At 67.6% G+C, this 52,343-nt stretch carries 37 protein-coding genes; 15 read left to right on the top strand and 22 right to left on the bottom strand.

The features are described 5' to 3' along the window. Nucleotides 1-158 precede the first annotated feature (158 nt). From AC5JLE_RS12095 to AC5JLE_RS12080, 4 genes are all read right to left on the bottom strand, one after another. Complete coding sequence (locus tag AC5JLE_RS12095; RefSeq protein WP_496065330.1) at nt 159-2,462, bottom strand: TonB-dependent receptor; 2,304 nt, start codon at nt 2,460-2,462, stop codon at nt 159-161. 228 nt (nt 2,463-2,690) lie between these two features. Beyond that, complete coding sequence (gene phbB, locus AC5JLE_RS12090) at nt 2,691-3,431, bottom strand: acetoacetyl-CoA reductase (RefSeq protein ID WP_005419193.1); 741 nt, start codon at nt 3,429-3,431, stop codon at nt 2,691-2,693. Nucleotides 3,432-3,455: 24 nt separating this feature from the next. Then, on the bottom strand, nt 3,456-4,784 hold the full coding sequence (locus AC5JLE_RS12085; RefSeq protein ID WP_005419191.1) for a CitMHS family transporter: 1,329 nt from the start codon (nt 4,782-4,784) through the stop codon (nt 3,456-3,458). A gap of 75 nt (nt 4,785-4,859) precedes the next feature. Further along, on the bottom strand, nt 4,860-5,999 hold the full coding sequence (locus AC5JLE_RS12080) for an OprO/OprP family phosphate-selective porin (protein WP_053496099.1): 1,140 nt from the start codon (nt 5,997-5,999) through the stop codon (nt 4,860-4,862). A gap of 242 nt (nt 6,000-6,241) precedes the next feature. Here AC5JLE_RS12080 and AC5JLE_RS12075 point away from each other — a divergent pair, with 242 nt between their 5' ends. The 4 genes from AC5JLE_RS12075 to AC5JLE_RS12060 are packed head-to-tail and all read left to right on the top strand — an operon-like array spanning nt 6,242 to nt 10,046. Further along, nucleotides 6,242-6,931 (top strand): response regulator transcription factor, encoded by a 690-nt coding sequence (locus AC5JLE_RS12075; protein WP_005419188.1) that lies wholly within the window; start codon nt 6,242-6,244, stop codon nt 6,929-6,931. After that, nucleotides 6,924-8,315 (top strand): sensor histidine kinase, encoded by a 1,392-nt coding sequence (locus tag AC5JLE_RS12070; RefSeq protein WP_014648362.1) that lies wholly within the window; start codon nt 6,924-6,926, stop codon nt 8,313-8,315. Before AC5JLE_RS12075 ends, AC5JLE_RS12070 begins: the two co-directional genes overlap by 8 nt. Then, nucleotides 8,312-9,367: an ABC transporter substrate-binding protein gene (locus AC5JLE_RS12065; protein WP_032956561.1), complete on the top strand. Its 1,056-nt coding sequence runs from the start codon at nt 8,312-8,314 to the stop codon at nt 9,365-9,367. The genes AC5JLE_RS12070 and AC5JLE_RS12065 overlap by 4 nt, the downstream gene beginning before the upstream one ends. A 28-nt stretch (nt 9,368-9,395) precedes the next feature. Next, nucleotides 9,396-10,046, top strand: coding sequence for a response regulator (locus AC5JLE_RS12060; RefSeq protein ID WP_014648360.1), 651 nt, complete (start codon nt 9,396-9,398; stop codon nt 10,044-10,046). 637 nt (nt 10,047-10,683) lie between these two features. Here the strand turns inward: AC5JLE_RS12060 and AC5JLE_RS12055 are convergent. Both AC5JLE_RS12055 and AC5JLE_RS12050 read right to left on the bottom strand, forming a co-directional pair. Then, nucleotides 10,684-13,326, bottom strand: coding sequence for a hybrid sensor histidine kinase/response regulator (locus AC5JLE_RS12055; RefSeq protein WP_241884211.1), 2,643 nt, complete (start codon nt 13,324-13,326; stop codon nt 10,684-10,686). A gap of 66 nt (nt 13,327-13,392) precedes the next feature. Then, nucleotides 13,393-14,562 (bottom strand): OprO/OprP family phosphate-selective porin, encoded by a 1,170-nt coding sequence (locus AC5JLE_RS12050; RefSeq protein WP_032959491.1) that lies wholly within the window; start codon nt 14,560-14,562, stop codon nt 13,393-13,395. A 332-nt stretch (nt 14,563-14,894) separates the two neighbouring features. On the opposite strand from AC5JLE_RS12050, the gene AC5JLE_RS12045 reads away from it, so the two are divergent. Next, a complete protein-coding gene (locus tag AC5JLE_RS12045) occupies nt 14,895-16,238 on the top strand; it encodes a dicarboxylate/amino acid:cation symporter (RefSeq protein WP_014648357.1) in 1,344 nt (447 codons plus the stop codon). 230 nt (nt 16,239-16,468) lie between these two features. Then, complete coding sequence (locus tag AC5JLE_RS12040) at nt 16,469-18,760, top strand: NADP-dependent malic enzyme (RefSeq protein WP_014648356.1); 2,292 nt, start codon at nt 16,469-16,471, stop codon at nt 18,758-18,760. Nucleotides 18,761-19,307: 547 nt separating this feature from the next. On the opposite strand, the gene AC5JLE_RS12035 is transcribed toward AC5JLE_RS12040, so the two are convergent. Then, nucleotides 19,308-20,051, bottom strand: coding sequence for a basic secretory protein-like protein (locus AC5JLE_RS12035; protein ID WP_496065329.1), 744 nt, complete (start codon nt 20,049-20,051; stop codon nt 19,308-19,310). Continuing rightward, complete coding sequence (locus AC5JLE_RS12030; protein ID WP_496065328.1) at nt 20,048-23,392, bottom strand: GH92 family glycosyl hydrolase; 3,345 nt, start codon at nt 23,390-23,392, stop codon at nt 20,048-20,050. Before AC5JLE_RS12030 ends, AC5JLE_RS12035 begins: the two co-directional genes overlap by 4 nt. Before the next feature lie 420 nt (nt 23,393-23,812). On the opposite strand from AC5JLE_RS12030, the gene AC5JLE_RS12025 reads away from it, so the two are divergent. Genes AC5JLE_RS12025 through AC5JLE_RS12015 form a run of 3 tightly spaced genes read left to right on the top strand, consistent with a single transcriptional unit; the run spans nt 23,813 to nt 26,453 of the window. After that, nucleotides 23,813-24,010: a zinc-finger domain-containing protein gene (locus AC5JLE_RS12025; protein ID WP_005410967.1), complete on the top strand. Its 198-nt coding sequence runs from the start codon at nt 23,813-23,815 to the stop codon at nt 24,008-24,010. 15 nt (nt 24,011-24,025) lie between these two features. Further along, nucleotides 24,026-25,141: a glycosyltransferase gene (locus tag AC5JLE_RS12020; RefSeq protein WP_241884213.1), complete on the top strand. Its 1,116-nt coding sequence runs from the start codon at nt 24,026-24,028 to the stop codon at nt 25,139-25,141. Beyond that, nucleotides 25,122-26,453, top strand: coding sequence for an O-antigen ligase family protein (locus tag AC5JLE_RS12015; RefSeq protein WP_241884214.1), 1,332 nt, complete (start codon nt 25,122-25,124; stop codon nt 26,451-26,453). The genes AC5JLE_RS12020 and AC5JLE_RS12015 overlap by 20 nt, the downstream gene beginning before the upstream one ends. A gap of 101 nt (nt 26,454-26,554) precedes the next feature. On the opposite strand, the gene AC5JLE_RS12010 is transcribed toward AC5JLE_RS12015, so the two are convergent. After that, nucleotides 26,555-27,472, bottom strand: coding sequence for an LpxL/LpxP family Kdo(2)-lipid IV(A) lauroyl/palmitoleoyl acyltransferase (locus tag AC5JLE_RS12010; protein WP_014648350.1), 918 nt, complete (start codon nt 27,470-27,472; stop codon nt 26,555-26,557). 60 nt (nt 27,473-27,532) lie between these two features. On the opposite strand from AC5JLE_RS12010, the gene waaA reads away from it, so the two are divergent. Both waaA and AC5JLE_RS12000 read left to right on the top strand, forming a co-directional pair. Beyond that, nucleotides 27,533-28,831, top strand: coding sequence for a lipid IV(A) 3-deoxy-D-manno-octulosonic acid transferase (gene waaA / locus AC5JLE_RS12005; protein WP_164166470.1), 1,299 nt, complete (start codon nt 27,533-27,535; stop codon nt 28,829-28,831). A 223-nt stretch (nt 28,832-29,054) separates the two neighbouring features. Continuing rightward, the gene (locus AC5JLE_RS12000; RefSeq protein WP_262216809.1) at nt 29,055-30,299 is read left to right on the top strand and encodes an amino acid transporter; all 1,245 of its coding nucleotides are present in this window, start codon (nt 29,055-29,057) and stop codon (nt 30,297-30,299) included. A 100-nt stretch (nt 30,300-30,399) separates the two neighbouring features. Here AC5JLE_RS12000 and AC5JLE_RS11995 read toward each other — a convergent pair whose 3' ends face one another. The 3 genes from AC5JLE_RS11995 to AC5JLE_RS11985 form a co-directional block, all read right to left on the bottom strand. Next, a complete protein-coding gene (locus AC5JLE_RS11995) occupies nt 30,400-31,758 on the bottom strand; it encodes a TolC family outer membrane protein (protein WP_014648347.1) in 1,359 nt (452 codons plus the stop codon). A gap of 16 nt (nt 31,759-31,774) precedes the next feature. Continuing rightward, entirely contained in the window at nt 31,775-32,422 is a 648-nt protein-coding gene (locus AC5JLE_RS11990) for a protein-L-isoaspartate O-methyltransferase family protein (protein WP_014648346.1), read from the bottom strand. A 136-nt stretch (nt 32,423-32,558) separates the two neighbouring features. Next, nucleotides 32,559-33,239 carry a TetR/AcrR family transcriptional regulator gene (locus AC5JLE_RS11985; protein WP_069117902.1) on the bottom strand — a complete coding sequence of 227 codons (681 nt, stop codon included), beginning with the start codon at nt 33,237-33,239 and terminating at the stop codon, nt 32,559-32,561. A gap of 119 nt (nt 33,240-33,358) precedes the next feature. On the opposite strand from AC5JLE_RS11985, the gene AC5JLE_RS11980 reads away from it, so the two are divergent. Both AC5JLE_RS11980 and AC5JLE_RS11975 read left to right on the top strand, forming a co-directional pair. Then, complete coding sequence (locus tag AC5JLE_RS11980; protein ID WP_032958176.1) at nt 33,359-34,489, top strand: efflux RND transporter periplasmic adaptor subunit; 1,131 nt, start codon at nt 33,359-33,361, stop codon at nt 34,487-34,489. Nucleotides 34,490-34,493: 4 nt separating this feature from the next. Next, complete coding sequence (locus AC5JLE_RS11975; protein WP_053496227.1) at nt 34,494-37,655, top strand: efflux RND transporter permease subunit; 3,162 nt, start codon at nt 34,494-34,496, stop codon at nt 37,653-37,655. Between the two features lie 377 nt (nt 37,656-38,032). Here AC5JLE_RS11975 and AC5JLE_RS11970 read toward each other — a convergent pair whose 3' ends face one another. After that, the gene (locus tag AC5JLE_RS11970; RefSeq protein ID WP_032958179.1) at nt 38,033-38,938 is read right to left on the bottom strand and encodes a LysR family transcriptional regulator; all 906 of its coding nucleotides are present in this window, start codon (nt 38,936-38,938) and stop codon (nt 38,033-38,035) included. Nucleotides 38,939-39,055: 117 nt separating this feature from the next. Between AC5JLE_RS11970 and AC5JLE_RS11965 the strand changes: the two genes are divergently transcribed. Next, nucleotides 39,056-39,829, top strand: coding sequence for an SDR family oxidoreductase (locus AC5JLE_RS11965; protein WP_100450580.1), 774 nt, complete (start codon nt 39,056-39,058; stop codon nt 39,827-39,829). Nucleotides 39,830-39,970: 141 nt separating this feature from the next. Here AC5JLE_RS11965 and leuB read toward each other — a convergent pair whose 3' ends face one another. The 9 genes from leuB to ilvC form a co-directional block, all read right to left on the bottom strand. Then, a complete protein-coding gene (gene leuB, locus AC5JLE_RS11960) occupies nt 39,971-41,032 on the bottom strand; it encodes a 3-isopropylmalate dehydrogenase (protein ID WP_496065327.1) in 1,062 nt (353 codons plus the stop codon). After that, entirely contained in the window at nt 41,022-41,600 is a 579-nt protein-coding gene (gene leuD / locus AC5JLE_RS11955) for a 3-isopropylmalate dehydratase small subunit (protein ID WP_496065326.1), read from the bottom strand. Before leuD ends, leuB begins: the two co-directional genes overlap by 11 nt. Further along, nucleotides 41,600-43,018 carry a 3-isopropylmalate dehydratase large subunit gene (gene leuC, locus AC5JLE_RS11950; protein WP_032958185.1) on the bottom strand — a complete coding sequence of 473 codons (1,419 nt, stop codon included), beginning with the start codon at nt 43,016-43,018 and terminating at the stop codon, nt 41,600-41,602. The genes leuD and leuC overlap by 1 nt, the downstream gene beginning before the upstream one ends. Nucleotides 43,019-43,078: 60 nt before the next feature. After that, nucleotides 43,079-43,858, bottom strand: coding sequence for a class I SAM-dependent methyltransferase (locus AC5JLE_RS11945; protein ID WP_032958187.1), 780 nt, complete (start codon nt 43,856-43,858; stop codon nt 43,079-43,081). Nucleotides 43,859-43,868: 10 nt separating this feature from the next. Continuing rightward, nucleotides 43,869-45,455 carry a 2-isopropylmalate synthase gene (locus tag AC5JLE_RS11940; RefSeq protein ID WP_046432422.1) on the bottom strand — a complete coding sequence of 529 codons (1,587 nt, stop codon included), beginning with the start codon at nt 45,453-45,455 and terminating at the stop codon, nt 43,869-43,871. Beyond that, the gene (locus AC5JLE_RS11935) at nt 45,452-46,543 is read right to left on the bottom strand and encodes a threonine dehydratase (protein WP_049420878.1); all 1,092 of its coding nucleotides are present in this window, start codon (nt 46,541-46,543) and stop codon (nt 45,452-45,454) included. Before AC5JLE_RS11935 ends, AC5JLE_RS11940 begins: the two co-directional genes overlap by 4 nt. Before the next feature lie 96 nt (nt 46,544-46,639). Next, complete coding sequence (locus tag AC5JLE_RS11930; RefSeq protein WP_014038403.1) at nt 46,640-46,891, bottom strand: ACT domain-containing protein; 252 nt, start codon at nt 46,889-46,891, stop codon at nt 46,640-46,642. After that, nucleotides 46,875-48,611 carry an acetolactate synthase 2 catalytic subunit gene (gene ilvG / locus AC5JLE_RS11925; RefSeq protein WP_014648334.1) on the bottom strand — a complete coding sequence of 579 codons (1,737 nt, stop codon included), beginning with the start codon at nt 48,609-48,611 and terminating at the stop codon, nt 46,875-46,877. Before ilvG ends, AC5JLE_RS11930 begins: the two co-directional genes overlap by 17 nt. A 39-nt stretch (nt 48,612-48,650) precedes the next feature. Continuing rightward, nucleotides 48,651-49,625, bottom strand: a complete 975-nt coding sequence (ilvC, locus tag AC5JLE_RS11920) for a ketol-acid reductoisomerase (protein ID WP_014648333.1) — start codon at nt 49,623-49,625, stop codon at nt 48,651-48,653. A gap of 688 nt (nt 49,626-50,313) precedes the next feature. On the opposite strand from ilvC, the gene ggt reads away from it, so the two are divergent. Beyond that, the gene (gene ggt / locus AC5JLE_RS11915) at nt 50,314-52,032 is read left to right on the top strand and encodes a gamma-glutamyltransferase (RefSeq protein WP_100450920.1); all 1,719 of its coding nucleotides are present in this window, start codon (nt 50,314-50,316) and stop codon (nt 52,030-52,032) included. The last annotated feature ends 311 nt before the right edge of the window (nt 52,033-52,343 follow it).

Below are 52,343 nucleotides of genomic sequence, written 5' to 3'. Positions count from 1 at the left end.
GCAGGACGCCCAACCCCGGTCTTGCCGTGTGCGCAGGACAGCGCACACGAGCAAGGCGCCATCGAGCCCCCAAGGACGGGTTTACGGCGTGTCCTGCATGGGCCTGCCTACCTGCGCCATGCAGGAACACTCAATGCGCCGCAGCGCCCGCTTCTGACTTAGAACTCCGCCGCCACCGTCATGAACAACTGCCGCGGCGCGCTCGCATGGATCGCATAGCGCGTGCCCTTCGGATCGGTCGGCGCGAACGAGCTCAGCTGGCCGGCGTAGCGCTTGTTGGTCAGGTTGGTCGCGTTCAACGACACCCGCACGTTGCGCAGGCCCAGGCCCAGGCCCGGGCCGAAGTCGTAGCCCGCACCGGCGTCGAAGGTGGTCACGCCCGGCACCGACTGGTCGTTGGTGTAGGTGTAGTAGCGCTTGCCGGTGTACTTGGCACGCAGGCTGGCGAAGAAGCCATCGCGGTTCCAGCTGATTTCACTGGAGGCCATGCGCTGCGGCGTATCCACCGTGATCTTGCCGGCCACCGGTACGATGGCGCCGCCCGAGGTGTAGTCATCCTCGTAGGTGGTCTTGTTCCAGGACAGCGCGTTGTACCACTGCAGACCGTCGATCGGCTTGAGGATGAAGGTCAGCTCCGCACCGTGGCTCTTCACCGAGCCGACGTTGATGAAGCGCGTCACGCACTCCGGGCGCGTGCCGACCTCGATGCTCGAGCACGGGTTCAGCGACAGCAGGCGGTTGTCGAACTTGACGTTGTAGGCCGCGATCGACGCCTGGTATTTCTCGCCGAAGGTACGGAAGCCGGCTTCAAGGCTCTTGGATTTCTCCGGCTCCAGGCCGGCGCTGGCCGCGAACGATTCCGGCGATACCTGCAACGGGCCGCCGCTGCCACCGCCGACGAAGGCGGCGATGTTCTCGGCGTAGGAGGCGAACAGCTCGTTGTTGGCGTTGAGCTTGAAGCCCAGGCCCAGCTGCGGCAGCACCGATTCCTTGGCGGTCAGCGTGCCCGAGGCGATGCTGGTTTCCACGCCCGGCTGGGCGGTGGCGCGCATGCGGGTGTTCGGGCTCTTGATGCCCACATCCACGGTCAGGCGCTGGTCCAGGAAGCGCATGCGGTCCTGCACGTAGAACTGGCGCGTGCGGATGTCGAAGTCCTGGTTGAACAGCAGGCGGTCCGGGTTCTTCAGGTACAGGTCGTCCAGGAACGGGCCGCTGATGTAGTAGAAGTTGCGCGACACGTTATGGTCGTTCTGCTCGTACCACAGGCCGGCTTCCAGCTCGTGGATACCGACCGTCCACGACAATGCGGCGGTCAGGCCATCGCGGTTGATCGTGTAGTTGGTACTGCGGATCGAGATCGGCAGCATCTTGTCGGTACCCGGGTAGGACGGCTGGCCCGGTGCCCACCAGTGGCCCTGGCCACGGTTGTCGTGGTGGTAGGCCAGCAGCTTCAGGCGGCCCTGCTCGCCCAGGCGCAGGTCGGCATCGACCGAGTACAGGTTGTCGTCGCGCAGCGCACGGCTCTGATAGTACGCATCGTCGATGCTGTTGACGCCGCCGCTGAACATGCAGCGCGCCTTGTTGTAGGTGCCAGGCGCGCAGTACGCGGCGGCGACGGCGCGATCCCAGTCCGGCGCGTAGATGTTCCAGTCATATCCCAGTCCGCGTGCCAGCATGTCCTTGGACAGGTAGGCATAGTTGGCCTGGCTGGCGCGCGAGGTCGCCGCGAACGCACCGAAACGGTGGTCGCCAACGTTCCACACTGCCTTGGCATTGAACTGGCGAGTGGTCTGGTTCTGGTACGGCGCGGCCCACATGTCCTGGTCCTGGTGCACGCCGGACACATAGGCCGAGAAGCCGTTGAGGTCGCCGCTGTCCACGCGCAGGTAGCCGCGGCGCTGGTGGTTGTCGCCGACGGTGACGCTGGCGCGGCCACCGAATTCGGTGGACGGATCCATCGAGAAATACTGGATGGTGCCGCCCAGGTTGCTGGTCGAGGCCACGCCCAGCGAACCAATGCCCTGCGACAGTTCGGCGCCGGCCAGGTTCTCGGCGATGATCGCGCGGGCGATGCTCAGGCCGTTGTAATTGCCGTAGCTGTTGTCGCCCAGCGGGATGCCGTCCAGCGTGTAGCCCAGGCGGCTCTTGTCGAAGCCGCGCAGGCTGATGGTCTGCGATTCCTCGTTGGCACCAAAGGCATCGTTGGACTGCACCGACACGCCCGGAAGGCGATCGAGGATCTTCTGGCCACTGGTGCCCGGCGGCAGCACCTGCTTGTCCACGGCAGTGATGCGCTGCACCTGGCGGGTCTCGCCCTGGCCGATCACAGAGACGGTATCCAGCGTCTGCGCGCTCAGCGCGGCATCGGTGCTGGCGCCGGTATCGGCGGTGGTGGCGGCATGGGCGCTGGCAGCGGCGGAGAGCACGATCGCTACGGCGATCGTCAGGTGTCGGGTCTGCATGGTGGTCCGTTGCATGGGAGGTGATCACCGGCACGCGTGCGCGGTGCAGGGCCACTATGCGAACGGAACATGAAACCTTCTTTACGGAAAACCAACGAATGGTGCAGGGCACCCGCGCAGGTCCCGCAGCCGGATGAAAAAAGGGGCCGGATTCCCTTCGCAAGCAAAGGTTCACCGGCCCCGCGCACTCCGTGGGGGAGGCGGTCCACGCGCAGCGTGGAGACTGGCTTACCCCATGTACAGGCCACCGTTGACCGGATAGTCGGCGCCGGTCACGTACGAGGCTTCATCCGAGGCCAGCCAGGCGCACAGGCCGGCCACTTCCTCGGGGCGACCCAGGCGGCGCACCGGCACCGAGGCCGCCAGCCGGTCCAGTACATCCGGCGGGAAGCTGCTGATCGCCTGGCTGGCGATGTAGCCCGGCGACAGCGTGTTGACGGTGACGCCGCGCGAAGCCACCTCGGCGGCCAGCGCACGGCTGAAGCCATGCATCGCGGCCTTGGCGGTGGCGTAGTTCACCTGGCCGATCTGGCCCTTGTGGGCGCTGACCGAGCCGATGTTGATGATGCGGCCCCAGCCCCGCGTGGCCATGCCGTCGACCACCTGCTTGGTCAGGTTGAACAGCGCGTTGAGGTTGGAGGCGATCACCGCGTTCCAGTCCTCCACCGTCATCTGCCGGAACAGCAGGTCGCGGCTGCCGCCGGAGTTGTTGACCAGTACATCGACCTCACCCACTTCGGCGCGGACCTTGGCGAACGCGGCGCTGGTCGAGGCCCAGTCGGTCGCGTTGCCTTCGGAGGCGATGAAGTCGAAGCCCTGTTCGCGCTGCTCGCGCAGCCAGTTGGCCTTGCGCGGCGAGTTCGGCGCGCAGCCGGCAACCACGGTGTGGCCGCTGCGGGCCAGGCTCTGGCAGATGGCAGTGCCGACACTGCCCATTCCACTGGTGACGTAAGCGATTCGAAGCGTCATTGCAGAAGGCTCCTTGGCAAAGGGTCAGGCGGCGAGGGGATACAGGCCGAACAGCAGGCTGCCGATCATCAGCAGCATCGAGATGGCGATGGCCCACTTCAGGGTGAACTTCTGGTGGTCGGCGAATTCGACCTTGGCCAAGCCCACCAGCAGGTAGGTGGACGGCACCAGCGGGCTGAGCAGGTGCACCGGCTGGCCAGCCAGCGAGGCGCGCGCCATTTCCACCGGAGTGATGCCGTAGTTGCCGGCGGCCTCGGACAGGATCGGCAGCACGCCGAAGTAGAACGCGTCGTTGGACATGAAGAAGGTGAACGGCATCGATGCCACCGCGGTGATCACCGCCAGGTACGGGCCCCACGATTCCGGAATCACCGCCAGGAAGCTGTGCGACATCGCTTCGACCATGCCGGTGTTGTTGAGGATGCCGGTGAAGATGCCTGCGGCGAAGATCAGCGACACCACCGACAGCACGTTGCCGGCATGGTTGACCACACGGCGGCGCTGCTCGGCCAGGTTCGGATAGTTGATCACCAGGGCGATGGCGAAGCCGACCATGAACAGCACTGGCATCGGCAGCACGCCGATGATCAGCGCGGTCATCAGTGCCACGGTCAGCGCCAGGTTCACCCACAGCAGCTTCGGGCGCTTGATGTCTTCGGCGTCTTCCACGGTCGGCAGCGGGTTGCTGTCATCGGACACGCTGTTGTCCATCCAGCTGCCGCCCTTGGGCAGGGTCACCACGCCGAGGCGACGGCGTTCCTTCAGGCCCAGGTACCAGGCCAGCAGCAGCACGCCGGCACAGGCGATCACCATCGACGGGATCAGCGGCACGAACACGTCGGCCGGGTCCACGTGCAGCGCGGTGGCCGCGCGTGCGGTCGGGCCGCCCCACGGGGTCAGGTTCATCACGCCGCCGGCAAGGATGGTCACGCAGGTCATGTTCAGCGCGTTCATGCCCAGCCGCTGGTACAGCGGCAGCATCGCCGAGACGGTGATCATGTAGGTGGTCGAACCGTCGCCATCGAGCGAGATCAGCATCGCCAGCACCGCGGTGCCAAGCACGATCTTCATCGGATCGCCCTTGACGAAGCGCAGGATCACCCGCACCAGCGGATCGAACAGGCCGGCGTCGATCATCACCCCGAAGTAGAGGATGGCGAACATCAGCATCACGCCGGTCGGCGCGATCTTCTTGATGCCCTCCAGCATCATCTCGTCGATGCCGGCACCGAAGCCACCGATCAGCGCGAACAGGATGGGAATGGTGATCAGGGCGACGAGCGGCGACAGGCGCTTGCTCATGATCAAGTACATGAACGTAATGACCATGCCAAAGCCGAGGATGCTCAGCATCATCTGCGGACTCCTTGCGAAAACAGGACGTGGGGAGTGGAAGGGGCCGGGCGCCGCGCGCCCGGAATGTCAGGCCTAGAAGTCGTACTGCAGGCGGCCGGTGACCGCGCGGGTGCGGTCCACCGTGACCCCGGCCAGGCGGTCGCGGTTGCGGCTTTCGATCACGTTGAGCATGAAGCGCAGGTTGTCGCGCAGGTACCAGTTGCCGCCCAGCGTCCAGGCTTCGGTGCTGCCGCGGCGCAGGTCCGGCGCGCCATCAAGGTGCTGCGCGCCCCACATCTGGTCGTAGCGCAGCGCCACTTCGAATGCACCGGCCTTGTGGCGGATGTCCTTCACCCGCGCGAAGCGTCCGGTCTTGCGGTCATAGGCGCGGCTTTCGCCGGTGACGAACCAGCTGAGCATGCCGTAGGCCGCCATCACGTCGCCGCGCTGGGCGCCGTCATCGAAGGTGGCGCCACTGAACTCGCCCTGCCACGACAGCGGGCCGCGCACCTGCGCGTATTCCAGCGACCACTTGTTGACGTCGGTATCGCGGCCGGCGGAGAAGTCGACCAGGGTCAGGCGGCTCTCGTCGGACAGGTGGCCGGCCGGGCGCGGACGGATGCGCAGGCCGGGCACGCCATTGGCGCCGGGGTTGTCGTACGCCTCGCGGGCCAGCGACAGGCCCAGGTGCAGCACGTCGCCGTCGCTGGGCGAGGGCGCCCAGGTGATGCGACCACCCGCCGCGCGACCCTTCACCTGCCAGGCGTCGATGCTCTCCAGGCTGTAGAGGCTGGCCGCCCAGGTGAAGTCGCCCGGGTTGGCCTGCCAGGACGCACCCAGGCGGTACAGCGGCGCCAGCGTGGTGCCGGCGTTGCCGCGCTCCAGGAAGCTGCCGTAGTTGGAGCTGGTACGGTCATCCAGCGAGAAATACTGCTTGAACTGGCCCACGGTCAGCTTGCCCGCCTTGCCGAAGCTGCGGGCCAGGTAGACATCCTTGGCCTCGACGCGGTCGCCGGAGAAGTCGGCTTCCAGCTTGTAGTCGACCACGAAGAACTTGCCGGACACATCGACCCATGCACGGCGGATCTCGGTGTCATCCTTGTTCGGCGTTCCGCGGTTGTCGTTGTCGAAGGTGGCGAAGTCCAGGTGCAGGCGGCCCCCCAGGGTGGCGGTGACCGGACGGTCGTCTTCGGCGGCGAAGGCCGGCACCGACAGGACAGCCAGCGCCATCATGGCGGCAGGACGCCGCCAGGCAAACGTGAATTCCACAAACCCTCCCAGGTGCGCGCCAGGCGCGCGGCAATCGTGGGCACCGGACGGTGCGCGGCCGCAGTGTGGGTCGGGCAAGCTGTCATCGTCCTGTCAACGGATTGTGCGGTGCAGCGAAAAGCAGGCCGCTGGGCTCGCCGTGCCGCGCCCGGCGAGCCCAGCGGCGGCATGCGGTAGCATTCGGTTCCCCTCCCACCCGTGTGCCCATGCGCCTGCTGCTGGTCGAAGACAATCCGGATCTGGCCGATGCGATCATCCGCCGGATGCGCCGCAGCGGGCACGCCGTGGACTGGCAGGCCGATGGCCTGGCCGCTGCCAGCGTGCTGCGCTACCAGAGCTTCGACCTGGTGGTGCTGGACATCGGCCTGCCCAAGCTCGATGGCCTGCGCGTGCTGGCCGGCATGCGCGAGCGCGGTGACAGCACGCCGGTGCTGATGCTGACCGCGCGTGACGGCATCGAAGATCGCGTGCAGGCGCTGGATGTGGGGGCCGACGACTACCTGGGCAAGCCGTTTGATTTCCGCGAGTTCGAAGCGCGCTGCCGCGTGCTGCTGCGGCGTGCGCGCGGCCAGGCCAGCGAAGTGGTGCAGATTGGCGGATTCCAGTTCGACAACGCCGCGCACCGGGTCAGCCTCGACGGGGAGCCGATCGAACTGCCCAATCGCGAGTACCGCCTGCTGGAGATCCTGGTCGGCCGTCTTGGCCAGGTGGTCGGCAAGGACGAGATCGGCAACGGCCTGTTTGGTTTCGATGACGAAGCGGGCCCGAATGCCATCGAGTTGTACGTTGGTCGCCTGAGAAAGAAGCTGGCGGGCGCGCCGCTGCGCATCACCACGGTGCGTGGCGTCGGTTACCTGCTGGAAGCCAGCGATACCCATGCCGACGCCGATGGCTGACACGCGTGCTGCGACTGCGGCGCCGGGTTCGCTGCGGCGCACGCTGCTGCTCTACCTCGGCGTGCTGCTGGCGGTGTTCGCGGTGGCCCTGCTGTTCGCCGCACGCGATTACGGCCAGCGCGCCGCCAACCGATCCTACGATCACCTGCTGGTGTCCTCGGCGCTGTCCATCGCCGATTCGGTGGCCCTGGTCGACGGCCAGTGGCAGGTCGATCTGCCCTATGCGGCGCTGGACCTGCTGGCGATGGCGCCGGAGGACCGCGTGTTCTACCGGGTGGCCGACAGCCGCGGCACGCTGATCACCGGCTACGGCGATCTGCCGACACCGCCGCGCAGGCCCGGTACCCAGCCGCAGCTGTTCGACGCCCCCTACAGCGGCGAAACCGTGCGCTTCGTGGTGGTCGGCCGCAGTTTCGCCGCGGCCTCGGCACAGGGCGAGGTGCAGGTGCAGGTGGGCCAGACCCGGCGCGCGCGCGAAGCCGTTGCGCAGGACATGGTCAATCGTGCATTGCTGGCGATCGGTGTATTGTCCGGGCTGCTGCTGGCGCTGGTGGCGTTCGGCGTGCATCGTGCGTTCCGGCCGCTGGTGCGGGTGGAGCGCGAGCTGTCGCGCCGCGAGCCGTCCGACCTGAAGCCGCTCGATGCCCGCGTGCCACGCGAGATGGACCAGATGGTGGCCGCGTTGAACCGCTTCATGGAGCGCCTGTCCAGCAGCAACGAGACACTGCGCGCGTTCATGGCCGAGGCCGCACACCAGATGCGCACGCCACTGGCGGCATTGCGAGCTCAGGCGCAGTTGGCGCTGGATGATGACGATCCGGAGGACATGCGACGCAGCCTGCAGGCGATCGAGCGCAACGCCACGCATATGAGCCGGCTGCTCAACCAGCTGCTCAGCGATGCCAGCGTGATCCATCGTTCGCACCTGCAGCGCTTTGCGGCGGTGGATCTGGCCGAGACCGTGCACCAGGCGTTGCATGAAGCACTGCCGCAGGCAAGCCCGGCACCGCGCGTGCAACTGGCGATGACTGCCGAGCCGGTGCAGGTGCATGGCGACGCGCTGCTGCTGCGCGAGGCAATCAAGAACCTGGTCGACAACGCGTTGAAGTACGGCGGCGACGGCCCGTTGCAGATCGCGCTGACCGTGGAAAGCGGGCAGGCCGTGCTGACCATCGCCGACCATGGCGCAGGCATCGCGGCTGCCGATGCCGAACGCGTATTCGAGCGCTTCGCGCGTGGCGAAGGCGCGCCATCCGGCGGTGCCGGGCTGGGCCTGGCCATCGTCAAGCGGGTGGTCGACAGCCACGGCGGCCGCATCGACCTCAGCAACCGCCCGCAGGGCGGGCTGATCGCCACCATCCGCCTGCCACGGAGCAGTCCATGATCCGCCTGTTTGCCACGGCCGTTGCCCTGCTGCTGGCCCTGCCGGTGCTGGCCGCGCCCGGCGATGTGCGTCGTTTTCCCGCACAGGGGGCGGCCACCGCGCAGCTGCGCATTCACGGCACTACCGACATCGAAGTGTTCGCGGTAGTGATTGCCGATTACCAGCGGCTGCACCCGGGCACCGAGGTGGTGTACGAGGACATCATCACCCAGGACCTGTACGCGCGTTACCTGCACGACCGCGGTGGACCGGCATCGCCCGACCTGCTGATCTCCAGCGGCATGGACCTGCAGACCAAGCTGGTCAACGATGGCCACGCGCTGCCACATCGCTCGGCGCTGACCGCTGCGCTGCCAGCCTGGGCGCAGTGGCGCAACGAGGCCTTCGGCATCAGCTACGAGCCGGTGGTGATGGTCTACAACACCCGCGCAATGCCTTCGGCAAAGGTGCCGCACACGCGCCGCCAGCTGCTGGACCGGCTGCGTGCCGAAGGTGCACCGCTGCGCGGCAGGGTCGGCACCTATGACATCGAGCGCAGCAGTGTCGGCTACCTGCTGGCAACCCAGGATGCGCAGCGCGGCAGCATCGCCGGCGCGCTGCTGGGGGCGCTCGGCGACAACGACGTAGTGCGCGAAGAGCGCACCGGCGTGCTGCTGGACAAGGTGGCCAGCGGCGAGCTGTCGCTGGTCTACAACGTGCTTGGTTCCTATGCGCAGGCACGTGTCGATGCCGGCGCGCCACTGGCCATCGTCGAGCCTGAGGACTACACGCTGGTGGTGCTGCGCACCGCGGTGATTCCGCGTACCGGCCCACACCCGGAAGAAGCGCGGCGCTTCCTCGACTACCTGCTGTCGCCCCGTGGCCAGCAGGTGCTGTCGCGCGAGGCGCGGCTGATGCCGATCGTGACCGGCAACGCACGTGGCGGCGATGCGCCCGGCCGCAGCCGGCGTCCGATCCAGCTCGGCCCGGGCCTGCTGGTGTACCTGGATGCGCTCAAGCGCCGCCAGTTCCTCGATGCCTGGCGCAGCAGCGTCGAGCCGGCGGGGCGCTGAGGCTCCGGCCTGCCCGTACAATGGCGGCATGAGCGAATACACCATCCTGATCGCCGACGACCACCCGCTGCTGCGTTCGGCGGTGGTGCAGTCCTTGCGGCAGAGCCTGCCGCTGGCGCAGGTGCGCGAGGTGGCCAGTGCCGATGCGCTGGCCGAGGCGCTCGACGCACAGCCGGACGTGGACCTGGTGCTGCTCGACCTGACCATGCCCGGCGCGCACGGTTTTTCCGCGCTGCTGCACGTGCGCGGCTCGCATCCGGACATCCCGGTGGTGATCCTCTCCTCCAACGACCATCCGCGGGTGATCCGCCGTGCCCAGCAGTTCGGCGCCGCCGGTTTCATCCCGAAGTCCGCGCCGGCCGAGACCATCGGGGAGGCCGTGCAGGCAGTACTCGATGGCGGCCTGTGGTTCCCGGCGATGGCCGCCGAGCGTTCCGAGGCCGATGCACTACTGGCCAGCCGCCTGGCCCAGCTGACCCCGCAGCAGTTCCGCGTGCTGCTCTGCCTGGCCGATGGCCTGCTCAACAAGCAGATCGCCTACACCCTGGGGCTGGCCGAGAACACGGTGAAGGTGCACGTCACCGCCATCCTGAAGAAGCTCGAGTGCCACAGCCGCACACAGGCGGCGGTGCTGGTGAAGGCGCTGGAGCCCGAGGGCGACGCTGGCATCGGGCTGTAGTTTCCAGCCAACGGCGCAGCCCCTCGTGGGTGGACACGTAGAGCAGTTCATGGGTGAGGCCGGGCAGGTGGACTGCACAGGGGCCGCTGCAAGTACATCCATGTAAGCTCGGTCGCCGCATCCATGCGGCTCACGCCCCTGCGCAGCCCACCTGCCCGGCCACGGACAGGTTCCGTGCGCATCCACCCACGGAAGAGAAAAGAAGATCAAAAGCAAAGGCAGCCTGACAGGCCGCTTTTTGTAGAGCCGAGCCCACGCTCGGCTGCTTTCTGGCCGGTCCGTGAAGCCGAGCTTGGGCTCGGCTCTACACGAGCAAGCGCAGCGCGCGACCCGCTTTTGATCTTATTTTCTTCTCCGTGGGTGCAGGCCACCGAAATCTGTCGGAGGCCGGTCGGGTTGGGTGCGCGGGGGTGTCAGCCGCATGGGCCCGAGGCATGCCTCGGGCGGGTTGGGCAGGACGCCCAACCCCGGTCTTGCCGTGTGCGCAGGACAGCGCACACGAGCAAGCGGCTGCCAAGCCTCCAGGGACGGATTCACGGCGTCCCCCGCGCACCCAACCCGACCGGCCCACCCACGGCTTCTGCTTTCCACGACCAACCAAACACCACCCACGAGGGGCTGCGCCGTTGGCTGGAAACTACCCGCGATGGCGGATCAGCAACTGACTCATCAGTGCCCGCAGCGCCGGCGGCTTCACCGGCTTGGCCATCATCCCCCAGCCGCGTTCGGCGGCCATCTCACGCAATCCCGCATCGCGCTCGGCAGTAACCAGCACTACCGGCGGGCGGGCCTGCCACAATTCGGCCAATGTCTCGTACAGCACCGGCCCATGGTGATCGCCCATGCGCACATCCAGCAGCACCAGCTCCGGTACTGCGCCTGTTGCTGCCAGCTGCAGCGCCGCCTGTGGGCCATCGGCCAGCGCCACCTCGCAGCCCCAGCGCTCCAGCAGCGCGCGGCTGGCCGCGCACACGTGCGGATCGTCGTCGATCACCCACACCCGGCGACCGCGAAGCGGGTTGTCCGCCGCCGGTTCCTGCACCAGCACCGGCACAGGAGCAGTAGCGGGAATCGCGCTGGCTTCGCCGAACGGCACGCCCACCGCGAACACGCTGCCCTGGCCCAGCTGCGAGCGCAGCCGGATCGGATGCCCAAGCAGGCGGCCGATGCGATCGACGATGGCCAGGCCAAGGCCGGCGCCGCGCTGCTGGCCGTCGTGCAGGCGGCGGAACTCCTCGAAGATCTCGCCCTGCAACGCGTCGGGAATGCCGGGGCCCTGGTCGTGCACCTCGATCCACAGCATGCCTTCACGGCGACGGCAGCCGAGCAGCACGCGGCCGCGTTCGCTGTAGCGCAGCGCGTTGGACAGGAAGTTCTGCAGGATTCGGCGCAGCAGGGCTTCATCGCTGACCACTACCGCATCGGTATCGACCCAGTCGACCACCAGGCCACGCGACTGTGCGGCGATGCCGAATTCGCGCGCCAGCGTCTGCAGCAAAGGCCCGAGCCGGAACGCCTGCACTCGGGTCGGCAGGCTGCCGGATTCCAGGCGCGCGATATCCAGTAGACTATTGAGGATCGCATCCTGCGCGGCCAGTGCAGCATCGATGTGGTCCGCAGTCTGCTGCTGCGCCGGGTCGCCCAGCTTGCCGCGCAGCACCGAGACGAACATGCGCGCCGCGTTGAGCGGCTGCAGCAGGTCGTGCACGGCCGAGGCGACGAATCGCGTCTTGTAGCGGTTGGCCTGCTCGGCTTCGCGGCGTGCTTCCTCCAGGTCATGTGTGCGCTCGGCGATGCGGTGTTCCAGCGCATCGGCCAGCGAGCGCAGTTCGCGCGCGGCGTTCTTGTAGCTGGTGATGTCGGCATAGCTGGTGACGAAGCCGCCGTCGGGCAGCGGGTTGCCACGGATTTCCAGCACGGTGCCATCGTCTTTTTCGCTCTCGCGCATGTGCGGGCGGCCGCTGCGCAGGTGGTTCAGGCGGCGCTCGATGGCTTCATCGACCGGGCCCGGACCAAGCAGGCCACGGCGTGCGTTGAAGCGGAACAGTTCCTCGATCGGCCGGCCGACGCGAACCAGGTCCTGCGGGAAGCGGAACAGTTCCAGATAGCGCGAATTCCACGCGACCAGGCGCAGTTCGCGGTCGATCACCACCACGCCCTGCGGCAGGTGTTCGAGGCTGCGGCTGAGGCCGCTGTCGGCATCGGTGGCGGCCTGCAGCAGGCCATCCTGCGCGGTACGCAGTTCCTGTGCATGCTGCTTGAGCAGGGTTTCCAGCTCGCGGCGGCTTCGCAGGCGATGCTTGGACAGTCGCCGGCGCTGCTGCACGAACAGCACCAGGAAGCCCAGCGCCAGCCATGCAGCGCCACCGGTGAGTGCTGCGGCGCGGCCGGCGCCGGTGGCGGCACCGGCATCGTGCAGCAGGTGCAAGTTCCAGCCTTCGGCGGGCAGCGGCAGGCTCTGCCACAGCATCGGCTGCGGCAGCGCCGGATCCAGCAGGCGCACCATGCGGCCGCCATCGGCCAGCACGTCTTCGGTGCGTGCGCGCAGGGGCTGCAATGCGCGGTCGGCGTACTGGCGGGCGTCCAGCATCTCGCGGCGCTCATCGGCCCCCAGCGGGCGCAGCAGCCGGTAGCGCCAGCTGTCCCGGTTGGCCAGGAACACCACGTCGTGGTCGTCGCTGGCCAGCACCACGTCGGGGCTGCTCAGCCATTCCTGTTCCAGCGCGGACAACTCGACCTTGATCACCACCACGCCCAGCCGCTTGCCGTCTTCTTCGATGGCCTGCGAAAGGTAATAGCCGGGCACGCCGGTGGTCATGCCGATGCCGTAGAAGCGGCCACGGCCCTGCGCCAGCGCCTGGCGGTAGTAGGGGCGGTAGCTGTAGTTCTCGCCGACGTTGGTGGTCGGCTGGTCCCAGTTGCTGGCCGCCACCGCCACACCGTCGTGGCCGACCAGGGTCAGGGTCGAGGCACGGGTGACTTCGTTGGCGCGTTGCAGCTTGAGGTTCAGCCGCTGCCGTTCGCTGGGCGAGGGCGGCACGCGCAGTGCATGCAGCAGATCCGGGTCAAGTGCCAGCACCTGCGGCAAGGTGCCGAAGCGGTCGATGCGCTGTTGCAGGCCCTGGCCATACAGCTGCAGCTGGCGTTGCACCTGGCTGCTTTCCTCGCCGAGCGCGCGCCGCCAGGCGTAATGACCGGCGGCGACCGCGCACAGCACGGTACCGCCGACCATCACCAGCAGGGTCAGCAACAGCATCCGGTGGCGGCTGAGCCAGTACATGGCGGCAGTCTACGCAGGGCCGGCGGGCGTGGCGTGCACGCCCGCCGGGGTCTGACGTGGAAGGGGTCAGAAGTGCATCTGCGCGCGCAGTTCGAAGATCTCCGGCGTGCTGTGCACGCCACGACGGCTGGCGTCGACCTTCACGTAGTTGGCCTGGAACTTGAAGTGGCTGGTCAGGTACCAGTTCGCGCCCAGCGTCAGGTCGTGCTGGCGGCCGCCGAGGATGCTGCCATCGTCCAGGTCGAGACGGCTGTATCGGGCCAGCAGTTCGACCGCGCCGTAGTTGTGCGCCGGCTTGATGTTGGCCACCGCGCCGGCGTTGTACGGGCGCGATTCGCCGGTCAGCACCCAGCTGGCCATCGCGTACTGGCCACTGCCGGTGTAGTCGGGCTTGCCGTCATGACGGGTGACCGTAGCGCGCAGCGCTTCGGCCTGCAGCGAGAACGGGCCCCGGATCCAGATGCCTTCCAGGCCGGTGCGGCGGATCTGGTCGGCAGTGACCAGCGCACCGGAATCGACGTAGCGGATGTCGGTCAGGCCGGCTTCCGGGCGCGCGCGCAGGCGGGCGCTGGCCTCGTGATGCACGTCGCGGCCATCGCTGTAGCCACGCGGGTTTTCCTGCGAGTAGGCCAGGCCCAGGTGGATCACATCGCCTGGTGCCTTCACCGGCGTCCACACCGCACGCACCGCCTGGGTGGTGCCGGGGTTGTCGCCCTGCAGGTCCTTGCCGCCATAGGCCCCGGCCTGCAGCAGGTACTGCGGGCGCTCCAGCACCCACTCCACGCCGGTGCGGCGGCCTTCGTAGAAGGCCTGCACCGGCAGCGAGGTTTCCAGGAAGCTGCCGGCACGCGAAGAGGTGTTCGCATCCAGGCCGACCGGGGTCTTCATGTAGCCGAAGCGGAAGCGGCCGACGTCACGGCCGAAGAAGGCCTTGCTCTCGAAGCGCACGAACACGTCCAGCCAGGTATCGGCCTGGAAGTCGTAGTAGACCATCGCATCGTAGACGCCCTTCTTTTTCAGCGTCGCGCCGAATTCCTTGCGGCGCACGGCATCGTCGTCCTCGAGGCCACTGGCCGAGGAGAAGTCGTTGTAGTCGTAGGCGATGTTGGCGGTGGCCGCCAGCTCGGTGCCATCACCGAAGGTGTACTTGGTCGGCCAGTTGTCGAAATCGGCGGCCGAGGCGAAGGCGGGAAGGGCGGCCAGCGACAGGGCCAGCAAGGTGGGATTCGGGCGCATGTTGGGTGCGGCTCTCTCAGATTGCGTGTGGACAGGACATCAACGGCCGCAAGGGCCGGAACTTTCGCAAAGACTCACCCAGCCGTTCAGCCCGGGCCACCAGCCTCCCCAGGATCGGGCGGTGCGGCGCCAGTGTAGGCACCTGTGCCACCTGAACCGGGAGGCTAGTACCAATAGGTTATCTGCGCTGGCGTGCCTGGCGCGTACAAAGGCGTCCATTGGTCGCACCTCCTGTGCGTGCTGCACAGGGCCTGCGAACAGTTTCCACGGTAACGGTTCCCGTGCAGCTCCGGGGCCGTACGTGCCTGAAAACGCCCCTTCCGGAGTCCGCCATGCACATCCCGACCGCAGCACCGGTGCCTGCAAAGCCGTTGCCGATCTATCGCCAGCTGTACTTCCAGGTGATCGTGGCGATCGTCCTGGGCGCCATCCTCGGCCATTACGAGCCGTTGATCGGCGAGAAGATGAAGCCGCTCGGTGATGCCTTCATCAACCTGGTGAAGATGATCATCGCGCCGGTGATCTTCCTCACCATCGTCACCGGCATCGCCAGCATGACCCACCTGCGTACGGTGGGCCGGGTCTTTGCCAAGGCGATGGCGTACTTCCTGTTCTTCTCCACGCTGGCGCTGATCGTCGGCATGATCGTGGCGCACGTGGTGCAGCCCGGCGCCGGCATGAACATCAACCCCGCCGAGCTGGACCAGACCGCGGTGCACAGCTACGTCGAGAAGTCGCACGACCTGACCCTGGTCGGCTTCCTGATGGACATCATCCCGAAGACGCTGCTCAGCGCGTTCGTCGACGGCAACATCCTGCAGGTGCTGTTCGTGGCCGTGCTGTTCGGCATCGCGCTGGCGATGGTGGGCGAGAAGGGCAAGCCGGTGCTGAACTTCCTGGAGGCGCTGGTCGCTCCGGTGTTCAAGCTGGTGCACATCCTGATGAAGGCCGCCCCGATCGGCGCCTTCGGTGCGATCGCCTTCACCATCGGCAAGTACGGCGTCGGCTCGCTGATCAACCTGGCCTGGCTGGTGGGCTCGTTCTACCTCACCGCCTTCCTGTTCGTGGCGGTGATCCTCGGCGTGGTCTGCCGCCTGTGCGGCTTCTCGGTATTCAAGCTGGCGCGCTACCTGAAGGCCGAACTGCTGCTGGTGCTCGGCACCTCGTCGTCGGAGTCGGCGCTGCCGTCGCTGATGGAGAAGATGGAACGCGCCGGGTGCAGCAAGTCGGTGGTGGGCCTGGTGGTCCCGACCGGCTACTCGTTCAACCTGGACGGCACCAACATCTACATGACCCTGGCGGCGCTGTTCATCGCCCAGGCCACCAACACCGAACTGACCCTGGGCCACCAGATCGCCCTGCTGCTGGTCGCCATGCTCAGCTCCAAGGGCGCGGCCGGCGTCACCGGCGCGGGCTTCATCACCCTGGCCGCCACCCTGGCCGTCGTGCCGGAAGTGCCGGTTGCCGGCATGGCGCTGATCCTGGGCGTGGACCGCTTCATGAGCGAATGCCGCTCGCTGACCAACTTCATCGGCAATGCCGTGGCCACCGTGGTGGTCTCGCGCTGGGAAGGCGCGCTGGACCGCAACCGCTTGAAGCTGGCGCTGGATGGCCGCGAAAGCGAACTGCCGCCGCCGGTCGATGCGCTGCCCGAGGCACTGCCGGCCAAGGGCTGATCCAGGTGTGTGGTACCGCGGGGCCGGTCACGACAGTGGTACGGCCCCGCGGCGTTTCAGGGCGTCCCATGGCTGTCATGGGCAACGCCGAAGCTGACATCGCGGTACCGTCGCATACGGCACGGAATTGTGCGGTCGCAGCATGCTTGCGACAGGATAGCGACAGGTCCAGACGCTCCAACGGGGGTATCATCCCCTGTCCCTTCTGCCCATTCATGTAACCCACATCGATGTCCAACGAAGATTTCAAACAGGCCGCCCTCGATTACCACCGGATGTCCCCGCCGGGAAAGATCAAGGTTTCCGCTACCAAGCCCATGCTGACCCAGCGCGACCTGTCGCTGGCGTATTCGCCGGGCGTGGCGTACGCCTGTGAAGCGATCAAGGCCGACCCGCAGCAGGCCAGCGAGCTGACTGCCCGCGGCAACCTGGTGGCGGTGATCTCCAACGGCACCGCGGTGCTGGGCCTGGGCAACATCGGCGCGCTGGCCGGCAAGCCGGTGATGGAAGGCAAGGGCGTGCTGTTCCAGAAGTTCGCCGGCATCGATGTGTTCGACATCGAAGTCGACGAGACCGACCCGGACAAGCTGGTCGACATCATCGCCTCGCTGGAACCGACCTTCGGCGGCATCAACCTGGAAGACATCAAGGCGCCGGAATGCTTCGTGGTCGAGCGCAAGCTGCGCGAGCGCATGAAGATCCCGGTGTTCCATGACGACCAGCACGGCACGGCGATCATCGTCGGCGCGGCGGTGCTCAACGCCATGGCGATCACCGGCAAGAAGATCGAGGACGTGAAGCTGGCCACCACGGGCATGGGCGCAGCCGGCATTTCCTGCGTGAACATGCTGGTGCAGCTGGGCCTGAAGCCGGAAAACATCCTGGCCTTCGACCGCGAGGGCGTGATCCACACCGGCCGTACCGACCTGGACCCGGAAAAGCAGCGCTATGCGCGCGACACCGACAAGCGCACCCTGGCCGAGATCGTCGACGGCGCGGACATCTTCCTGGGCCTGTCGGCGCCGGGCATCCTGACCGCCGACATGGTCAAGACCATGGCGCCGGATCCGGTGATCTTCGCACTGGCCAACCCGACCCCGGAAATCATGCCGGAACTGGCGCGCGCCGCCCGTCCGGACGCGATCATCGGCACCGGCCGTTCGGACTACCCGAACCAGGTCAACAATGTGCTGTGCTTCCCGTACCTGTTCCGTGGTGCGCTGGACGTGGGCGCCACCGCGATCAACGAGGAAATGAAGATCGCCTGCGTGCGTGCCATCGCTGCACTGGCCCGCCGCGCCGCCACCGACATGGGCTCGGCCTATGGCGGTGACACCCCTAGCTTCGGCCGTGAATACCTGATCCCGCGTCCGTTCGACCGTCGCCTGCTGGTGGAGCTGTCGGCCGCCGTGGCCCAGGCCGCGATGGACTCGGGCGTGGCCTCGCGCCCGATCGACGACATGGGCGCCTACCGCGACAAGCTGGCCCAGTTCGTCTACCGCACCAGCCTGATGATGAAGCCGGTCTACGACCGCGCGCGCAGCGACAAGCAGCGCGTGGTGTACGCCGAAGGCGAAGAGGAAGTGGTGCTGCAGGCGGTGCAGAACGTGGTCGATGACGGCCTGGCGCACCCGATCCTGATCGGCCGCCCGGAAGTGATCGAATCGCGCATCGAGCGCCTCGGCCTGCGCCTGAAGATCGGCGAGAACGTTGAAGTCACCAACATCAACGATGACCCGCGCTTCAACGAATACTGGCAGTACTACCACGGCCTGACCGGCCGTCGTGGCGTGACCGTGGCCGCGGCGAAGAACCTGATGCGTTCGCGCCCGACCCTGATCGCAGCAGTGATGGTGGCGCGTGGCGAAGCCGATGCAATGCTGACCGGCATCGTCGGCCGCTTCCACAAGAAGCTGGGCTACGTGCGCAGCGTGCTGCCGCTGGAGCCGAAGGTCACCTCGACCTCGGCGATGACCGGCGTGATCAACCAGCAGGGCGTGTTCTTCTTCGTCGATACCCACGTGCAGGAAGACCCGACCGCCGAGCAGCTGTGCGAAGCGACCCTGCAGGCGGCCTACCGCATGAAGTTGTTCGGCATCGAGCCGAAGGTCGCGCTGCTGTCGCACTCCAACTTCGGCAGCCATGACTCGAAGGACGCGCTGAAGATGCGCCAGGTGCGCGAGCTGCTGCTCAAGCGCAACCCGCGCCTGAACGTGGACGGCGAAATGCAGGGCGACACCGCATGGGATGAAGCGCTGCGCCAGAAGCTGCTGCCGGGCTCGACCCTGCAGGGCCGCGCCAACCTGTTCGTGCTGCCGAACCTGGAAGCGGCCAACATCGCCTACAACCTGGTGCGCGTGTTCACCGATGGCGTGGCGATCGGCCCGATCCTGATGGGCGTGAACAAGCCGGTGCACATCCTGACCACCAGCGCCACTTCGCGCCGGATCCTGAACATGACCGCGATCGCGGCGGTCGATGCGCAGATCCGCAAGCAGCTGGAAGCGGAAAAGAAGGCATAAGCCTTCTTTCCCATTTCCGCTGCCCACGCATTCTTCCTCTACCCCCGCCTTCGGCGCGCCCCTTCAACAAGAAGGGGCTCCTGGTCGGGAGAATGATGGCGCTGGCGCGGCTGGACGTCGGCGCAAGTGAAAACACCGGGCATTGCCCGGTGTTTTCATTTGCCGCAACGGCCGCCGAACCTGCCACATGCGCTACGCCGCCCGGTCATTTCCCTGCAACGCCGTTGCGGCCCAATACGCCCACGCGGCCCGGCCGTGGGAAAGGACCGGACCGGCCTTCCCACCCTGGGCCCGACCAACTTTCATGGGCGAGGGTGTCATGCGTAATCGAGTCACGCGGCGATATTTCCAGCAGCTGTTCGCGCTGTACGCCGGTTTCGTGCAGTCGCGCTGAGGCGTAGAAAGCAGCGAGGTAGAGTCGACCGTTGGTCGACTATCGCGCGAACCGCGGGGTTTTCGGGGGCTGTACGAAAGTCAGTCGACTAACAGTCGACTCTACCCAGTCGCCCCATTACCCAGTGGCCCCAATTCCCAGTTGACCAGCCCGTCAGCGCCGCTTGCCGCGGCGTGCAGGGGCCGGCGGCGGTGTATCCGAACGCGGCTTGGCGTACTGGGCCCACAGTGCGGGCAGTGCCTTGCCGGTGTGCTTCTGCCACAGCGCCGGTGCATAGCGGCCATCGCGCAGGGCCGTGTCCAGTGCCAGCACCAGGCCCGGGTGTTCGGCGTCGGCCCATTTCAGGAACGCACCGGTGACCCGGTAGCCGCTGTCGAAGTTCTGGCCCTTCTCGACCTTGCCCGGCAGCGACCAGCCCGCGGCGGCATTGTCCATGCCGTAGCGGTCGCGTGCGTAGTCGGCGATGCCCTCCACCAGCCAACCCGGCACCCGTGCGTCGCCATGGCCCGGATAGCCCTGCACGATGTGCATGGCCTCATGGGTGACCAGGTCGATGTCGTTGGGGTGCTGCGCCAGCCAACCCGGATTGATGGTGATCGTTGCCGCCTGGTCCTTGTCACCGACGAAGGCGATCCCGGTGTAGGCCGGATCGATCACGATGCGCACCATCGATGGCGCGGCCGGGTGGAAGTCCGCACGTTCGCGCAGGTAGGCGAAGTAGAACGTATCGATCACCCGCTTGCGCTGCGGCGCGGCCAGGGCGCCACGGGCGTCCTGGTAGTTCAGCGTCACGCCGTCGCGGGTCAGCTGCGCATCAAAGGCCTGGGTCTGGCCGAAGCTGGAGAAGGAAAGGGCAACAAGGGCCAGAGGCAACAGACGGTAGCGCATAGGGCTCATTGTACGGCGCTGGGCGCCAACAGTTCGATCTCCGCCAGCGGCAGCCGGCCTGGCGCGGCCAGGCGCAGCCGGTACTCGCTGTAACGACCGGGTCTGGCGATGCGGAACGGACGGGTCTGGCGGGCAGACTCGAAGGCTTCGCCGCTGCGCTGGTCGAGCACGGTCCAGTGGCCGTTGCCATTGCGCGCTTCCAGCGTCCATTCGCCGCCCTGGATGCGGCCGTCACCGCTGGTCAGCGTATACATCGTCGGCGTGCCATTGCTCAGGCCGGTCAGTGCGATGGTCGCGCCGCCATCCAGGCCGACGGTGGTGGCCGCATCGTCATCGACCAGCGCCGGCAGGGCGCGGCCATCGGCCAGCGTCGCCTTCGCGCCGCTGCCGAGCAGGTCGTGCAGCAGTTGCGGGCGCTGGCCACGGGCGGTCAGCGAGCGCGGCACGTCATCCACGCCGCTGCCCCAGCGCGACGGCTGCGGGCCCATCACGAAGTCCAGCGTCGCGCCCCTGGCGATCAGCTCGTGCGGGACCCAGGTCTTCGTCCAGGGCGTGCCGTTGATCTTCAGCGACTGCACGTAGACGTTCTCTCGCGAATTGTTGGCCGCGTTCACGGTCAGCACCGCGCCGCCCTGCAGTTCCACCCGCGCGTGGCGGAAGGCCGGCGAACCGATCACATACTCCGGGGCGCCCATGCGCAGCGGGTACAGGCCCAGCGAGGCCAGCACGTACCACGCCGAGGTCTCGCCGTTGTCCTCGTCGCCCGGATAGCCCTGGCCGATCTCGCTGCCGACGTACAGCCGCGACAGGATCTCGCGCACGTGCTGCTGGGTCTTCCACGGCTGCCCGGCGTACAGGTACATCCACGGGATGTGGTGCGCCGGCTGGTTGCTGTGCGCGTACATGCCCATGCGCACGTCGCGCGCCTCGGTCATCTCGTGGATGGTGCCGCCGTAGGAACCGGCCAGTGCCGGGTCTGCGGTTTCCGGCGTGGCGAAGAAGGCATCCAGTTTCGCCGCCAGCTTGTCGCGGCCACCGTACAGCGCGGCCAGGCCCTCGCCATCGTGGGCGGCGGTGAAGGCGAAGGTCCAGCCATTGGACTCGGTGTAGTCGTGGCCCCACACACGCGGGTCGTAGTCCTTCGCGTCCACGCGCCACTGGCCATCGGCAGTGCGGCCCTGGAAGAAGCCGGCGGCCGGATCGAACATCGTCGTGTAGCTGGCGGCGCGATAGCGGAAGTAGTCGGCCTCGGTGCTGTAGCGCTCGCGTGCGGCCGGCGTGGTCGCACGCTTGGCCAGCGCGTCGGCCATGTTGGCGATGCCGAAATCATTGAGTGCGCCTTCCATCGTCCACGACATGCCTTCATGCACGTCCGCGCTGGCGTAGCCACGGAAGGTCGAACGGTCCATGCCCTTGCGGCCGACATGGCGGTCGGGCGGGACCACGGTCGCGTTCTTCAGCGCGGCGGCGTAGGCCTCGGCCGGATCGAAACCGCCGATGCCCTTCAGCCACGCATCGGCGAAGGCCACGTCCGAGCTGGTACCGACCATCAGGTCCGCATAGCCCGGCGACGACCAGCGTGCGATCCAGCCGCCGGCGCGGTACTGCTCGATGAAGCCCTGCACTAGCTGGCCGGCATCGTCGGGCGTGAACAGTGCATAGGCCGGCCAGGTGGTGCGGAAGGTGTCCCAGAAGCCGTTGTTGACGAATACCTTGCCATCGCGCACGCCGGCGTAACTGCGGGTCGCGCTGCCTTCGGTGTTGTCATCGCTGGCGCTGGCCTGGTTGGCGTAGCGCCACTCCGGTGCGGCGGCGCTGCCCACGTTCTCGTGGCCGGAATTCGGGTACAGGTACAGCCGGTACAGGCTGGAGTACAGCGTGGTCTTCTGGTCGTCGCTGGCATCGCCGATGTCGAAGCGGGCCAGGCGCGCGTCCCACGCGTCCTGTGCGCGGCCGGCCACGCTCTCCAGCGTATCGGCGGCGGTGATTTCCAGTGCCAGGTTGTGCCGCGCCTGCTCCACCGAGATCAGCGAGGTGGCGATGCGCATCGTCACCCGCCGCTCGCTGCCGGCATCGAACTTGATGTAACCGGTCGGGCGCCCGGTGTCGAGGCGGCCGCTGCTGCGCCAGGGCTTGTCGAAGCTGGCCACGACATACATGCGGCTGGCGCCGTTGGACAGGCCGCTGCGCGTATCGGTGTAGCCGGACAGCGTCTGTGTGGCGGCATCCAGGGTCAGGCCACCACGCGCATCGACGTTGTCGAACAGCAGGTTGGCGTCACCGCCTTCGGGGAAGTCGAAGCGGAACAACGCGGCATGATCGGTTGGCGCGATGGCGGCAGCGATGCCGTTGTCGAAGCGCACGTCGTAGCGGTAGGGGCGCGCGCTTTCATGGCGGCGATCGAACGACAGCGCGCGCTTGCGGCGGTCGGCCTCCGGCACGCCACGGCTGGCCGAGGGCATCACCTGGAAGGTCTGGCGGTCACCCATCCACGGGCTGGGCTGGTGGCTCAGCGCAAGCGCCTGCAGCTGCGGGCGGTTCTGTGCGTCGTTCTGCTCGTTCCAGCGGTACAGCCAGTTCAGTGCGCCGGCATCGGTCACCGGGGTCCAGAAGTTGAAGCCGTGCGGCACCGCCGTGGCCGGGAAGTTGTTGCCGCGCGAGAAGGTGCCGTTGGCCTGGGTGCCGCGGGTGGTCAGCACCCAGTCGGAGACGCGCTGTGGCTGCTGCCGCGGCTGTGCGTCCAGGCGCACGTCATCAATCCAGCCAGAGACCGGCGCGCCCTCGGCACTGGCCACCTCCAGCTCGATCGCCACCACGCGGCGGCCCTTCAGCGTGGGTACGTCGCCCAGTCGCACTGCCTTGCGCGCCCACTGTTGCGGGTACAGCGTCTTCGATTCGCCCTGCGCGCGTGCGCCGATCGCCACCCCATGCTGGTCGCGCGCCGCACCGGCCGACACGCGGCTGCCATCGTCCAGCAGCAGGTCCAGCGAGACATAGGTCGAAGCGACGGTGTCCTTGCCGACGATCTCCGGCAGCACCAGCCACGACAGCGTGGTATCGGCCTCGATGGGCAGGTCGGCCTTGAACAGTTCGCGCCGCGCGCTGCCGCCTTCGCTGCTGTAGCGCAGTGCATGCAGGCCGCTGTAGCCGGCGTTGCGCTTGGCCGCGTAAGGCGCCGCAGGGCCGTTGCCGATCGTGACCTGAAGTGCACCCGCGGCCTGCGTCGGGGCAGGTTCGCCGGGCTCGAACGAGGTCTGCAGCCCCTGTGCCAGCACCGGCATCGCAGTGGTCGCACAGGCCAGGGCCAGGGCGAGTGGAAGCAGGGCGCGGCGCGGATCGGACAGGGTCATGCAAGGGTCTCCCGGAAGGGCTGGCGGCGGGCAGAACCCGCATCGGCGGACACCACGGACAGCATCGCTCCGCCCGCCAGGCTGGCAGTGGAAGAGGCGATGCCGGTCCGGTGGGGGCGGGCCATGCGATCGGGTTGGATTGGGTGGGTCGGGGTGCGACCTGGCCCGATCCTGCAACAGCCGTCGCGCGCTGGCAAGTGCCATTTAGTTCGATCCAAATGCGGGAAATATCGCTGGAGTCGATTCTGGCGAGCGAACCTGCCGGAACGACCGCGAAATCCCCGGCGCCGCCGCCGCCCGGCGTGCGGCGGGGAGATGCGAGGCATCGGCGGGAGCGCGCAAACGCCCGTTGTGGCGCAATGTCGGTGCGGCCCAGATGCTAGAATCACAGGCCTCGCAACCCGTTCACCGACATCCGCCATGAGCCATACCGCCACCGCGCCCGCCAACGCCGAGAAGCGCTACACCGTGCACCGCAGCGATCTGCCGTTGAGCTGCCCGACCCCGGAAATGGCGCTGTGGAACTCGCATCCGCGCGTGTACCTGCCGATCGAAGACGAGCCCAACGGCGAAGCGCAGTGCCCGTACTGCGGTTCCGTGTTCGTGCTGGCCGACTAAACGGCGGCCCCTTCGATGCGCCGATTGACCGTGGTGCAGTTGCTGCCGGCGCTGCACTCCGGCGGTGTCGAGCGCTCGACCCTGGAAATCGCTGCTGCCCTGGTCGCGGCCGGCCATCGTGCGCTGGTGGTGTCCGCCGGTGGCCGCCTGGTGCAGCCGCTGCTGGACAGCGGTGCCGAGCACCTCACCCTGGACATCGGCCGCAAGTCGCTGCTGACCCTGCGCCATCTGCCGACCCTGCGCCGCCTGTTTGCCGAGGTCGGTGCGGACATCGTGCACGCCCGTTCGCGGCTGCCGGCCTGGCTGGGCCTGTACGCGATCCGCGCCATGCCCGCCGCACAGCGCCCGCACTGGGTGACCACCGTGCACGGGTTGAATTCGCCCAGCCGCTACAGTGCGGTGATGACCAGTGGCGAACGCGTGATCTGCGTGTCCAATACCGTGCGCGCCTTCGTGCAACGCCACTACCCGACGGTGCCGGAAGAAAAACTGCAGGTCATTCCCCGCGGTGTCGATGTCGGCCAGTTCCCACGCGTAGCGCGTGCCGACCGTCGCCCGCGGCTGGCCCTGGCCGCCGATTATCCCTGGCTGGCGCAGGTTGATGGCCCGCTGCTGCTGTTGCCCGGGCGCGGTACCCGGCTGAAGGGCCACGCCCACGCGCTGCAGCTGCTGGCCGACGTGCGTGCCGCCGGCGTGCCTGCGCAGCTGTGGATGCTGGGTACCGAGGAACCCGGGCGCGAGGCCTACGTGGCCGATCTGCGCCGCCAGGCTGCGGCACTGGGCGTGGCCGAGGCCGTACAGATCAGTACGCCTACCGCACGCATCGCCCTGGCCTACGCCGCCAGCGATCTGGTGCTGCAGCTGTCGGACAAGCCGGAAGCCTTTGGCCGCACCGTGGTCGAGGCGCTGTCGGTCGGCCGCCCGGTGCTGGGCTGGGACCACGGTGGCGTCGGCGAACTGCTGCAGCAGCTGCAGCCCAGCGGCGCGGTGCCGCTCGGCGACGCGCGCGCGCTGGGTGAACGTGCGCTGGCCCTGCTGGTGCAGCCGCCATCCTTGCCGACCCGCATCCCGTTTACCCTGCAGGCCATGCAGCGCGATACCCTCCGCCTCTATGCCGATCTCGCCGGCTGACCCCGCTGCCATCGTGCGCGACGATCGCGCTGGGCGCTGGGCGCCCTGGTGGGTGCTGGCGTACGTGGCGATGTGGCCGTTGCCAGGCATCGCCGAAACCGTGCTCGGCCTTGGCGCGCTCTATGCTGCCGCGCGCATGGTCATGCGCCGGCTGCAGCGCCGCCCGCACCTGTTGAGCACGGCGGCGTGGGCCCTGACCTCGATCCTGTTCCTCGGCTACTGGCTGCCACAGGCGTTCTCGGCCATCGATGCGATCGATCCGGCGGCCTCGTGGACCAAGGCTGCCGCCGGACTTCGCTACCTGCCCTTCATGTGGCTGGTGGCGATCGCGGTAGCCACGCCGGAACGGCGGCGGCTGACCTTCGGTGGCCTGGCGCTGATCACCGGCGCGTGGACGCTGGACGCGTTGGTACAGGCGCTGGCCGGCACCAGCCCATGGTTCTGGTCGCTGGATCACCTGAAGCTGGCCGTAAGTGGCCACGCGCTGTGCCCGGCCGACGAAGCCGCACTGGCCGACCGCCTCAGTGGCGCGCTCGGGCCCTGCAACCTGAAATTCGGCCAGGTGCTGGCCAGCCTGTCACCCTTCCTGCTGCTGCCGATGGCGCGGCGTTTCGGCAGTGCGGGGTGGTTGCTGGCCGCCGCCGCACTGGGAGGCGTGCTGCTGCTGGCCGGTTCGCGCGCCTCGTGGATCACCTTTGTGCTGGTGCTGGGCTACAGCGGCCTGCGCCAGTTCGGCTGGAAGCGGCTGCTGCTGCTGGCCCTTGTGGCAGCGCTGGGTACGGCCGCACTGACAGCGGGCGTGCCGCAGCTGCGCGAGCGTGTTGCGCGCACGGCACAGGCATGGAACGAAGACGGGCAGGGCGTTGACGAGGCGCTTTCGGGGCGCGCGCGCATCTGGACGGCGGCGGTGTGCATGATCGAGGAACATCCGGTCAACGGTGTCGGTGCGCGCGGCTTCCGTGATGCGTATCCGGCCTGCGTGTCAGACGAGGGCCCCGCCGTGTGGGGCAATCAACCGGCATTGCACGCCCACCAGATCGTGCTGGAAATCCTGGCCGAGACCGGCGTGCTGGGCCTGCTGCTGTGGCTGGCGGCGGTGGCGCAGGCCTGGCGGGCCTGGCGCTATGCACCGCCGGCGGCGCGTGACCGCGCCCGCCCGGCGATGCTGGCGCTGGCGGTTACCGTGTTCCCGCTCAATACGCACCTGGCGTTCTATTCTGCGTTCTGGGGCGGCCTGACCGTGCTGCTGGCGGCCCTGTTCGCCGGCAGTCTGCTGGCCCGCGAATCGGACGAATCTCCGCCGATGCAGTAGTTGCCAACCTTGGTGGGCTCCCCGGGACCGGCCTCGGTTCATCCGGCGCCAACCAAGGTTGGCGACTACCGCGAGGACGCCGGCCCTTCCACCGCATCCGGCTATTTGTAGAAATCACTCCGGCCGCCGGGCTGGCGCTTGAAGCGGCGGTGGATCCACAGGTACTGGTCGGGGGCTTCGCGCACCATCTCTTCGATGGCCTGGTTGACCCGCGTGGTATCGGCTTCCACGTCCTCGCTGGGGAAATTCTCCAGCGGTGCGCCGATCTTCAGCACGTACTTGCCGCCTTCGCGGCGGTGGAAGTACGGGATCACTGCACAACCGGTCATCCTTGCCAGCTGGTGGGTGGCGGTGATGGTCGAAGCGGTGTGGCCGAAGAACGGCACGAACACGGTGTCCTTGCCACGCATGTCCTGGTCCGGCGCGTACCAGAGGAAGCCGCCCTTCTTCAGGTGGCGCACGGTCGCGCGGATGTCCTCGTTGGCGAACATCGCCTTGGCATAGCGCAGGCGGCCGAACTTCACCGCCCACTCGTACACCGGGTTCTTGTGCTTGCGGTACATGCCGGACAGGTCGACGTAGTCGCACAGCAGGCGTCCGCACATTTCCAGGGTCATGAAGTGGCCGGAGACCAGCAGCACGCCGCGGCCTTCAGCCTCCATCTGCCGCAGGTGTTCCAGGCCTTCGATCCGTACCTGCGGGCGGATGCGGTCGATGCTGCCCCACCAGGCGCGGATGCACTCGAACACGCCCACGCCCAGCGCATCGAAACTGTCGCGCACCAGGCGCTGGCGCCAGGCTTCGTCCTTCTCGGGGAAGCAGAGCTGCAGGTTGACTTCGGCGGCGCGGCGGCGGCTGCCGAGCAGGCGCCAGGTGATCCAGCCGACGCCCCGGCCCAGCGCGCGCTGCAGCATCCACGGCAGGCGAGCGATGGCGAAGGCGCCGAACATGGCGGCGAACATCGGCCAGTTGCGCGGATCGCGCAGCGATGGGCGGACGGCGGTGGAGGCATCTGACATGGGGCCATTCTACCAAGGCGGCCGCGTGTCTTTCCCCGGGGGCTCCCGTATCCTTGCCGCATGCGCAAAGACCCTGTCGAATGGATCCTGCGCGGCCTGTATTCGGTCGTGCTCTACATCCTGCTGCCGATCACCGTGTACCACCTGGTCTGGCGCGGTTTCCGGGTTCGTGAATACTTCCGGCGCTGGGATGAACGCTATGCCTCCTATCCGCAGCCGACCGGGCAGCCGCGGGTCTGGCTGCACGCGGTCTCGGTGGGCGAGGTCAATGCCGCCGCGCCGCTGGTCAATGCCCTGCGCCAGCAGCGCCCGGACATCCGCTGGGTGATCACCACCATCACCCCGACCGGCTCCGAGCGCGTACGCGCGCTGTGGGGCGACGCCCTGGACCATGTCTACCTGCCGTACGACGTGCCGGGCAGCGTCAACCGTTTCCTCGGCCATTTCCAGCCCAGCCTGGCGCTGATCCTGGAAACCGAGCTGTGGCCGAACATGCTGTTCGGCTGCCGTGACCGCGGCATTCCGGTGTACATCCTCAACGCCCGGTTGTCGGCGCGTTCGCTGCGCGGCTACCGGTTGCTGGCGGCACTGATCCGCCGCGCGCTGCGCACCGTCACCTGCGTGGCCGCGCAGTCGCAGGACGATGCCGAGCGCTTCGTGCAGCTGGGGGCGGATCCCGGCCAGGTGCAGGCGCTGGGCAACCTGAAATTCGACATCGCCACGCCGGATGTGCAGGGTTTCGTCGAACAGTTCCACGCGCGGGTACCGGCCGCTCGTCCGGTATGGATCTCCGCCAGTACCCATGATGGCGAGGAGCAGGCGGTGATCGACCTGCACCGGCGCCTGCGCCAGCGGCATCCGGAGCTGCTGCTGCTGTGGGCACCGCGACATCCCGAGCGTTTCCCGAAGGTGGAAGCGCTGGCGCGCGAACAGGGCTGGAGCGTGGCGACCCGCCGCGTGGACCAGTGGCCACACGCGGCCACAGACGTGTTCGTCATCGACACCCTTGGCGAGCTGATGCCGTTCTATGCCTGCGCCCAGGTCGCCTTCGTCGGCGGCAGCCTGCAGGCCATCGGTGGTCACAACCTGCTGGAGCCGGCCGCGATGGGAACGGCGGCGGTGACCGGCCCGCACCTGCACAACTTCGCGGAAATTTCCCGGCGCATGCGCGAGGCCGGGGCGCTGCTGATCGGCGAGGACGCGCAGGCGGTGGGCGATCTGCTGCAGCACCTGCTCGACGATGCCCAGGCCCGCGAAGACATGGCGCGGGCGGGATGCACGCTGGTCAGCAATGGCCGCGGCGCGCTGCAGCGCACGCTTGCCCTGGTGGCGCCGCACCTGCCACCACCGCGCGAGTGATCGCGGCAGCGCGGAGTCAGCGGCGCTGACGAGCATTGTCGTGATCAACTTCATCAATTCTGCTTAGCGACGATTTTTCTGTCGTTGCTGGACCGACCCTGCCGCTGGCAGCGTGCCTGCCATCACATCGTTGCGCACATTCCACCGATTCTGATTCCGCAGGACGACGCAGGCTGCCAGCCTGCTGTCGACCGCGCTTGGGCGGATATCAAGGGAACTTGCGATGGACGGCGACAGGGGCGGGGACGGCACGGGTGGGGCCGGACTGGGGACGGACCATCTGGCGGTGGTGGCGTTGACACTGTTGGTGGGCGGCAGCGTGATCGCACTGGTGGGCCAGCACACGGCGGCACAGGCAGGCCCCGCCATCGTGCTCAGCCTGTTGCTGGCTGCACTGGGGGCCAGCCTGGTGCTGTGCTGCCTGCAGGATCTGGTGCTGCGGTTGCCGGCGGGCGAGGGCCTGCACGGGCTGCTGGCTGCCAGCTGGGGGCCGCGGGTGGCGGGCGTGTTGGGCATGGCCCTGCTGCTGGAGCTGGTGGCGACCACGGCGGGCGTGGCGCAGTCCATGGCCCTCCATCTGCACGCGGTGCTGGCCGCCGAAGGCCTCCAGCCCTGCGACTGGCTGCCGGAACAGGTCACGGCGGCGGTGGGCCTGCTGATGCTGGGCGCACTGGCATTGCTGCCGCCACGGCGTGTGGTGCTGGTGGCCTGCGCCCTGTTGACGGTGAAGATCGGTGCGGGGGTGTTGCTGCTGGCGCTGGCGGCACGTCATGTGCATTACGCGCACTGGATCCCCTGGCTGCCACCGGCGACCGCGCCGTATCGCTTCGGGCTGGGCGGGGTGCTGGCGGCTGCGGTGCCGCTGCTGGGGGTATTTGCCAGCGTCGGCTTGGCACTGGGCTTTCCTGCGTTGCGCCGCCAGGGCGCGATGTGGCAACCGGCAGTGCTGGCGCTGGTCTCGTTGCTGGCGATGCTGCTGCTGATCGTGCTGGCAGCACTGCAGGCAGGGCTGGTCGAGTTTTCCGCGCTTGCCAGTACCCGGCCACTGTCGGTGGCGCTGCAGATGCATCCGCAATTGGAGTGGATGCTGCCGTTGTTGCCGCTGGCGGGGGCTACGGGCCTGGCCGCCCTGCAGCTGGTGCTGCTGATGCTGGCCTTGCGGCTGGCAACATCGCTGTGGCCAGGGGCGGGTGATGCAGTGGGACGCTCCCGCGGTGTGATCGTGGCGGCGGTCGGACTGCCGGCGGTGATGCTGGTGCTGTGGCTGCCGTTGGGCACCCTGCCGGCGCTGCCGGGTCCGGCAACCCTGCTGGTGATGGCGGCGCTGTGCCTGGCGGTGCTGCGGCGGCGGAATGACATGAGGCAGGGCGCAACCGGTCGCGAACTGGTGCTGCCGATGCTGGCGCCCTTGGCGGCCGCGCTGTGCGTCCTTGCGGCGTTGGAACGCCTGCGGGCATGGCCGGGCTGAGGGTTCGCGGGGCCACGCAACGGGTAGCTGCGGGCGGATGCACCGCCTGCAAAAAAGCCACCCTTGCGGGTGGCTTCTTTGTTGCCGGCAGGGCGACGGATCAGTGCGTGGTCGTTGCCGGATTGCCCGCGTCCTGGGTCAGCAGGCGGTTGACGTCCTGCAGCTCGGCCACGTCCAGCGCACCCAGCGACTGGCTCAGCAGCAGGCGGTTCTGCAGGAAGGTGTAGCGGGCCTGGGCGTAGTCCAGCTGCGCCGAGAACAGGATGCGCTGGTTCTGGATCACGTCCAGCACGGTACGGGTACCGACTTCCAGGCCGACCTGCGAGGCGTCGTACGCGCTCTGTGCCGAGACCACGGCCAGGCGACGGGCCTCCACTTCGCTGATGCCCTGTACCAGGGTCTGGTAGGCATTGCGGGTGTTGCGGTCCAGGGCGCGCTTCTGCTGCTCGTAGCCGTCCTGGGCGATGTCACGCTGGGCCAGCGCCTGGCGCACGCCGGACTGGGTGGCACCACCGGAGAAGATCGGCACGCTCAGGGTCAGGCCGATGCTGTTGGTGCGGGCGTCCGGCGACAGCGAACCGGAACCAGTGCTGTCACCCCAGGTCGCGCTCTTGCCCCAGCTGCCGCCCAGCGACAGGGTCGGGTAATGGCCGCCACGGGCGGCCTGCACGCCAGCCTCGGCGGCGCTGACCTTCAGTTCCTGCGCCTTCAGCGCCGGATTCTGGGTGGTGGCCTGCTGCACCAGCTCATCGATGTTGCCACGGTTGGCCGGCACTTCCGGGCGGAAGTCGGCCGGCAGCCCACGCAGGTTGGTCACCGGCTGGCCGGTCAGTTCGGTCAGGGCCTGGTAGTTATCGGCCAGGGTGTTCTGCGCAACGATGGTGTTGGCACGCGCCTGGTCGTACTGGGCGCGTGCTTCGTGCACGTCGGTGATCGGCGCCAGGCCCACTTCCAGGCGCTTGTCGGCGAAGTCGAACTGCTTCTTCGCGGCCGCTTCATTGGTCTGTGCGGCATTCAGCGATTCGATCGCCACCAGCACGTTGAAGTAGGCCGCCGAGGTGCGCACGATCAGGCTGTCGTTGGCCGAATCGAGGGTGAAGTCCGCCGCCTTGCTCAGCTCGCGCTGCGAACGCAGGTTGTTGATCTGGGTCCAGTTGAACAGCGTCTGGCTGCCGTCGATCGTGTAGGTGCGGCGCTTGTTGGTGAACGAGCCGGAGTTGGCGTCGGCGTTCGGCTCACTGCGCGTGCGGTTCAGCTGGGCCTGGCCGTTGATCTGCGGCAGCAGGGCGGCGCGCGCCTGCACGGCGCCTTCCTTGTCATACAGCCGGGTCGATTCGGCGGCGGACAGCTGCGGATCGCCATTGCGCGCCATTTCGTAGACCTGCAGCAGGTCGGCGGCATGGGCGGACAACGGCAGCAGGGCAGTGGCCAGCGCAACAGCGAGGGATCGGCGGATCATTGCGGCTTCCTTGGACTCAGAGGTGGAACTGGGGGGCCGGGGCGGCACCACGCAGGTAATCGATATCGGTCTCGAACAGGGACTCGCTGCTGCCGTCGGCCTTGACCAGCAGGGCCTCCATCGCCGGCGAGCGGCCGTGGATCACGAACAGGCGACCACCCGGACGCAGCCACGAAGCGAACTGTGACGGCACCACGTCGACCGCACCAGTGACACAGATCACGTCAAAGCGGCGTTCGGTCTGCCAGGAAAGGGCGTCGGCCACTTCCACGCGGACGTTGGTGCCCAGGCCGGACGCGTCCAGACGGGCGCGCGCGGCGGCGGCCAGCTCCGGGTCGATTTCCAGGCTCAGCACGTCGCGCGCCAGCGCGCCGATGCAGGCCGAGAGGAAGCCGCTGCCGGTGCCGATTTCCAGCACTTCGTCACCCGGCTGCAGGTCCAGCGCCTGCAGGGTACGACCCTCGATGACCGGCTTCATCATCTTCTGGCCATGGCCGATCGGCAGTTCGACATCGGCGTAGGCCAGTGCCCGGTGTGCATCGGCGACAAAAGCCTCGCGCGGCAGGCGGGCCAGGACGTCGAGCACCTTGATGTCCAGCACGTCCCAGGGACGGATCTGCTGTTCCACCATCAGTTCGCGGGCGTGGGCGTAATCAATCGTCATGAGGTTCAAATCCAGCGCAGTGGGCCGGCCATTTTACCGGTGCCGGAGGCCGGCGGCGCGCCCAGAGCATCAGCTGCCGGGTGGCCGGGGTCGCAGTGCCGGAAGTCATCGCGACCTCCGGTTCGTTCAGTTTTGGTTATTCAGCCGTCCCGACCCCTCGCGGCGCATAGGCGCGCAGGAAGAAGTCGATGCTGGCAGTCACGTGGGCAAGAGGGTCGCATTCCACCGGTGACAGTGGCATGCCGCACATCATATGCATGTGCACTTCGCCCTTGACCAGGGTCAGGAACTGCTCGCCAGCCAGCGAATAGTCGGTGATTTCCAGCTCGCCGCGCTCGGCGCGTGCCCGCAGGAAGTCAGCCAGGGCCTCGCAGGTACGTTCCGGTCCTGCCTTCCAGAACAGCTCGCGCAGGCGTTCGTCGGTCTCCGGCGCCATCATCATGCGCTGGATCGAGATCGCCGCATCGGACGTGATCAGTTCGAAGAAGGCCAGACCGATCCCGATCAGCTGGTCGCGCAGCGGGCCGTCCGCGTCGGCCACGAACAGGGCATCGGGCAGCATTTCAATGCACTTCGACTGCACGGCCTCGGAGAACAGGGTCTCCTTGTCGCCGAAGTGGCTGTACACAGTCAGTTTCGAGACGCCGGCCTGAGCGGCGATGGTGTCCATGCTCACGCCGGTATAGCCCTGTTCGATGAACAGTGTCTTGGCTGCTTCAAGGATCGCCGCGCGCTTGCCGAGGTCCTTGGGGCGCCCGGGTCCGGCGGCCTTGGCAGCGGGCTTGGCCGACGGCTTGCGGGAAGTGTGAGAACTCATCACGACAATACTAGACCAAGCGGTTCGATATTTATACTATACCGGCCGGTTTATTAAATTGGGCCGGCAGTCGCGGCTCCCCCCTTAGTTGCAACCCTGCGTTTTCAGGACGTTGACCGATGAAGATCGTGCGCTGGATGGGCGGTATGGTGTGGATGGCTGCGCTGGCAGCCTGTTCGGGACAGGAACAGGCGCCCCAGGCGGCCGTTCCGGTGCTGGTGGTTCACCCTGGCGAGCAGGCCGGGCAGGCGCCGGCGGCGTTCCCGGGCACGGTGCGTGCGCGGCAGGAAAGTCCACTGTCGTTCCGCGTTGGCGGCAATCTGGTCAAGCGCCACGTCGATGCCGGGCAACGGGTGAAGAAGGGCGACGTGCTGGCCGAGCTGGACGTGGCCGACTTCGCGCTGCAGGCCCGCGCCTCGCAGGCGCAGCTTGCTGCGGCCGAAGCCGATCTGGTGCGTGCCCGTGATGACCTCAAGCGCTACCAGGTGCTGGCCGACCAGCAACTGGTCAGCCGCTCGCAGCTGGACCAGCAGTCCGCCGCCTTCAAGGCCGCGCAGGGCCAGGCCAACGCCGCCCGCGCCAACCTCGATGTGCTGCGCAACCAGGCCGACTACGCACAGCTGCGCGCGCCGTCCGATGGCGTGATCGCCAGCCGCGAGGCCGAAGCCGGGCAGGTGGTGTCGGCCGGCCAGACCATCTTCAACCTGGCCGCCGATGGCGGGCGCGAAGTGCTGATCGACCTGCCCGAGGCCACCATCCGCGACTATGCGGTGGGCCAGCCGGTCGAGGTGGAGCTGTGGAACCGTCCTGGCCAGCGCCTGCCAGGCACGATCCGCGAGATCGCCGCTGCCGCCGATCCACAGGCACGCACCTATGCAACCCGGGTCAGCCTGCCCGCCGATGCGCTGGCCGATGTCGAACTGGGCCAGAGCGCGCGCGTCTACAGCAGCGCCGGCCGCCACGGCACCCTGCAGCTGCCGCTCGGTGCGCTGCAGCGCGGTGCCAACGGTGCCGCCAGCGTGTGGGTGGTCGATCCGGCCAACAGCACGCTGAAGGCCGCGTCGGTCACCACCGGTGCCTATGGCAGCGAATCGGTGCCGGTGCTGTCCGGCGTGAATGCGGGTGACTGGGTGGTCGCTGCCGGCGGACACCTGTTGCGTGCCGGCCAGCCGGTGATCGCCGTGGACCGCCAGAACCGCCCGGTGCTGAAGCCGGCCACGCCGGCCGCTGCCGCCAAGGCCAAGGAGTAAGCCGGTGCGCCGCTTCAATCTTTCCGAGTGGGCGTTGTCCAACCGCCCGCTGGTGCTGTTCGCGATGCTTGCCTTCGCGCTGATCGGCGCATGGTCGTACAAGCATCTGGGCCAGTCCGAGGATCCACCATTCACCTTCAAGGCGATGGTGGTGCGCACGCTTTGGCCGGGCGCCACCGCCGAACAGGTCTCGCGGCAGGTGACCGAGCCGATCGAGAAGGCGCTGATGAACACCGGCGAGTACGAGTTCATCCGCTCCTATTCGCGCCCCGGCGAATCGCAGGTCATCTTCATGGCGCGCGACAGCCTGCGTTCCAGGCAGATCCCGGACCTGTGGTACCAGGTTCGCAAGCGCGTGGGCGACATCCGTGCGACGCTGCCGCGCGAGATTGTCGGCCCGTTCTTCAACGATGAGTTCGGCGACACCTACGGGAACATCTATGCGTTGACCGGCAAGGGCTTCGACTACGCGGTGATGCGCGACTACGCCGACCGCATCCAGCTGGAACTGCAGCGCGTACCCGATGTCGGCAAGATCGACCTGGTCGGCCTGCAGGACGAGAAGGTGTGGATCGAACTGTCCAACACCCGGCTGGCAACGCTGGGTGTGTCGATGCAGCAGGTGCAGCAGGCGCTGGCCGACCAGAATGCGATCACCGGCACCAGCTTCTTCGAGACCGCCACCGATCGCGTGCAGCTGCGCGTGACGGGCCAGTTCAACGACATCGACGCCATCCGCCAGTTCCCGATCCGTGCTGGCGACCGCACCGTGCACCTGGGCGACATCGCCGAGGTCAAGCGTGGCTTCGCCGATCCGGCGTCGCCGAAGATGCGCTTCATGGGCGAAGAGGCGATCGGCCTGGCGGTGGCGATGAAGGATGGCGGTGACATCCTCAAGCTGGGCGCCAACCTCGACGCCGAGTTCGAGCGGCTTCAGAAGACCCTGCCGGCCGGCATGCAGCTGCGCAAGGTGTCCGACCAGCCGCAGTCGGTGGAGGAGTCGGTTGGCGAGTTCGTGCAGGTGCTGACCGAAGCGGTGGTGATCGTGCTGCTGGTCAGTTTCTTCTCGCTGGGCCTGCGCACCGGCCTGGTGGTGGGCGTGACCATTCCGCTGGTGCTGGCGATGACCTTCTTCGTCATGCATTACTTCGACATCGGCCTGCACAAGATTTCGTTGGGCGCACTGGTGCTGGCGCTGGGTCTGCTGGTGGACGATGCGATCATCGCGGTGGAGATGATGGCCACCAAGATGGAGCAGGGCTTCGATCGCCTGCGCGCGGCCAGCTTCGCCTGGGAATCGACCGCGTTCCCGATGCTGACCGGCACATTGATCACGGCAGCCGGCTTCCTGCCGATCGCCACGGCGGCATCGAGCACCGGTGAATACACCCGTTCGCTGTTCCAGGTGGTGACCATCGCACTGGTGGTGTCATGGATCGCAGCGGTGCTGTTCATCCCGTACCTGGGCGACAAGATGCTGCCGGACCTGTTCAATCCGCAGCCGCCGAAGCCCGGCAGCCTGTCCGCGCGTTGGCTGGCCAAGCGCCAGCAGTGGGCCGACCGCTATCCGGCGCTGGCCAACCTGATCGCACCGCCGCAGCATGGGCACGACCACGATCCCTACCAGCGCCCGTTCTACCGCAGCTTCCGGCGCTTCCTCGACGCCTGCCTGCGCCGCCGCTGGTGGGTGATCGCCGCGACCGTCGCCCTGTTCGTGTTCTCACTGATGATGTTCCGCTTCGTGCCGCAGCAGTTCTTCCCGGACTCGACCCGGCCGGAACTGATGGTGGACATCGAGCTGGCCGAGGGGGCGTCGCTGCGCTCGACCCAGGCCCAGGCCGAGAAGCTGGAGAAGCTGCTGTCCAGCCGCGAGGGCATCGCCAACTATGTGTCCTATGTGGGTACCGGTTCGCCGCGCTTCTACCTGCCGCTGGACCAGCAGCTGCCGGCGACCAACTTCGCCCAGTTCGTGGTGCTGGCCAAGGACATCAAATCGCGCGAAAGCACCCGTGACTGGCTGCTGCACGAGGTGATTCCGAAGTTCCCGGACGTGCAGATGCGCGTGACCCGCCTGGAGAACGGCCCGCCGGTCGGTTATCCGGTGCAGATGCGCATCTCCGGCGAGCACATCGAGAAGGTGCAGGCGATCGCGCGCCAGGTCGAGGCCAAGGTGCGTGAGAACCCGCACGTGATGAACGTCAACCTGGACTGGAGCGAGCCGAGCAAGGTGGTGAGGCTGGTGATCGACCAGGAGCGTGCCCGCGCGCTGGGCGTGAGCAGCGCCCAGGTCAGCCAGTTCCTGGCCAGTTCGCTGGCCGGCCAGTCGGTGAGCGTGTATCGCGAAGGCAACCGCCAGATCGAGATGCTGCTGCGCGGGCCGGCCGATGAGCGCAACCAGCTGGAGCTGCTGTCCAGCCTGTCGATGCCGACCGCCAACGGCGGCAGCATCACGCTGTCGCAGGTGGCGACGATGGAGTACGGCTTCGAGGACGGCATCATCTGGCACCGCAACCGGTTGCCGACCGTGACCGTGCGCGCCGACATCAGCGATGGCATGCAGGCGCTGGACGTGGTGCACCAGATCGTGCCCACGCTGGATGGCATCCGTGCCGAGCTGCCCAGCGGCTACCTGCTGGAAACCGGCGGCACCGTGGAGGACTCGGCGCGCGGGCAGAACTCGATCAAGGCCGGCATGCCGCTGTTCCTGGTGGTGGTGGCGACGCTGCTGATGCTGCAGCTGCGCAGCTTCTCGCGTGCGGCGATGGTGCTGGTGACCGCGCCGCTGGGCATCATCGGTGCGACCCTGTTCCTGCTGCTGTTCCGTGCGCCGTTCGGCTTCGTCGCGCTGCTGGGCACGATCGCGCTGGCGGGCATGATCATGCGCAACTCGGTGATCCTGATCGACCAGATCCAGCAGGACATCGATGCCGGGCATGATCGCTGGCATTCGATCATCGATGCCACGGTGCGCCGCTTCCGCCCGATCGTGCTGACCGCGCTGGCGGCCGTGCTGGCGATGATTCCGCTGTCGCGCAGCGCGTTCTATGGCTCGATGGCGATCTCGATCATGGGTGGTCTGATCGTGGGTACGGTGCTGACGCTGGTGTTCCTGCCGGCGTTGTACGCGGCGTGGTTCCGGGTGAAGCCGGACGAATCCGGGGCGTAATGCCCCGGGTTCTGCGGCCACGGCCCCTGGCAGGTGCCAACCTCGGTTGGCACTGACGCATGCATCCACGCATGACGTGGACTGATCTGCTCGCGGGATCTGCTTTCTGTAGAGCCGAGCCATGCTCGGCTGCTCTTCGCTCTTCGCTCTTCGCTCTTCGCGCGATGATGGGATGAGTCGAGCATGGCTCGACTCTACAGAAACATCCCCGTAGGGCGTGGATCTACCGCAGCGGGTCGTTGCCCTGGTAGGTGCCAACCTTGGTTGGCACTGACGCATGCATCCACGCATGGCGTGGATCTACTGCAGCGGGTCTTTGCCCTGGTAGGTGCCAACCTTGGTTGGCACTGGAGCATGCACCCGCGCATGACGTGGATCTACTGCAGCTGCAGGCCGATCCGCAGCACTGGAAGCAGCCACTCGACGAACACCTGTACGCGCAGTGCACGGTGTTGCCGATGCGGTTGCAGCAGGGTCACCGGCAGCGGCTGCGCCGCGTACTGCGGCATCACCTCCACCAATGCGCCTGACTGCAGCTCGGCCTGCACGTCGTAGCGCGGAATCTGCAACAGCCCCAATCCCGCCACGCAGCACGCGATCGAGGCCTCGGCGCTGTTCACGCGTACCCAGCCGGGCATCGGCAGCGTGCGCAGCTGGCCGCCATCCTGCCATTCCCACGGTTCCACCCGTGCCGTGGTCGGCGACGCATAGTTCACCGCGCGGTGCTGCGGCAGGTCGGCAGGATGCTGCGGAACACCGTGCTCGCGCAGGTAGGCCGGCGCGGCCACGTTGACGAAGTCGAGCTGGCCCAGCGTGCGCGCCACCAGGCTGGAATCGCCCAGCTGGCCGACCCGCAGCACGGCATCGCAGCCGTCTTCGATCAGGTTCACCGCGCGATCGGTCATGCCGAGGTCCACTTCCACCTGCGGATAGCGCGCGAAGAAATCCGGCAACGCCGGGGCGATGACGCGACGGCCGATGCGGCTGGGTACGTCGATCTTCAGCAAACCGGCCGGTTGCGCGTCGTCCTGCCGGAACAGCGACTCGGCGTCTTCAACCTCCGCGATCAGGCGCAGGCAGCGGGCATGGAACACGTCGCCGTCATGGGTGGTGGATACCCGTCGGGTCGAGCGCTGCAGCAGGCGGGTGCCAAGCCGCTGTTCCAGCTCGGCAATCGCCGCCGAGACGGTCGAGCGGGGCAGGCCGAGCTGGTCGGCGGCGCGGGTGAAGCTCGCGCACTCCACGACCCGGGTGAAGATGCGGAAGCGATCGATCCGGTCCATTGTTCGCTGGCTCTGGAAAGTTAAGTCAATGTGGCGGGCTTTATCCGCTTTTTCTGCACGATATCGTCGTCAGGGCAGGGTTGCCACCCCGGGCAGCCCCCTCCCGAGACCGAAGCCATGACCGAGCATTCCCTCAAGGGCAAGACCGTGCTGATCGCCGGTGGTGCCAAGAACCTGGGCGGCCTGATCGCCCGCGACTTCGCCGCACAGGGCGCCAAAGCCATCGTCATCCACTACAACAGTGCCGCTACCCAGGCCGATGCAGAGGCAACCGTTGCCGCCGTGCAGGCGGCCGGCAGCAAGGCGGTGGCCCTGCAGGGCGACCTGACCTCGGCGGCAGCGATGGAGCGCTTGTTCGCCGATGCCGTGGCCGCAGCCGGCCGTCCCGACATCGCCATCAATACGGTCGGCAAGGTATTGAAGAAGCCGCTGCTGGAGATCAGCGAAGCCGAGTACGACGAGATGAGTGCGGTCAACGCCAAGGCCGCATTCTTCTTCCTCAAGGAGGCCGGCCGCCAGGTCAACGACGGCGGTCGCATCTGCACCCTGGTCACCTCACTGCTGGGTGCGTTCACGCCGTTCTATTCCAGCTATGCCGGCACCAAGGCGCCGGTCGAGCATTTCACCCGCGCGGCGTCAAAGGAGTTCGGTGAGCGCGGCATCTCGGTGACTGCGATCGGGCCGGGCCCGATGGACACGCCGTTCTTCTACCCGGCCGAGAGTGCCGATGCACAGGCGTACCACAAGACCGCGGCCGCGCTCTCGGCGTTCACCCGTACCGGCCTGACCGACATCGCCGACATCGTGCCGTGGATCCGCTTCCTGGTCACCGATGGCTGGTGGATGACCGGGCAGACCATCCTGGTCAATGGTGGGTACACCACCAAATAATGCAGCCGCGCATGGCGTGGATCTGCTGCGCGACATTCGAACGATCCACGCATGGCGTGGATCTACAGTAGAGCCACCCCATGGGTGGCTGCGCACAATGACCAAAGGCAGAGGCGCCACGCATGGAGTGGCGCCATCGGATCAGTTGAGTTTGGCCAGCACCGCATCCGTGGCGGCGGCGGTACTCACGGCCTGGCCCTTGGCGGCCAGGTCGGCAGTGAACACCCCATCATCCAGCACCGCGTGCACCGCCGCTTCCACTGCTGCGGCTTCGTCTTCCAGCCCCAGCGAATGGCGCAGCAGCATCGCCGCGCTGAAGATCGTCGCGTAGGGATTGGCGATGCCCTTGCCGGCGATGTCCGGGGCCGAACCGTGGATCGGTTCGTAGATGCCGACCGCACCCGGTTCACCCAGCGAGGCCGACGGCAGCAGGCCGAGTGAGCCGGCCAGCATCGAGGCTTCGTCGGTGAGGATGTCGCCGAACATGTTCTCGGTGACGATCACGTCGTACTCGCGCGGCTTGGCCAGCAGGTGCATCGCCATCGAATCGACCAGCTGGTGCTCCAGCGCCACCTCCGGGAATTCCTCGCGGCCGATGCGCGCGGCCACGTCGCGCCACAGGCGCGAGGTTTCCAACACGTTGGCCTTGTCCACCGAGGTGACCCTGCCACGCCGCTGCCGGGCCAGGCGGAAGGCACTGCGCAGCACGCGCTCGATCTCGGCCACGGTGTAGCGGCACAGGTCGCTGGCACTGTCGGCATCGCGGGTCTTGTCGCCGAAGTAGATGCCACCGGTCAGTTCGCGTACCACGACGAAGTCCACGCCCTGCAGCAGCTCGGCCTTGATCGGCGAGGCGTGCAGTGCGGCTTCGTGGGTACGCACCGGGCGCAGGTTGGCATACAGGCCCAGCGCCTTGCGGATCGCCAGCAGGCCCTGTTCCGGGCGCACCTTGGCATTGGGATCGGACCACTTCGGGCCGCCGACCGCGCCCAGCAGCACCGCGTTGGCGGCCTGGCAGGCGGCCAGGGTCGACGCCGGCAGCGGTTCGCCGTGGCGGTCGATGGCGATGCCACCGATGTCGTGCTCGCTGAAGGTGAAGCTGTGGTTGAAGCGTTCGGCGACGGCCTTCAGGACGGCGACTGCCGCGGCGGCCACCTCCGGGCCGATGCCATCACCGGGCAGGACAACAATTTCAGCGTGCATGCTCACTCTCGTAACGTTCGATTTCAGGGACACGGCCCAACAGATACCCCAACTGGTCGACACCTTCCAGCAGGCAGGTCTGCGAGAAGCCGTCCAGCGGGAAGGAATAGACGCGGCCGTCCGGCGTGCGCAGTTCGCGCGCGGCCACGTCGATGGTCAGCTCATCATCCGGGCGCTGCATCAGCGCCTGCACGTCGGCCTCGTCCAGCACGATCGGCAGCAGGCCGTTCTTCAGCGAGTTGCCGCGGAAGATGTCGGCGATCTCGCTGCTGACGATGGCGCGCAGGCCCAGGTCGGTCAGCGCCCACTGTGCATGTTCGCGCGACGAGCCGCAGCCGAAGTTGCGACCCGCCAGCAGGATGCTGCGGCCGGCGTTGTGCGGCTGGTTGAAGGCGAAGTCGGCCACCGGTGAACCGTCGGCCTGCCAGCGCCAGTCATTGAAGGCGTTGCGGCCCAGGCCGGCGCGTTCGGTGGTGGACAGGAACCGCGCCGGGATGATCTGGTCGGTGTCGATGTTGGTCTGGCGCAGCACCACGCTGGCCGAGGTCAAGGTACGGAAACCGGCCATCACGCCACCTCCTGTGCGAACAGCTCGCGGGTGTCGGCGACATGCCCGTTCACCGCGGCCCACGCCGCGCTCATCGGTGAGGCCAGCAGGGTGCGCGAACCGGGACCCTGGCGGCCTTCGAAATTACGGTTGCTGGTGCTCACGGCCAGCTGCCCGGGCGCGACCAGATCACCATTCATGGCGATGCACATCGAGCAGCCCGGCTCGCGCCACTCGGCACCGGCCGCGCGCACGATCTCATGGATGCCTTCGGCCTCGGCCTCTCGCTTGACGATCTCCGAGCCCGGCACCACCAGCATGCGCACCCGGTCGGCGACGCGACGACCGCGCAGCACCTGCGCCACCTCACGCATGTCACTCAGGCGGCCGTTGGTGCAGGAACCGACGAACACCACGTCCACCGGCGTTCCGGCCAGCGCCTTTCCGGCCTGGAAATGCATGTAGTCCAGGCCCTTCTGTGCGGCGGCATCGTTGGCGGCCGGAATCGGCGCATCCACCGCGATGGCGGTACCCGGGTGGGTGCCCCAGGTCAGGGTCGGGCGGATATCGGCGGCGTCGATGTGCACTTCGCTGTCGAAGCGCGCGCCGTCATCACTGCGCAGCTGCTGCCAGCGCGCCACCGCAGCCTCGAAATCGGCGCCCTTTGGGCCGCGCGGGGTGTTGGCGACGAAGTCGAAGGTGACCTGGTCCGGCGCCACCATACCGGCACGCGCACCCGCTTCGATCGACATGTTGCACAGGGTCATGCGCTGTTCCATGTCCATCGCTTCGATGGTGCTGCCGCGGAACTCGATCACGTGGCCGGTGCCGCCATTGACGCCGATCACGCCGATGATGTGCAGAACCACGTCCTTGGCGCCGACACCCGGCGCCAGCGGCCCATCGACGGTGATCGCCAGCGTCTTCGCCTTGCGCTGCAGCAGGCATTGCGTGGCCAGCACGTGGCCGACCTCGCTGGTGCCGATGCCGAACGCCAGCGAACCGAAGGCACCGTGGGTGGAGGTGTGGCTGTCGCCGCAGACGATGGTCATGCCCGGCTGGGTGAAGCCCTGCTCGGGCGCGATCACGTGGACGATGCCGCGGTTGTCCGAGGCCATGTCGAACAGCTCGATGCCGTGCTCGGCGCAGTTGCGCGCCAGCGTGGCGACCTGTGCCTCGGAGGCGGCGCTGGCATAGGGCAGCGTGCCGTCCGCGGCGGCCGGCAGGGTCGGCGTGGAGTGGTCCATCGTCGCCTTGGTGCGGTCCGGCCGGCGCGGCGACAAGCCGCGTTCGCGCAGTTCGGTGAAGGCCTGCGGCGAGGTCACCTCGTGGATCAGGTGCAGGTCGATGTACAGCACGGCGGGCGCGCTGTCGGATTCGGGAACCACCACGTGGGCGTCCCACAGTTTGTCGTACAGGGTGCGGGGTGCGGAAGTCATGCGTATGCCTGGCAGAAGTACGAAATAGCGAACATCAGTAAGGAAAGCGGAACGGTCAAGTCAGCGACGGCGGGCGAGCACACGCAGGCGCACGTAGTCGGCCAGCGGCTGGCCAGATGCGTCACGCGGCAGCTCGGCCAGCAGTGCGGTGGCCGCCTCGCGCACGGTGGCGCGGGCCTCGGCCGGCAGGTCGTCCAGCAGCGGTGCGGCGAATACCCGCAGCCAGCCGGCCACGCCGGTCGGCAGTGCGGTCGGGCGCGGCGTGCACTCGATCAGTTGCACCTGGAAGCCATGCTGGCGCAGGCGATCGGCGTAGGCGTCGGCCGTCGGGAAGTACCACCGGAAGGTGCTGGCGCCATGCCCGTGGGCCACGCGCGCGGCCTGCACGGCCGCGACGATCGTGGCCACGTTGCCGTGGCCGCCGAACTCGGCGACGAAGCGGCCACCGGGGCGCAGGGCGCGGCGCACGCCTTCCAGCACGCGGTCCGGAGTCGTCATCCAATGCAGTGCCGCATTGCTGAACACCGCATCGAACTCGCTGTCGAACGACAGTGCGTGGCCGTCCATCAGCTGGGCGTCGACGCCGCGCGCACGGGCGGCGATCACCAGTTCCGGCGAGGCATCCACGCCGTGGATGCGCGCACCGCTCAGGGCCAGTTCGGTGCTGAGTACGCCATCGCCACAGCCCAGGTCGAGGATGCGCTCACCGGCGCGCGGGTCGAGCAGGCGCGATACCGCACCGCCGAGCAGCGGCACGAAGCCGGCATCGATCGCATAGTCCTGGGCGTTCCACTGCTGGCCAGCGGCGCTGGCCGGGGTGGGGGTGTCGAAGGCGCTCATGGTGGGATCCTCAGGCGGTGGCGGAAGCGGGAACGTCGGTGCTGCTGTGGACGGCGGCCTGACGCTGGCGCAGCAGGCGGTTGGCCACATCCAGCCAGGCCAGCGCGGAGGCTTCGATGATGTCCTTGCTGGTGCCGGTGCCGTCGTACTCCACGCCGTCATGGCGCACACTCAGGTTGGCTTCGCCACGCGCATCGGCACCGATGCCGACGCTGTGCACGTGATAGCTGTCCAGCATCAGCTGCACGCCGGTGGCGGCCGACAGCGCGCCGAACAGCGCATCGACCGGGCCGTCGCCCTGCGCGGTCTCGGCCACGCGGTTGCCATCCGGGTCGGACAGTTCGACCAGCGCGTTGGCGCGGCTGCCGACGTCGCTGATGGTCATCGAGGCCAGGCGGTAGCCCTGCGCGCTGGAGCCGCCCTGCATCAACGTCTGCAGGTCGGCATCGGTGACCACGCGCTGCTGTTCGCACAGGCCCTTGAACTGCTCGAACACCAGCTTCAGTTCGTCTTCGTCCAGCCAGAAGCCCAACGCACGCAGGCGCGCTTCGACGGCGGCGCGGCCACTGTGGCGGCCCAGCACCATCTGCGAATCTTCCCAGCCCACGTCTTCCGGACGCATGATTTCGTAGGTGCCGCGATGGCGCAGCATGCCGTGCTGGTGGATGCCCGATTCATGGGCGAACGCGTTGGCACCGACGATGGCCTTGTTGCGCTGTACCGGCATGCCGACCAGACGCTGCAGCAGCTGCGAAGTGCCGACGATGCGTGGGGTGTTGATCGAACTGTCCTGTTCGTAGAAGGCCTGGCGGACCTTCAGCACCATCGCGATCTCTTCCAGCGAACAGTTGCCGGCGCGCTCGCCGATGCCGTTGATGGTGCACTCGACCTGGCGTGCACCGCCTTCGATGGCGGCCAGCGAGTTGGCCACCGCCAGGCCCAGGTCGTTGTGGCAGTGCGCGCTGAAGATCACGTTGGCCGCGTTCGGCACGTCGGCGACGCCGGCGATGACCTGCTGGAACATCGCGCGGATTTCTTCCGGCGTGGTGAAGCCGACGGTGTCGGGCAGGTTGATGGTGGTGGCGCCGGCGGCAATCGCCACGCGCGAAACCTCGATCAGGTAGTCCAGCTCGGTGCGGGTGGCATCCTCGGCCGAGAACTCGACGTCGTCGATGTAGGAACGGGCCAACGAGACGTGCTTGCGTACCGACTCCAGCACCTGCTCGCGGGTCATCCGCAGCTTGTGCTCGCGGTGCAGCGGGCTGGTCGACAGGAACACGTGCAGGCGCGGGTTGGCTGCCGCTTCCAGTGCACGTGCGGAGGTCTCGATATCGGCCTGCAGGCAGCGCGACAGCACCGCCAGGCTCAGGCTCGGGCGGCGCAGTTCGCGGCCGATCAGCGCCATCGCCTCGCGGTCGGATTGCGAGCTGGCCGGGAAGCCGGTCTCGATGATGTCCACGCCCAGTTCGTCCAGCGCACGCGCCATCACCAGCTTCTGCGGCGGGCTCATGCTGCAGCCGGGGGACTGCTCGCCGTCACGCAGGGTGGTGTCGAAGATGCGGATGCGCGGGGTGGTAATTCGTTCGATGGTGGTCACAGGGAAATCTCCTCGACAGCGGGTGCGACGGCTTGCAGGGGGGAAGGGGAAGAGGCGGGGGAGGCGAGGGCGCTGGCCTTGGTCGGCGAGCGCGGGGTTTCGCTGCGCCGTCGCCGCGGTTTGCGTGGCGGGCGCGGACGGATGTCGGTGAGCAGGCCGGCCAGGACACCGGCATCGATGTTGCCGCCGGACACCACCGCACACTTGCGGCGGCCGGCGACGCGGCGGCCGGCCGCCAGCGCCAACGCGCCCGCGCCCTCGGCGATGATGTGTTCCTCCAGCGCAAGCCGGACCAGCGTTTCGCGCAGTTCGGCCTCGCGCACGATCACCACATCGTCCAGCAGCGAGGTGCACAGGCGGCGGGTCAGGAAGCCGGGAATCTTCACCCGCACGCCGTCGGCCAGAGAGGCAACCGGGGCGATCTCGCGCACGTCGCCGCGGATCGCACGTGCCATCGAATCGACGCCTTCCACCTGCGCGCCAATCACGCGCACGCCCTGCGATTTCAGCGCCAGTGCAACGCCGGAGGCCAGTCCACCGCCGCCGATCGGCACGATCACCACGTCCGGCGCGTGTGCGGCCAGCTCGATGCCGACCGTGCCCTGGCCCGCGATCACATCGGCGTCGTCGAACGCGGACAGGAAGCGGTAGCCGTGTCGCTGTGCCAGTTCGACCGCGAAGGCGTAGGCCTCGTCGTAGCTGGTGCCGTGCTGGCGAACGGTCGCGCCCCAGTGGGCGACGCCGGCGATCTTGGTGGCCGGTGCGCCATGCGGCATCACGGTGATGGCCGGCACGTCCAGGCGGTAGGCCGCCCATGCCACGCCCTGGGCATGGTTGCCGGCCGAGGCGCAGATCACCGGCCGGGTATCGCCGCGCTCGCGGCCGGCCAGCAGCGCGTTCAACGCGCCGCGTACCTTGTAGGACCCGGTGCGCTGCAGGTTCTCCAGCTTCAGCCAGGTGCCGAAGCGCTCGGCATGGTGCAGCGGGGTAGGCGGCAGGAAGCGGCGCAGCCGGGCCTGCGCCGCCAGTACGTCGGCGACGCTTACGTCGCCGACATCGCTTTCCTGGCTGGCATCAGCGGCCGGCATGGGCCACCAGCGCGGTGCGGGCGACCGCCGCATGCGGGCACGGGCGGCGAAGAAGACGCCTCCGTACCGGCACCGTGGTCACTACGGTACGGGTGTTCATACGGATGCTCCTTCCACGGCAGTGACCTGCACGGACACGCAGTCGTAGATCTTCTCGATCTGCCGGCACAGCGTTTCCGCCGGGCGCTGGCCATCCACCACCAGCTGCAGGTGCCAGCGGCCATCGTCGGCGGCCACCGGCGCACCGCTGATCGCGCGCGGTGCGAAGCCGCGGCGTTCGGCCATGCCGATCACGCGCAGCAGCGCGCCTTCGGCCGGGTGCAGCACCAGGTCAAGCCGGTATTGCATTGGGGGTCTCCTGGCGGGCATGGGCAGGGTTGCTTTCCAGCATCGTGCTGTTGGCGGTGTTCGGCGGCACCAGTGGCCACACGTTGGCACGTGCATCGATGGCCACGTGCAGCAGGGCCGGGCCCGGTTCGGCCAGCAGCGCGGCCAGGCCGCCTTCCACGTCATCGCGGTTGTCGATGCGGGTGGCGGCGATGCCGAACACCTGTGCCAGCGCCACGAAGTCCGGGTTGTCGGACAGGTCGATCTCGCTGTAGCGCTCGGCGAAGAACAGTTCCTGCCACTGCCGCACCATGCCCAGCGAACTGTTGTCCAGCAGCACGATCTTCACCGGCAGGCGGCAACGCGCGATGGTCGCCAGCTCCTGCACGTTCATCATGAAGCTGCCGTCGCCGGACACCAGCACCACGGTGCGCTCCGGGCATGCGAACTGCGCACCCATCGCCGCCGGCAGGCCGAAGCCCATGGTGCCCAGCGCGCCACTGGTCAGGTGGTTGCGCGGGTGGTTGAAGCGGCAGTGCTGCGCCACCCACATCTGGTGCTGGCCGACATCGCAGGCGATCACCGCATCGGCCGGGGCCAGCTCGCTCAGGCGCTTCAGCAGCGCCGGGGCGTAGATGTGCTGGCCCGGTGCGTCGTAGCGTGCCGAGAAGCGGTCGCGGTGCTGCGCGCAACGCCTGCGCCACGCGTCCTGATGGGCCTTGGGGGAGGGGAAGGCCGCACGCAGGGCACGGATGGCATGGCCGACGTTGCCAGGCACGGCGACATCGGCGCTGCGCAGCTTGGAGATCTCGTAGGCGTCGGCATCGATATGGACGACGCGGGCGAACGGTGCGAACTCGGCCAGCTTGCCGGTGGCGCGGTCGTCGAAGCGTGCACCCAGCACCAGCAGCAGGTCGCTTTCCTGCACCGCCATGTTGGCCGCGCGGGTACCGTGCATGCCCAGCATGCCCAATGACTGCGGATGGCTGGCCGGCAGCGCGCCCAGGCCACGCAGGGTCATCACGGTGGGGATGGCGCTGGCTTCGACGAAGTCGCGCAGGTCCTGCACCGCATCGCCCAGCGCGATGCCGCCACCGGCGTAGACCACCGGCTTCTCGGCGGCTGCCAGTGCGGCGATGGCTTCGGCGATGGCCGCTTCGGCCGGCGCAGGTGGCGGCTCGACGCTGCTCGGCACGTGCGCCGGCAGGTGGCTGGCATCGGCCAGCTGCACGTCCTTGGGCAGGTCGATCAGCACCGGGCCGGGCCGGCCCTCGCGGGCGACGCGGAAGGCATCCGCTACCACGCGCGGCAGGTCGTCGACGCTGCGCACCAGCCAGCTGTGCTTGACGATCGGCATGGTCAGGCCGAACACATCCAGTTCCTGGAAAGCGTCAGTACCCAGCAGCGGCGTGGCGACCTGGCCGGTGATGCAGACCATCGGCACCGAATCCAGCATCGCATCGGCAATGCCGGTGACCAGGTTGGAGGCGCCCGGGCCGGAGGTGGCCACGCAGACGCCGACCTGGCCGCTGGCGCGGGCGAATCCATTCGCCGCCAGTGCGGCACCCTGCTCGTGGCGCACCAGGATGTGCTTCAGCGACGAATCCACCAGCGCGTCGTAGAACGGCATGATGGTGCCGCCGGGATAGCCGAACAGCGTGCGGATGCCTTCGGCTTCCAGCGCCTGGGTCAGCCAGCGCGCGCCGTTGGGCGGCGCGCTGCGGTGTGTGGAAGAGTTCATGGGGGAACCTTGCAAAGCGGGTGGGGGAGGGCCGCGCGGTTACGCGGCCTGTCCTTGCAACCAGACCATCTTGGCGCGCAGTTCCTTGCCCACCTTCTCGATCGGGTGCTCCAGGTCGGCCTGCTTGAACCGGTTGTAGTTCGGCAGGCCCGCTTCGTACTCGGCCACCCAGTTCTTGGTGAAGGTGCCGTCCTGGATGTCCTTCAGCACTTCCTTCATGCGCGCCTTGGTGCCGGCGTCGATCACCCGCGGGCCGCTGACGTAGTCGCCGTACTGCGCGGTTTCGGAGATGAATTCCAGCATGCGCGAGATGCCGCCTTCATAGAACAGGTCGACGATCAGCTTCAGTTCGTGCAGCACTTCGTAGTAGGCGATCTCCGGCTGGTAGCCCGCTTCGACCAGGGTCTCGAAACCGGCCTGCACCAGTGCCGAGGCACCGCCGCACAGCACCGCCTGCTCGCCGAACAGGTCGGTCTCGGTCTCTTCCTTGAAGGTGGTCTGGATCAGGTTGGCGCGTGCACCGCCGAGGCCGGCCGCATAGGCCAGTGCGTACTCGGCCGCCTTGCCGCTCTTGTCCTGGTAGACCGCCCAGATGCAGGGCACGCCACGGCCGATCTCGTACTCGCGGCGCACCAGCGCGCCCGGGCCCTTGGGCGCAACCAGCACCACGTCCAGGTCGTCGCGCGGCCTGATCATGTCGAAGTGCACGTTCAGGCCGTGCGCGAACAGCAGCACCGCACCCTGCTTCATGTTCGGCGCCAGCACGTCGTCGTAGAGCTTCTTCTGCACCATGTCCGGGGTCAGCACGGCGACCAGGTCCGCATCCTTCACCGCGTCGGCCGGTGCTTTCACGGTGAAGCCGTCGGCCTGTGCCTTGACTTCGGTCGGGCCGCCCGGACGCAGGCCTACCACCACGTCGAAGCCGGATTCGCGCAGGTTCAGTGCGTGGGCGCGGCCCTGGCTGCCGTAGCCGATGACGGCGATCTTGGTCTGGGGCAGGTCGTTGGTGCTCATGGGGGAGGTTCCTTGCGGTGGGAAGAAAAAAAGAACGGCCGGTCGTCGAGGTGACGTACCGGCCGGTCAGGGGAAAGCGGTGGAGGAGGCACCATGCGCCGCGCAGGCACAGCCACCACGAGGCGTGGCGGCGGTGTGGGTCCGGGTGTTGCGTTGGGCGTTGTGCATGGTGGTTGCGTCTGAAACCAGGTTCTGAAATGAAAAAACCCGCACCGGGGCGGGTGCGGGTTTTTGAAGAGTTCCGGTGTATTCGTTGCTTACACGCTGGCTCGTCCCGCACCTGTTGGTTGGGTAATAAGTACGAGCACAAGAATCGAACGCAGCGAGGCGGCGCCGATGTCGGCGGCTTCGTTGTGGGTTCGCGGTGGCGTGTTGTGATGCAACATGTGATCGAGAGAAACACAGCCGTTTTGGCGATGTCAACCCTCGCGACGGAATTCTTGTTGGTTTCCGTTGCATCCGGCGCAATCGCCTGTGGCACAAGCATGGTTGCCGCTGAAAGTGTTTCGGTGAACCGGAATTCACTCCTTTCAGGGCGGTTTTTGCGCGGAATCCGGCGGATCCTCGCCTTGCTGGGTGCGGACCTTGCACACCCACCCCAGGATCAACGTCCATGACCTCTGCCCGATACCCCAGGATGGCCGCAGCGGCGAAGATCGGGGGACCACCCTTCCATCGGAACCCGACCGTGTCCCGACGCCTTGCCCGTTCCCTGCTGGCCGCCGCTGTACTGGCCGCTGTGCCCGCACTGTCTTCGGCCGCCGACCGCATCACCGGCCACACCTTTGCCACCCGTTCGGAGGTGATCGCCCCGCATGCGATGGCCGCTACCTCGCAGCCGCTGGCAACCCAGATCGCGCTGGACGTGATGAAGGGGGGAGGCTCGGCGGTGGACGCGGCGATTGCCGCCAACGCCGCGCTTGGCCTGATGGAGCCGACCGGCAATGGCATCGGCGGCGACCTGTTCGCCATCGTCTGGGACCCGAAGACGCAGAAGCTCTACGGCTACAACGGTTCGGGGCGCTCGCCGAAGTCGCTGACCCTGGCCGAGTTCCAGCGACGTGGCCTGAAGGACATCCCGGCTACCGGCCCGCTGCCGGTCTCCGTGCCCGGCGCGGTCGACGGCTGGTTCGCGCTGCACGACCGCTTCGGCCGCAAGCCGATGGCCGACAACCTGGCGCCGGCCATCCGCTACGCGCGCGAGGGCCATCCCGTCGCCGAGGTGATCGCCTACTACTGGGACCGCTCGGTGCCCAAGCTGTCGCAGTACCCGGGCTTCAAGGAGCAATTCACGATCAACGGCCACGCCCCGCGCAAGGGCGAGATGTGGAAGAACCCGAACCTGGCCAGCACCCTGCAGCAGATTGCCGACGGCGGACGCGATGCCTTCTACAAGGGCGCCATTGCCCACACCATCGGCGACTACTTCAAGGCCAATGGTGGCTACCTGAGCTACCAGGACATGGCCGAGCACCACGGTGAATGGGTCGAGCCGGTCAGCAGCAACTACCGTGGCTACGACGTGTGGGAGCTGCCGCCGAACAGCCAGGGCATCGCCGCGCTGCAGATCCTCAACGTGCTGGAAGGCTACGATTTCTCGAAGATCCCGTTCGGTTCACCCGAGCACGTGCACCTGTTCGTCGAAGCGAAGAAGCTGGCCTTCGCCGACCGTGCGCGCTTCTATGCCGACATGGCCTTCCAGCCGGCGCCGGTGCAGAAGCTGATCTCCAAGGAATACGCCGCGCAGCGCCGCGCACTGATCTCGATGGACAAGGCGCTGAAGGAAGTGCAGCCGGGCACGCCGAAGCAGCTGGAAGAAGGCGACACGATCTACATGACCGTGGCCGACGCCGACGGCATGATGGTGTCGTTGATCCAGTCCAACTACCGCGGCATGGGCAGCGGCATGGCGCCGCCGGGGCTGGGCTTCATCCTGCAGGATCGTGGCGAGATGTTCGTGCTGCAGAAGAACCATCCCAACGGCTATGCACCGGGCAAGCGGCCGTTCCAGACGATCATTCCGGCGTTCATCACCAAGGGCGGCAAGCCGTACGCCAGCTTCGGCGTGATGGGCGGCGCGATGCAGCCGCAGGGCCACGCGCAGATTGTGATGAACCTGGTGGATTTCGGCATGAACCTGCAGGAAGCCGGTGACGCACCGCGCATCCAGCACGAGGGCTCGACCGAACCGACCGGGCAGGCCACGGCGATGACCGACGGTGGTGAAGTGAATCTGGAAACCGGCTTCCCGTACGAGACGGTGCGTGCGCTGATGCGCAAGGGGCATCGCATCGTGTTCGCCGATGGGCCTTATGGCGGGTACCAGGCGATCATGCGCGACCCCGAGAGCGGGGTTTATTACGGAGCTTCGGAGAGTCGCAAGGATGGGCAGGCCGCGGGGTACTGAGTTTCCCGGCCAACGGGCTGAGCCCCCTCTGCGGTGGGTTCAGAAGCGGAATAGCTTGTTGGGCCGGGTGGGTAGGCTGTTCGGGGGACGCCGCAAGTACGTCCTTGTAGGCTTGGCAGCCGCATCCATGCGGCTGACACCCCCGCCCAGCCCACCCACCCGGCCTCTGACAGTTTTCTGCGGCCGCCACCGCAGGAAGAAAAAAGAAGATCAAAAGCAACAGCAACAGCAACAGCAACAGCCGCGTGCTGATGGTTGGGGTCGGATCCGTTTTCCGCAGGAAAACGGATCCGACCCCTTCTTGTTTTCCG

This window comes from Stenotrophomonas sp. (genome assembly GCF_059505245.1).
This window is presented reverse-complemented; position numbering and strand designations above follow the sequence as displayed.

Coding starts and splice junctions, on each gene's coding strand:
- AC5JLE_RS11965 (WP_100450580.1), top strand. CDS start 39,056: ATGACCGAGCATTCCCTCAAGGGCAAGACCGTGCTGATCGCCGGTGGT.
- waaA (WP_164166470.1), top strand. CDS start 27,533: ATGCGCAAAGACCCTGTCGAATGGATCCTGCGCGGCCTGTATTCGGTC.
- AC5JLE_RS12010 (WP_014648350.1), bottom strand. CDS start 27,472: ATGTCAGATGCCTCCACCGCCGTCCGCCCATCGCTGCGCGATCCGCGC.
- AC5JLE_RS11930 (WP_014038403.1), bottom strand. CDS start 46,891: ATGCAATACCGGCTTGACCTGGTGCTGCACCCGGCCGAAGGCGCGCTG.
- ilvG (WP_014648334.1), bottom strand. CDS start 48,611: ATGAACTCTTCCACACACCGCAGCGCGCCGCCCAACGGCGCGCGCTGG.
- AC5JLE_RS11995 (WP_014648347.1), bottom strand. CDS start 31,758: ATGATCCGCCGATCCCTCGCTGTTGCGCTGGCCACTGCCCTGCTGCCG.
- leuD (WP_496065326.1), bottom strand. CDS start 41,600: ATGGCCGGTTTCCGTACCTTGACCTCGGCCAGCGTGGTGCTGCGCCAG.
- AC5JLE_RS11980 (WP_032958176.1), top strand. CDS start 33,359: ATGAAGATCGTGCGCTGGATGGGCGGTATGGTGTGGATGGCTGCGCTG.
- AC5JLE_RS11985 (WP_069117902.1), bottom strand. CDS start 33,239: ATGAGTTCTCACACTTCCCGCAAGCCGTCGGCCAAGCCCGCTGCCAAG.
- AC5JLE_RS12020 (WP_241884213.1), top strand. CDS start 24,026: ATGCGCCGATTGACCGTGGTGCAGTTGCTGCCGGCGCTGCACTCCGGC.
- AC5JLE_RS12085 (WP_005419191.1), bottom strand. CDS start 4,784: ATGCTGAGCATCCTCGGCTTTGGCATGGTCATTACGTTCATGTACTTG.
- AC5JLE_RS11970 (WP_032958179.1), bottom strand. CDS start 38,938: ATGGACCGGATCGATCGCTTCCGCATCTTCACCCGGGTCGTGGAGTGC.
- AC5JLE_RS12075 (WP_005419188.1), top strand. CDS start 6,242: ATGCGCCTGCTGCTGGTCGAAGACAATCCGGATCTGGCCGATGCGATC.
- AC5JLE_RS12070 (WP_014648362.1), top strand. CDS start 6,924: ATGGCTGACACGCGTGCTGCGACTGCGGCGCCGGGTTCGCTGCGGCGC.
- leuC (WP_032958185.1), bottom strand. CDS start 43,018: ATGACTTCCGCACCCCGCACCCTGTACGACAAACTGTGGGACGCCCAC.
- AC5JLE_RS11945 (WP_032958187.1), bottom strand. CDS start 43,858: ATGAGCGCCTTCGACACCCCCACCCCGGCCAGCGCCGCTGGCCAGCAG.
- AC5JLE_RS11990 (WP_014648346.1), bottom strand. CDS start 32,422: ATGACGATTGATTACGCCCACGCCCGCGAACTGATGGTGGAACAGCAG.
- AC5JLE_RS12045 (WP_014648357.1), top strand. CDS start 14,895: ATGCACATCCCGACCGCAGCACCGGTGCCTGCAAAGCCGTTGCCGATC.
- AC5JLE_RS12060 (WP_014648360.1), top strand. CDS start 9,396: ATGAGCGAATACACCATCCTGATCGCCGACGACCACCCGCTGCTGCGT.
- phbB (WP_005419193.1), bottom strand. CDS start 3,431: ATGACGCTTCGAATCGCTTACGTCACCAGTGGAATGGGCAGTGTCGGC.
- AC5JLE_RS12040 (WP_014648356.1), top strand. CDS start 16,469: ATGTCCAACGAAGATTTCAAACAGGCCGCCCTCGATTACCACCGGATG.
- AC5JLE_RS12015 (WP_241884214.1), top strand. CDS start 25,122: ATGCCGATCTCGCCGGCTGACCCCGCTGCCATCGTGCGCGACGATCGC.
- AC5JLE_RS12025 (WP_005410967.1), top strand. CDS start 23,813: ATGAGCCATACCGCCACCGCGCCCGCCAACGCCGAGAAGCGCTACACC.
- AC5JLE_RS12030 (WP_496065328.1), bottom strand. CDS start 23,392: ATGACCCTGTCCGATCCGCGCCGCGCCCTGCTTCCACTCGCCCTGGCC.
- AC5JLE_RS12065 (WP_032956561.1), top strand. CDS start 8,312: ATGATCCGCCTGTTTGCCACGGCCGTTGCCCTGCTGCTGGCCCTGCCG.
- leuB (WP_496065327.1), bottom strand. CDS start 41,032: ATGCACGCTGAAATTGTTGTCCTGCCCGGTGATGGCATCGGCCCGGAG.
- AC5JLE_RS12000 (WP_262216809.1), top strand. CDS start 29,055: ATGGACGGCGACAGGGGCGGGGACGGCACGGGTGGGGCCGGACTGGGG.
- AC5JLE_RS12080 (WP_053496099.1), bottom strand. CDS start 5,999: ATGATGGCGCTGGCTGTCCTGTCGGTGCCGGCCTTCGCCGCCGAAGAC.
- AC5JLE_RS12055 (WP_241884211.1), bottom strand. CDS start 13,326: ATGTACTGGCTCAGCCGCCACCGGATGCTGTTGCTGACCCTGCTGGTG.
- ilvC (WP_014648333.1), bottom strand. CDS start 49,625: ATGAGCACCAACGACCTGCCCCAGACCAAGATCGCCGTCATCGGCTAC.
- AC5JLE_RS12050 (WP_032959491.1), bottom strand. CDS start 14,562: ATGCGCCCGAATCCCACCTTGCTGGCCCTGTCGCTGGCCGCCCTTCCC.
- AC5JLE_RS11935 (WP_049420878.1), bottom strand. CDS start 46,543: ATGCCGGCCGCTGATGCCAGCCAGGAAAGCGATGTCGGCGACGTAAGC.
- AC5JLE_RS12095 (WP_496065330.1), bottom strand. CDS start 2,462: ATGCAGACCCGACACCTGACGATCGCCGTAGCGATCGTGCTCTCCGCC.
- AC5JLE_RS12035 (WP_496065329.1), bottom strand. CDS start 20,051: ATGAGCCCTATGCGCTACCGTCTGTTGCCTCTGGCCCTTGTTGCCCTT.